We start from the raw sequence: 57,671 nt of genomic DNA, 5'->3' as shown, positions 1-57,671 counted from the left end.
TCTGACAGGCGATTGATATAGCGAACGGCTTCCGGGTTGATGGTCTCGATCCCGGCCAGTTCGACAATCAGCCGTTCAGCCCGGCGCGAAACAGTACGGACAACATGAAGCTGTGCCGAAAGCGCACTGCCGCCGGGTAAAACAAATGATTTCAGCGGATTGAGCGCTGCGTTGATTTCATCGATCTCTTGTTCAAGGCGTTCGGTCTGCTTGGCGGTGATGCGCAAGGCGGGCTGTTCAGGGTTATCGTCGCTGCCATCGCCGGGCGTGCAGAGGTCTGCGCCAAGGTCAAAAAGGTCGTTCTGGATTCGCGCCAGCATGGCGTCGATGTCGCCATCGGCATGAAGGCGGGCGACACCCAATACGGCATTGGTCTCATCAACGGTGCCATAGGCCTCGACGCGAACATCGTTTTTGGCAACGCGCGAGCCATTGCCAAGGGCGGTTTTCCCCTTGTCACCGGATTTTGTATAGATACGTGTCAGTTGAACCATGTGCCGTCCGTAATCTGCGTATGGGGGATCTGATCGGTGTGTGGCGGGCGACTTAAGAGCCGACAGCTATCAGCGACAGGATAAAAAGCAACAACAGGGCAACGGCCTGAAGCAGGACGCGCAATTGCATTAACTTGTTTTGTTTGCGGGCATCCTTGCCCCGCGCCATGGACACAATGCCCATCACCAAAACCCCGGCAACGGCAGCCATCGCCAGCAGTACGCCAATCTGTAAAAAGCCAGTCATTCCTGTTCTTTCCTGTTTCTGCCTGCAGATTTATTCCGAAGGGAGGTTTTTGCAATCCTGTGCTGCTTACGTACAGCGATTACCATCCGATTTATTTCAGGCAGGGCCATGCTGCGCCAAACTGTGATCACAGGCAACCAGACGATGGATAATTTCGCAATTAGTCGATGGTTTGGGCGCCGGTGAAACGGTGCAGACCAATTTTGACCTTCCTTGGTACGCGACGCAAGCATGGTTGGTTTATCGTCGTGCTGTGCGTGCATGGAAACAATAAGTTGCCAGATTGCCGGTGGCGCAATAGCCATGATGGTCTAAATCTTGTGGTCAACGACACATTGACTTGGAAAGGGCTTTATCATGGCTGATCTGTCGAGTTTCGAGATTACCAAACGCTGGCCGGCGCAAAATTCGAATGTTATCCAGCTTTATTCCCTGCCGACCCCGAACGGGGTCAAGGTTTCCATCATGCTTGAAGAAACCGGTTTGGAATATGAACCGCATCTGATCAATATCGGCGAAGATGAAACCTGGACGCCGGAGTTCCTTTCGCTGAACCCCAACGGTAAAATTCCGGCGATCATTGATCCGAACGGACCAAATGGCGAGCCGCTTGGCCTGTTTGAATCGGGTGCGATCATTCAGTACCTGGCGGAAAAGACCGGCAAGTTCCTGCCTTCTGATCCAGCAAAGCGTATCGAGGCGATCCAGTGGGTTTACTTCCAGATGGGGGGGATCGGTCCGATCTTTGGCCAGCTTGGATTCTTCCACAAATTTGCTGGTAAGGAGATCGAGGACACGCGTCCGCTTGACCGGTATCGCAACGAAAGCAAACGTCTTTTGGGTGTGCTTGAAACCCGCCTTGACGGGCGTGACTGGATCATGGGCGATGAATATACCATTGCCGATATTGCCTCGCTTGGTTGGGTGCGCAACCTGATCGGCTTTTATGACGCAGGTGATCTTGTTGACTATCACGAATTTAAAAACGTTCCGGCCTGGCTTGAGCGTGCGCTGGAACGTCCGGCCGTTCAGCGTGGCTTGAACAGTCCCGCGCGTGATTGATCGGGTCAGTTGGTCTGAACGGCCAGGGCGGTAAAACCGAAACCTGATCCTGACCGGATGATCAGAAAGTCTTTTCATCCGGTCAGGCTGGCATTAACTAGTGGGGTAATCATTCGCCCACGAAGTTAAGAGACCAATTCCATGACCAGCCGTATCAAGGACGCCGCCCTTGCCCAACAGATCACTGAGGAGACCCTTGCCTGGCGCGAGGTGATCTGCCCGGTGACGGCCAAATACGGCAACTATGTTGCCAAGCGCGACCTGCGCGACAAAACCATCGTCAGTTTCCAGCACGTTCTTGAAGACACTATTCCCACCCTGCTGCCGTTCGTGAAGGCGGGGGCAAAGGTCAAGGTTGGGGCGTGTAACCCAGATAGCACCGATGATGTTGCCGCAGCTTATCTGGCGGCCAATGGTGTTGAGGTTCATGCGTTTTCGGGGATGACACCCGAAGAATATGCCAAAAGCATCGACATCCTGTCGTCCGAACCGGCTGATATCGTGGCTGACATGGGGGGTGAGTTGATCGAGGCCTTTGTTAACAAGGGCCATAAGGTCGAAGGGGCGCTTGAAGCGACCACGACCGGTGTTCACCGGGTTGAAAAACTTGCGTATTCCTTCCCGGTCTTTAACTGGAACGATATTGCCATCAAGGACCGCCTGCATAACCGTCATCACGTTGCGCAGGAAATGTGGCCGGTCTTTTCCAATGTGACGGGACTTGCGCTTTATGGGCGTTCGGTTCTGGTAATCGGGTTTGGTCCGGTTGGTCGCGGGGTTGCCGAACGTGCACGTAATCTTGGCGCGGTGGTATCGGTTGCCGAACGTGACCCTGTGCGCGCACTTGAAGCCCAGCATCACGGATGCCGGGTTGTTTCGCTTGAAGATGGTCTTCGTGAATGTGCGATCATTGTTACGGCAACGGGCCTGTCAGGCATTCTGGGTGAAAAGCAAATCAAGCAATGCCGTCGCGGGGCGGTTCTGGTCAATGTCGGGCATTCCAATACAGAGATTGATGTTAAATGGCTTGATAGCCAAACGCGGACAAAGATGCGCCGCTATATTGAACGGTTTGAGCTTGATAACAGTCGTGAAGTTTACCTTCTGAACCGCGGAAGCCTGCTTAACCTGGCGCCGGGGATGGGGGGATCTGGCAAGGATTTGTTTGATCCGTTCTCGGCCATTTTGATCCGCGGCATCGACTGGCTGGCATCTGGGGGTGCGGCGTCCTTCAAACCGGGTTTCTATGAATATCCGGCAGAGATCGAACGCGAAATCGCCGAGGCAATCCTGCGGTCGCACACTTGATCCAAATGTCGATATGGACTGAACGTTGGTGAATATTAAAACACCCCGGCACAATGTCCGGGGTGTTTTGTTTTTATCGTTTGCTCGGGCCGGTCATGTGAATGAGTTTTGACGTTAAGCGCGGTAACCGATGCGCAGGTTACCCCACTGTTGTCCATCGACCATGATCGGGACGTCGCATTCCTTCATGAAGACAACGCTGTCGCCCATGTCGCGGAAATAGGTTTGCAGCAAATGCGGCTTGGTGTTGCGTGCCGCCATCAGACCAGCACGGTCATCAAAGATGCGCCGGTTGCGACAGTTGCCCATGTTCCATGCCGGTTCACCGGGCTTTTGCGGTTGGCTGTATATCTTGTTGTGGGTCGGCAGGTAGCCGTTTGAATCCACCCCGGCGGCAAAGACAATGTGTTTGTCCTTTTCAAGGATGGCTTCCTGAAGCGGGGTGAAGTTGCGATCCGTGAAGGGGATATAGGGCGTCATGAATTGCTTTGGATCGGTATCGGGGATTGCTTCATAGCGTGGTTGGAACAGGTCTTCGCTGGTGATTTCATTATTGCGCAGACCATTTTCCAGAACCTTGCCCAGATCAGCGGCCAATTCGATCCCCAGATCAGCAATCTTGTTGTCGTGATCGCGTGTTTTTTTCAGGTGGTTCAAGATCACCTGATTGGCATTTTCGTCCAGTTCGGTGAATTGCACATGGGTGCCAAGCCCCGATGTTGCCTTGACGATGCCGTTCAGGATTGTGCCATCGGCCATTGTGATTTTGATCGGTTTGTTGCGATCTTTTTCTGTGGCTTCAATCCGGGCAAGTAACCCGGCCAGTGACATATCCGCGGTCACGCCGCTTCTGACGTCGTTCCCGCCAAAATCAACGTCGATGTCAACGGCAATCGGAACCCGATCTTCGTTGCGGCGGTTGGCATTTTCTGTGCTGCGCAGAACCATGCGGAAACGGCTTTCCATTTCCGATATGTCGTTGCGGATATTCGATGACAGAATGCGCAGGTTTTCTGCAGTTTCACTGGCATTTAGCGATTTCTGGCTGGCCAGCTCAATATCGGATGAAATGCCGCGCATGTGGGTCGAGACTTCCTGTGCGCTTGATGAAATTTCACCAATGGCCGCTGTTTGCTGTTCGACAGATGCCGAAATGTCAGTTGAAAGCTGGCTGACCTCGTCAATTGCACCGCCGATGCCTTCGATTGCGGTGACGGCCTCCGATGTGGCGCCCTGAATGGCGGTAATCTGTGAATTAATGTCCGAGATCGCCTTTTCGGTCTGGGTTGCAAGGTTCTTGACCTCGTTGGCAACCACGGCAAACCCTTTGCCGGCATCTCCGGCGCGGGCGGCCTCGATCGTCGCATTCAGTGCCAGCATCTTGGTCTGATCGGAAATGCGTTTGACGATATCGACGACCTTGCCGATCTCGCTTGCGGTTTCCGACAGGCTGTTCATCGTGTGCGAGGTTTCCTGCGCCCGGGTCACGGCCTGACCGGCAATGTCGTTGGTTTTGTGGATGCGTTCTGCAATTTCGTGGCTGGATGCCTGCAGCTCCTCGGTCGCAGAGGCAACGGTCGAGACATTGTTGCTGGCGATATCGGTTGTCGCTGTAATGCGTTCCACCAGTTGGGAAAGTTCGCTGGCATCACTTTCCATGGCCTGAGCCACGTCGTTGGTGCGACCGGCCTGAAAGCCGACTTCTGAAATGATGTTATCGGTTTCACGTTCGATGATTTCTGACATCGACTGAATTTCAGAGGCGGACCGCTGATCGGCGACGACCTTTTGCTGGGCGGCCATCAGGCTGGCCATATCTGCCATCAATACACAGCGTGCCGCATCGAGAAGCGATGGGGTGGCTTTGACCGACTTTGTTCGCGACGCCAGAGTCGCGCAATGAGATGCCGCCTTGTGATAGGCAAGAACAAGCTGATCGGGGGTTAATCCTGCGGTTGCCTGTGCCAATTCATGACTGCCAAAGCACTGGTTGAACTCACGTGCTGAGGTTGAATTGGCCATCGTGCGAAAACGCTCTGCAAGGGCAGTGATGTGCTGCTGCGGATTGCTTGATTCCGCGCTGCTTTGCCCTGTGCCAAGCAAATCCCCAATCAGGCTTTCGGCAAGCTGGGTGGCGTTTTCATCAAAGAGTGTCTTGGCTTCGCTAATGCGCGCAAAAATAGAATTTTCTGACATGTTCAGGGCGTGATTCATTTGAATGTTTCTCCCTTTTCCCCACAGGGCTTTAGCCTGTTTTTTACAGATTCTAAGGGTTCTGCTTATCAGTTTGGTTTTATTTAGCACTAGAGGGTTAGGCGAAAGATATCATACTTTAGGTTGATATAGAAAAGTGGCCCGCCAAGCATGACGGGCCAAGTTTGCCCTTGTTGTTCACAGGGGCCACGGTTCAAATCAGAAATTAATCTGTATTTCAGAATGTTATCGGCTTAGCGCCCGAGAATTCCCCGGGTGACGACCTGTGCCTGGATCTCGGCGGCACCTTCAAAAATGTTCAGAATGCGCGCATCACACAGCACCCGGCTGATCTGATATTCAAGCGCATATCCGTTCCCGCCGTGGATCTGAAGTGCGTTATCGGCATTCGACCATGCCACACGCGCCCCCAAAAGCTTGGCCATGCCCGCCTCGATATCGCACCGGATATCCTGATCCTTTTCAAAGGCCGAAAAATAGGTCAGCTGGCGCGCAATCATGGTCTCGACAACCATCCATGCGACTTTTCCATAGACCCTTGGGAATTCATAAAGCGGTTTGGAAAACTGGACGCGGTCCTTGGCATAGCGCATGCCGATTTCAAGCGCGTTCTGGGCAACACCAACTGCACGTGCCGCAGTTTGAATACGTGCGGATTCAAAGGTTGCCATCAATTGTTTGAAGCCCTGACCTTCTTCGCCGCCCAGAAGGTTTTCAGTCGGGACGTCAAAGCCATCAAAGGAGAGTTCGTATTCCTTCATGCCGCGATAGCCAAGCACCTCGATCTCGCCGCCCGACATGCCATCGGCGGGGAACGGATTGTCATCTGTGCCGCGGGGTTTTTCAGCCAAAAGCATGGAAAGACCACGGTAGCCTGCCTCATCCGGGTTGGTGCGGGTCAGAAGGGTCATCAGATCAGATCGTGCGGCATGGGTGATCCATGTCTTGTTGCCGGTCACCTTATAGATGTCACCATTCTTGACCGCACGGGTGCGCAAATGCGCCAGATCCGATCCATTGTTGGGTTCGGTAAAAACGGCTGTCGGCAGGATTTCACCAGATGCCAGTTTCGGCAGGTAGTGTTCCTTTTGCGCATCGGTTCCGCCCAGGCGGATCAGTTCGGCGGCAATTTCCGATCGGGTGCCAAGCGACCCAACGCCGATATAACCGCGTGATAGTTCTTCGGTCACAACGCACATGGCGGTCTTGCCCATGCCAAGACCACCGAACTCTTCGGGGATGGTCAGGCCAAATACGCCAAGTTCGGACATCTCGGTGATGACTTCAATCGGGATCAATTCGTCACGTTCATGCCATCCGTGGGCGTATGGCGTGACTTTTTCGTCGACAAAACGACGGAACTGATCGCGCACCATATCAAGGGTTTCGTCCTCAAGCCCGGTGTCGCCGAATTGCCCGGTATCAAGGCTGTCCTCGATCTCCTTGGCAATGGCGCGCCGGGTTGCGTCCGAATTGCCCTGATTGGCAAGGATGGTGACCGATGGGCTTGCGCCAAGGGATGCGATAATATCGTCGCTGATGCCAAGGTTGGAAAGACGAATGATTTCGCCTTGTGACATCGGGATGCCACCCTTGATCTGGGCAAGATATTCGCCAAAGGCCGATTGCAAGATCAGTTGTTCGAGATTGCCGAACTTGCCCTGATCCTTAAGCCGGTTTGCCCATGCCTTCATTTGCCCCAAGGCCGTGACATAGGTGGTGAACCAGGCAAAACCGTGTGCCGCGAACTGATTGTCATCAAACGCGCCCGCGTTGATCTTGCCATCTATGGTGACGGCCGTGCGCAGGGCATGTTCGGCCGCGTCATATACCGGGGCAAGGGCGGCAAGCGCATCGTCGCACAGCCGTTCAAGGTCAGGCAAAAGGGCGGTATCAGTCATTCATCGGTCCTCGTGTCGGCATGGCGCAATCAGTGGGGCATGATGTGCCGCCAGTCATGCATGTGTCTGGTTTGAAAGGGTGGTGGCACCCCGTACGCCGATCGGGCGAGAACGCGCGCGGGGTGCCAGCAATCAGTAAAGGCTTTATGTGGGATTAGGCCTCTACTGCTTCTTCGAGTGTGCGCATGCCCGGACGTTTTGCCTGAACCAGAACGGCCATGTTGCCCGGCTTGTGTTCGTTGCGCATCATCTTCATGTGGGCACGCGGAATATCGTCCCAGCTAAAGACTTCGGACATGCTGGGATCAATCCGGCGTTCGACCATCAGGGTGTTGGCCTGTGCGGCCTGTTTGAGGTTGGCAAAGTGGCTGCCCTGAATACGTTTCTGACGCATCCAGACAAACCGGGCATCAAAGGTCAGGTTAAAGCCGGTGGTGCCGGCACAGAAAACAACCATGCCGCCGCGTTTGACCACGTTACACGATACCGGGAAAGTCTGTTCGCCGGGATGTTCAAAGACAATATCGACATCATTTCCCTTGCCGGTGATGTCCCAGATCGCCTTGCCGAATTTGCGGACTTCTTTCATATAATCGCCAAATTCCGGACCGTTGACGGTGGGAAGCTGACCCCAACAATTGAAGTCCTTGCGGTTGATGACGGCCTTGGCCCCAAGTCCGAGAACAAAGTCGCGCTTTGATTCATCGGAAATAACGCCAATCGCATTGGCCCCGGCTGTGGTGATCAACTGGATTGCCATCGATCCAAGGCCCCCTGATGCGCCCCAGACCAGAACATTATGCCCCGGTCGAAGGATGTGCGGACGATGGCCAAACAGCATGCGATAGGCGGTGGCAAGGGTCAGCGTATAGCACGCACTTTCTTCCCAGGTCAGATGTTTGGGGCGCGGCATTAATTGCTGTGCCTGCACGCAGGTGAACTGGGCAAAGGAGCCGTCAGGGGTTTCATATCCCCAGATGCGCTGGGTTGGGGACAGCATCGGATCGCCGCCGTTGCATTCCTCGTCATCGCCATCATCCTGATTGCAGTGAATGACGACTTCATCGCCGACTTTCCAGCGGGTGACTTTTGATCCGACCGCCCAGACGATGCCTGATGCATCCGATCCGGCGATATGGAACGGGCAATCATGGGAATTAAACACCGAAATCGGTTTGCCAAGCGAAGCCCAGATGCCGTTGTAGTTCACGCCTGCCGCCATCACCAGGACAAGCACCTCGTGGCTGTCAGGCTGGGTGACGGGCAGAACTTCGCACTGCATGGCGGTATCGGGTTCGCCGTGGCGTTCTTCGCGAATCGCCCATGCGTACATGTTCTTTGGAACATGGCCCAACGGCGGGATTTCACCGATTTCATACAGATCTTTTTCTTCCTGACCGCCACGGAAAGGCAGCACTTCAGCAGTGGTATTCATGGCCTTCACTCCTTGTTCGGGGTCGATCCGTTTTGCAGGGTAATTAAATTACCAATGCTGCGTTGCGGTCGACGTATCCTCCAAGCCACGGAATTTGTTTTATTTTACCCGGGCATTTCCCGGTTTTCTGCAGGTTTCGTGCAGAATTAACCGGGGCGCTATTTGTTTTCGCTTTTATCGCGTTGCACAAATTGTTATATAATTACCAAAGTGATGTCTAGCAGATAATTTAATAACGTTCAGGCGTAATTATCGAAAAGATATAAGGTAATAAAAATACAAGAGGTCGCGATGTCGATGGAAAACAAGCGCAGCGCAGCAAAACCGGAACGCGATCGCCCGTGGCTGATCCGGACCTATGCCGGGCATAGTTCGGCACAGGCGTCAAACGCGCTGTATCGTCAGAACCTTGCAAAAGGTCAGACCGGACTTTCTGTGGCCTTCGATTTGCCAACCCAGACCGGGTACGATTCGGACCATGTTCTTGCGCGCGGCGAGGTCGGCAAGGTTGGTGTGCCGGTATCGCATCTTGGTGACATGATGACGTTGTTTGATGGCATTCCGCTTGATCAGATGAACACATCAATGACGATCAATGCGCCGGCGGCGTGGCTTCTTTCGCTTTATATCGCGGTGGCGGAAAAACAGGGTACCGCACGCGCAAGCTTGCAGGGCACGACCCAGAACGACATCATCAAGGAATATCTGTCGCGCGGGACCTATATCTTCCCGCCTGCGCCCAGCCTGAAGCTGATCACGGATGTTGCGGCCTTTACCTATCGCGAGGTTCCCAAGTGGAACCCGATGAATGTGTGTTCGTACCATCTGCAAGAAGCCGGGGCGACGGCCGAACAGGAACTGGCCTATGCCTTGGCAACCGCGATTGCCGTTCTGGATGCGGTGCGCGATTCGGGGCAGGTGCCCGAAGAGGATTTTGCCAAGGTGGTCGGGCGCATTTCATTTTTTGTGAATGCCGGGATTCGCTTTGTCACGGAGATCTGCAAGATGCGCGCATTTTGCGAGCTGTGGGATGAAATCACCCGTGATCGTTATGGCATCGAAGACGCCAAATACCGCCGGTTCCGCTATGGGGTTCAGGTCAATTCATTGGGGCTGACCGAACAGCAGCCCGAAAACAACGTCTATCGCATTCTGATCGAAATGCTGTCGGTGGTGCTGTCAAAGAATGCGCGTGCCCGCGCCGTACAGTTGCCTGCGTGGAACGAGGCCCTTGGTCTGCCGCGCCCGTGGGATCAGCAATGGTCGCTGCGCCTGCAGCAGATCATGGCCTTTGAAACCGATCTTCTGGAATATGAGGACCTGTTTGACGGGAATCCGGCGATTGAACGCAAAGTTGGCGCGCTGAAGGAAGGAGCACGTGCAGAACTGGCCAACATCGATGCCATGGGCGGGGCGATTGCTGCGGTGGACCGGGGCTATATGAAACAGGAACTGGTGCTATCAAATGCCCGGCGTCTGGCCGATATCGAAAGTGGCCAGACCAAGGTGATTGGCGTGAATGCCTTTATGGAAACCGAACCATCCCCGCTGACATCGGGTGAAAAATCAATCCTGACAGTTGATGACATGGCCGAACAGGAACAGATCGAAAAGCTGAAAGCCTGGCGGTCTGATCGTGATCAGGCGGAAGTCACCACGTCGCTGGAGGCCTTGAAATCAGCCGCCACTGAGGGACGCAATGTGATGGAAAGCTCGATTGCGTGTGCCCATGCGGGGGTGACGACCGGTGAATGGTCGGCGACCTTGCGCGATGTGTTTGGCGAATATCGTGCGCCAACCGGGATTACATCGATGATTGTCACCGGTGATGCAGAAAACATGGTCAACCTGCGCCAGCGTGTTGACGACGTTTCGGACAAGCTTGGCGAACGCATGAAGATGCTGGTGGGCAAGCCGGGGCTGGATGGTCATTCAAATGGCGCGGAACAGATCGCGGTGAAAGCCGGTGATGCCGGGATTGAAGTGCTTTACGAAGGCATTCGCTGGACGCCGGATGAACTGGTGCGTAACGCCCTTGATGAAGGGGCGCATGTCATCGGGCTGTCGATCCTGTCAGGGTCGCATGTGCCGCTGGTGCGTGACGTGGTCAATGGTCTGCGTGCGAAAGGGGCCGGGCATATCCCGGTTGTCGTTGGCGGAATTATCCCAGAGGCCGACATGCTGGTGTTACGCCAGATGGGGGTTTCGGCGGTTTACACGCCCAAGGATTACCAACTGGTCAAAGTGATTTCCGAGATCGTCGATCTGGTTGATCGCACGTCATCGGCGCGCCCGGTTGGAGGCCGTGTCGTTTTGAATGGCGCAGGGGATGAAACATCCATCTATTAGGGTCAGGCCCTAAACAATCCGCGGACTGCTGAGCTTAGGTCGAGGTCAATGGCGTTCTGATCAGGGCTGGCCAAGTTGCCATGGCGGCCTCGGCCACAGCGATCAGGGCAGGTCGATCCATGCCGTCCCGGGCCTGAATCGACATCCCGTGCTGAACGGTCGCATAATAGTTGGCCATGGCGGTGATGTTGGCGCCACGCGGGATGTGTCCGCGCCGCAGGCCTTCTTCATACAGGCGTTTCAGGGTCTGGGCATTTTTCTGGCGGTGTGTGCACAATGTTTGTGTAACGCTTGACTGGGTGGTGTCTGCCTGGGGTGCCGCCAGAACAATCAGGCACCCTTTTGGTGTGGCGTCATCGCAAAAGGCATTCACCGTTGCAATCAGCACATGGCGCGTTGCGTCGCGGGGATGTTTGAAACGCTCAAGGTCCCCCCAAATCGCGCCGCCATAGACGTCACCATAGCGTTCCACCACTTCTTCAAACAGCGTTTCCTTGCTGCCAAAGGCGGCATAGATGCTGGGCGGGCGCAGGCCCATCGCGCTGCTCAGATCAGCCATGGAAGTATTTTCATATCCCCGATCCCAAAACAGGGCCAATGCCTTGTCCAGTGCGTCGTTGCGGTCAAAATTTCTGGGTCTGCCACGCGGTGCCATGATGTGCCTGTTTATTTATGTAGTGACCATTAAATAAATTAGTTGACGAAAAAATTCAAGCCTGTCACGAATTATGTAGTGTTCATTACATAAATGGAGTTTCCAATGCAGAACCTTTCAGGAAAAGTGGTTTTTGTGACAGGCGGGAGCCGTGGCATCGGTGCGGCAATCGCCAAGCGCCTGGCGGCAGAAGGCGCACAGGTCGCCATCACCTATGTCAATGCGGTGCAAAAAGCCGATGAAGTCGTGAGCGCGATTGAGGCAAATGGGGGACGGGCGATTGCCCTTCAGGCCGATAATCAGGATGAAGCTGCGATTTCTGCTGCTGTTGACGAAGCCGCACGTGTTTTGGGTAAGATTGATATTCTTGTTAATAATGCCGGGGTGTTTGACGTTGCCCCGATCAATGACCTGACGATTGATAAATTTGATCGCACGATGGATATCAATGTGCGCGCGGTGTTTGTGGCGGTTAAGTCCGCGCTTTTGCATATGCCTGAGGGCGGCCGCATTATCACGATCGGCAGCAACCTTGCCAAACATGTGCCTTGGCCGGGGTTCAGCCTGTATTCGATGTCAAAATCAGCCTTGATCGGGATGACCCTTGGCCTGGCGCGGGATTTGGGGGATCGTTCGATTACCGCCAATATCATCCACCCGGGGCCAACCAATACGGACATGAACCCGGCGGATGGCCAGATGTCAGATGCGCAGCGCGGGTTGATGGCAATACCGCACTATAGCCAACCCGAAGATACCGCCGGTCTTATTGCGTGGCTTGCAGGTCCGGAGGCCCGTGTGGTGACCGGTGCGGAGTTTACGGTTGATAGCGGTGTGAACGCCTGATCTGGCGGCGGTTATAAGGTAAAAAAACAAAACGCCACGGGCTTTAACCTGTGGCGTTTTGGCGTTTCAGGAGACAGGTGCGGCTTGGTTATGACTTTGCAGCAACCGGTTCGATTTCAATGCCATGTCGTTCACAGACCCAGCTTTCGAACGTGTCGGCCGGAAGCGGCTTGGCAAACAGGAAGCCCTGAATGAAGTCGCAGCCTTTTTCCTGCAGATACACAAGCTGTTCGACTTCTTCCACGCCTTCGGCAACCACTTCAAGGTTCAGGCTGTGGCCAAGGCCGATAACGGCATCGACAATCGCCTTGTCATCCATATCAACATGAATGTCGTTCACAAACGACCGGTCGATCTTGATCGACCCCACCGGGAACCGTTTCAGATAGTTCAGTGATGAATAGCCCGTACCAAAGTCATCAATGGCAATCGTTACGCCAAGTTCCTTGAGCTCCTTGAGCGTGGAAACGGCTTTTTCCGGATTGTTCATCAAAATGGATTCGGTGATCTCAAGTTCCAGCGTGCCATGCGGAAGGGCGGTTTCCTTGACGATTTCGGTCACGCTATCAACCAGTTCAGCATCCTGGAACTGTGCCGGGGACAGGTTGACCGCAATGCGCAGGCCCGGAAGCGAAGAATCACGCCACTTGCGGGTCTGGCGGCAGGCCTTGTTGAGAACCCATGCGCCCAGTCGGTTGATCAAGCCACATTCCTCAGCCACGGAAATGAATTCACCCGGAAGGATCAGGCCGCGTTCCGGATGGTGCCAGCGGACAAGGGCCTCGGCACCAACAACCCGCTCGGTGCGGCAGTCGATTTTCGGCTGATAGTAAAGTTCAAGCTGATCATGTTCGAGGGCGTTGCGCAGATCTTCCTCGATGGTTTTGCGTTCCTTGACCCGTTCATGCATCGACGGCAGGAAGAAGCGGTAATTATTGCGGCCTTCAGCCTTGGCGGCATACATTGCCATATCGGCATTCTTGACCAGCTGTTCCGGGTTCTCGCCATCTTCCGGGAACAGGGTGATGCCGACACTGGCTGTTGAGTGCAGTCGAATGCCGCGGCAATCAAACGGCTGACACAGTTCATCAATGATGCGCTGTGCAAGGACAATGGTGTCTTCGATGTTTTGAACATCGGTTTGAATGATTGCGAATTCATCACCACCAAGGCGGGCCGCCGTATCGGAATCCCGGATAATGCGCGACAGGCGCTGACCCATTTCCTGAATCATCAGATCGCCAACATCATGGCCGAAGTGATCGTTGATGTCCTTGAACCGGTCAAGATCAACAAACAGCACCGTCACACCGCGCTGGAAGCGGCGCGCTGAGAGCAATGCCTGACGCAGACGATCAAGGAACAGCGTGCGATTCGGCAGGCTGGTCAGGACGTCATGGACAGCCAGGTGGCGCATGCGGGCTTCGGTCTGTTTACGTTCGGTAATGTCGGTATAGGTTGCAACATAACCGCCACCGGGCATCGGGTTGTGATCCACCTGAATAACGCGGCCATTCGGGCGGGTGCGTTCCATGCGATAGGGTTCACGACGGCGCGCAATCGCCACACGGTCGGAAATCAGGGCCTGAATACTGACATCGCCATATTCACCGCGCTCGCCGTTATAGCGTAGGATATCGGAAAGCGGGGTGCCTTCCTTGACCAGATCGCGGGGCAGGTTGAGAAGCTCGATATAGCGTTCGTTCCAGACCATAAGGTTCAGGTCCTGATCGAACAGGCAAATACCCTGACCGATATTGTGCAGGGTGGCTTCAAGCAGGGCCTGTTTGCGCTGGGCTTCTTCCTGTGCCTGCCCCTGGAGGGCGACCATTTCATTATATTCGCGGATCAAAAGACCCAGTTCGTCCGAACTGTTCCATTCCACCGGACGGCGCAGGCGGCCGTGCTTGGTCATGCGGATGGAATGCAACAGACGGTTAAGCGGTTCCTTGATCGAACGTTTGTTGGCAATCAACAGGCTGGCGGCCACGACCGAAATCAGCAGGCCAAACAGGATCATGTCGATCGCGATACGCCGGAACAGCAAATCCTGAACCCGGTCGTCGGTAAAATAGATGACCAGTTCGCCAACGTCATGGCGGACGTTGTTGCGTTCGAAATAGACACGGCGCGACAAGCGCAATGTATCTGACAGTTCGGATTGCGAAAGCCCGGTATGGGCAAATTCGGTGCCGTCTGCACCCAGTGCCTGCACGGCCACGATGTCGCGATCACGCGACATGGCGTTCAAGGCGGATTCGATATTATCGACGTCAAGATACCAGAATGGGGTGGCAAGAACGCGCGCGTTGATGTCGGCAGTTTGTTCAACCTTGCCGTTCAAGTCGTCGCGCAAGACCTTGTAGCTGACATAGCCAAAGACCAGAAACAGCGCGAGCGAGAACAGCGAAACCAGCGGCAATGCAATAAATAGCAGCCGGCTGCTCAAGGACTTCCGTTGTAAAAAGCCGTACGATCCGCGCGACAAACGTTTTCTCCCTGACACCTGAAATGGTCTTGCACGATATACTGTACTCGACCTTCGTATGAGTGCCAACATCCTCTCAGTTAATCACAAGTCAAACCGCTACGGGCTTAAAACGCAAGTTCGATTTCGCTAATCAATCAAATAAGCGATTGATCTTAGTGTCAAAACGCATTCACCTCATAATCCCTGCATCCCCGGTTTATGAGAATATACGAAGCTAAAACGCAGGAAGATCTATATCTTTTGCGATTTTGCGACAAATTGGCCTGCGCCTATCAGTTGAAAAGGAGGCTTGAGATGAATGCGTTTTGACCTTTGCAACTCTATCTATCTTGTAACGCAGGTCTATCGCTTCAAGCTAATATCACCAGAAGGTTGTAATTTATGTGTTATTTCGGAACAGCTTCGCGGGCGAGTTCGTCGCAGCGTTCGTTTTCCGGATGTCCGGCGTGGCCTTTAACCCAGTGCCATTCGACCTGATGGGGTTCAAGGGCTTTCAGCAGCCGTTGCCAGAGTTCCACGTTCTTGACGGGCTTTTTGTCGGCTGTTTTCCAGCCGCGTTTCTGCCAGCCAAATATCCATTTGGTAATACCGTCGCGGACATAGCTGCTGTCGGTATAGACATCGATAACGCACGGGCGTTTAAGGGCTTCAAGCGCACTGATGGCGGCCATCATTTCCATGCGGTTATTGGTGGTTTCCGGATCCCCGCCCGACATTTCCTTTTCGACGCCCTTAAAGCGCAGAATAGCACCCCATCCACCGGGGCCGGGGTTTCCGCTGCAAGCGCCATCTGTATAGATCTCGACGCGGTTGTCATCATCGGTATTGGAAGTCATTTCGGGGTATCCTTGGGCTTAAGCCCGATCAAGGCCGTAGGCCGATGCATTATCCACACGTTGATGGAACCGCAGTTTGTTGATGTACTCGCGCGGGTTTTTCGGAGTGACCAGCGCGTCTTTGGGGGTGTTGACCCAATCATACAGACGGGTCAGCAAAAAGCGCAGGCTGGCGCCACGTGCAAGAATGGGAAGGGCTGCCTTTTCGGCATCCGAGATCGGGCGCACCTTGCTATAGTGTGACAGCATGTTCTTGGCCTTGGTGACATTGAAGCTGTTGTCAGGTTCAAAGCACCAGGCATTCATGCAAATGGCCACGTCGTAGCAAAGCAGATCATTGCACGCGAAATAGAAATCAATCAGGCCCGATACCTCTTCCTTGCCGGGGAAGAAAAAGACGTTGTCGGGAAACAGGTCGGCATGAATGACCCCTTTGGGCAATTCATGCGGCCAGTTGGCGTCAAGAAAATCAAGCTCGTCACGGATCATATCGCCCAGTCCGGGGACTTCGTCATCGGCGTGATCCTGACAGCTTTCAAACAGGGATCGCCAGCCCGCGACGCTCAGCGCGTTGGGCAGGTGCATGTCAAACTCAAGACCGGCATTGTGAAGTTCTGCCAACGCGGCGCCAAGTCCGGCACAATGATGGGGCTGTATCCGACGTGGCGACATGCCCTGCAGGAACGACGTGATCGCAGCCGGGCGGCCACATAATTCACGCAGCGCAATGCCATCCTTGCCATGGATCGGGGTCGGGCAATTCAGGCCCTTGGCCGACAGATGATCCATCAGGCCCAGATAAAACGGCAGGTCATCAGGGTTTACGCGCTTTTCATACAGTGTGAGGATGAAGGGTGCCGTTGTGGTCTGAAGCAGGAAATTGGTGTTTTCCACACCCTCTGCGATGCCCTTGAATGACACGACTTCACCGATATCGTATTCGGCAAGAAAACGGGCGATATCCTCGTCTGAAACATCGGTGTAGACGGCCATAAGCGTTATCGTGGTCCTGATCTTGAGAAAGGCGATTACAAAGGATTAGCTGGCAAGCTGCTTGGGCAGTTTGAAGGTCACGTTTTCATCGGTAAGCGTGATGGTTTCAACACTTACGTCAAAGCGTTGACGGCATGCTTCAATCACTTCCTCGACCAGAATTTCAGGGGCAGATGCCCCGGCCGTAATGCCAAGGTTCGAAACCCCTTCAAGCTGCGACCAGTCGATATCCTTTGCCCGTTCAACCAGAACCGATCGTGTGCAGCCTTCGCGTTTGGCGACTTCGACCAGGCGGTTGGAGTTCGACGAGTTCGGCGCACCCAATACCAGAATGGCTTCTGCTTTTTTGGCAATCAGCTTGACCGCATGCTGACGATTGGTCGTCGCGTAGCAGATGTCTTCTTTTTTGGGGACAGAGATCGACGGAAAACGCCGCTGCAGGATTTCAATCATCTTTGCAGTGTCATCAAGCGACAGCGTCGTCTGGGTGACAAAGGCCAGATTTTCAGGTTCGGCGATCTCGATTGTTTCGGCGTCTTCTTCTGTTTCGATCAGGGTCATGCTGCCGGGGGGCAACTGGCCCATCGTGCCGACGACCTCAGGGTGGCCTGCGTGACCGATCAGAAGGATGTGTTTGCCGTCTGCATGATGACGTTCGGCACCCCGGTGCACTTTGGACACCAGCGGGCAGGTCGCATCAAGATATTCAAGTTTGCGGGTTTCAGCCGCCTCGGGCACGGATTTGGGGACGCCATGGGCCGAAAAGATGACAGGTACGCCATCAGGCACGGCATCAAGTTCATCAACAAAAACAGCACCCATATCGCGCAGGCGATTGACGACGAATTTGTTGTGGACGATTTCGTGGCGGACATAAACCGGGGCCCCGTATTTTTCGAGGGCCTTTTCCACGATCTCAATCGCGCGATCAACCCCGGCACAAAAACCACGGGGATTGGCAAGAATGATCTGCAGGCTGGCTTTGTCAGACATGATACCGGTCCGGCTTTCCCAAACGTGCGCGGGGCTGTGCCCGGCGCTTTATTCACACATTGTCGTTACATAACCTGCCTGAACATGTGGTGCAATGACTCTGCGTGGATTGTCTGCTGTACGAGGCATGCAAATTTGGCATTTTCAATCTTGGATATCCCTTCAAGCGGGTTGTGCAGGCCCCCATGAGCGCATAGACTGCGCCCGGGCTGTGCATATCTGGCATTGGCCGCAAAACACATGGTTTGATAGAGGCTTGGATGACGATCGGTAACGGACTTCGGCGCGTATGTGCATTGGGTGTTGTCTCGCTTGGCGGGTTGCTTGCCGCGTGCGGTGGGGGAAACCCGTTCGAAGAACGGCCCGTTCCGGCCTGCCCTGCGGCCTATTTGCCAAAAGATACGGCCAGGATGGTCCAGTTCAACGGTGCTGGACGCGATCTGACCGACGTGATCGTCGAGGCCGAATTTACCGGATATCTTGGTGATTGCGGGTATGACCTTGATGACAAGGAACTTGACGTCATCATCAGCCCGATCATCACAGCCGAACTTGGTCCGGCAGCCCAGAACCGGGCCGTTGCGCTCAAATATTTCGTTGTTTTGCGTGATCCGGACGGGAACCTTGTCGAGAAATCCGTCTTCGACATTAATATGGCATTTTCCGAAAACCTGAACATGGCGCGCATCCGCGATGAGCAGGTTACGCTTTCGGTTCCGCTTGATGATGTCTGGGCCGGACCTGATTATGAAATCTATCTTGGCTTCCAGCTTAGTGCCGATCAGCTTGAATATAATCGCCGTTTCGGAACCGACTGATACCACGCGGTTGAACGACCTTCCGGTTTGTTGCCCGAAATTTAGGGGTGGTCGGTTGGTAAGGAACCTCGTATAAAGAGAAATACCCAAATGATCCCCGTGGGAGAGGCCGCAGTCTGATTTTGACCAGCGGACGCCGAAGGAGCAACCACCCCGGAAACTCTCAGGCAACAGGACCGCGCGGAGATGGGACTCTGGAAAGTAGATGCTGTGATCTATTGATCAACAGCACCTCGCCGAAGATGTAAGCAGACCGATCAGGCACGTTAAATGTGACCTTGCGGATGTGATTCTTTCAGGCTCCGAGACAGAGGGGGAATGTGGTTGGCCATTGGTCGGCTATGTTTCGCAACGATTGTCTCGGAGACCGGATTAGTGGATCAACAGACCGAACTGCTTCAAACAGCCCTTTATGACCTTCATGTGGAACTTGGTGCCAAAATGGTGCCGTTTGCGGGTTATGCCATGCCTGTACAATACCCGCTGGGCGTTAAGGGCGAACATCTTCATACCCGTGCCAAAGCCGGCCTGTTTGATGTCTCGCACATGGGGCAGGTGCGCCTGACCGGTGAAAACCGCGTGGCCGAGCTTGAAAAGCTTGTGCCCGGAGACATCGCAATCCTTAAACCGGGCCGGACTCGGTATTCTGCCTTTACCAACGATGATGGTACCATCCTTGACGATCTGATGATTACCAATGCCGGTGACAGTCTGTTTCTGGTGATCAACGCCGCCTGCAAGGATGACGATATCGTGCATATGCGCGCAAATCTTGGCGATGGCGTATCCCTTGAAGAAATCGATGATCGTGCGCTTATGGCCCTTCAGGGTCCCGAAGCGGCAGAGGTTCTGGCGCGTTTTGCGCCGGCCGTTGCTGATCTGAAATTCATGAGTTTTGCCGAAATCGAGATCGCAGGCATTGCGTGCTTTGTCACCCGTTCGGGTTATACCGGTGAAGACGGCTATGAAATTTCGGTGCCCAACGCGCAGGCCGACGCACTTGCCCGCAAGCTGCTTGCCGAAGAGGAAGTCGAGGCCATCGGTCTTGGTGCGCGCGATTCGCTGCGCCTTGAAGCCGGATTGTGCCTTTATGGCAATGACATCGACACCACCACGACCCCGGTTGAAGGTGATCTGAACTGGATCATCAACAAGCGCCGTCGTGCCGAGGGTGGCTTTAAGGGCGCAGACATCATTCTCGATCAGCTTGCCAATGGTGCTGATCGCAAACGTGTCGGCATCAAGCCGGAAGGCAAGGCACCTGCACGTGAACATACCCCGATTTTAAATGCTGATGGCGAAGAGATCGGCGAGATCACCAGCGGCGGATTTGGCCCGACAGTCGATGGGCCGATCGCAATGGGGTATGTTGCAATAGAGTTTTCCAAACCGGGGACCAAAATTGATCTTATGGTCCGTGGCAAGGCACGTCCGGCAGAAGTGGTCGAACTTCCGTTCGCACCGCACCGCTACTTCCGCGGCTGACGACCGCAATTATCGGCAATTAACCGTGATTATCAGCAAGTTGCGGTTTCGTGTTGCTTACAGCAGACAGACGATCAACAGGGACAAATCAAGATGGCTAAGAAATTCTCGCAGGAACATGAATGGATTGAGTTTGAAGGTGGCGTTGCTACGGTTGGTATCACCGATTACGCACAGCAATCTCTTGGCGACATTGTGTATGTGGAATTGCCCGACGTCGGCAAGAAACTGACCAAAGACGGCGATGCCGCCGTTGTTGAATCGGTGAAAGCCGCAAGCGACGTCTATGCGCCGCTTGATGGTGAAATTGTCGAAATCAACGAAGAACTTGATGCCAACCCGGCATTGGTCAACGAAGCACCGGAGACCGAAGGCTGGTTCTTCAAGATGTCGCTGTCTGACGAATCCCAGCTTGATGAGCTGATGGACGAAGCAGCCTACAAAGAATTTGTCGAAGGCCTTTAAGCATGCGTTATCTTCCACTGACACGTGCTGATCGTGCCGCGATGCTTGAAACCATCGGGGCATCATCAGTCGATGAACTTTATCATGACGTGCCTGACGGTGCGTTGCTTGATGCGCCTGTTGATCTGCCAGCCCACCTTGGCGAAATGCAGGTCGAACGCGACATGGCCGCCCTTGCGGGTGAAAACATGGGCGCGTCAAGTGTGCCAAGTTTCCTTGGTGCGGGGGCCTATCGCCATCATGTTCCGGCCACGGTTGATTACGTTATTCAGCGTGGTGAATTTCTGACCGCCTATACGCCATACCAGCCGGAAATCGCCCAAGGGACCTTGCAGTACCTGTTTGAATTCCAGACGCAGGTTGCCTCGATCACCGGTATGGATGTGGCGAACGCCTCCATGTGGGATGGTGCGACGTCCTGTGCGGAAGCCGTTTTGATGGCATGCCGTGCAACACGGCGTAAAAAGGCCGTCTTGTCGGGTGGTCTGCACCCGCATTACCGTGAAGTGACGGAAACCTATTGCCAGTACAGCGACACCGAAGTCGCCGGACGCGATGGTCATCCTGAACATCAGGCAACTGCCGAAGAACTTAACGATCTGATTGATGATCAGACGGCATGTGTCGTTGTGCAGTATCCGGACGTATTTGGCCGCATTCAGGATCACACCCAGTTGGCCGAACTTTGCCATGCCAAGGGTGCGCTTCTTGTTGTTGTCTTTACCGAGGCGGTTGCCTTTGGCGCGATCAAGTCACCGGGAAGCTTCGGTGCGGATATCGTGTGCGGCGAAGGTCAGTCGATTGGCAATGCGCTGAATTATGGCGGGCCATATGTCGGCCTGTTTGCCACGACCCAGAAGCTGGTGCGTCAGATGCCCGGTCGCCTGTGTGGCGAAACGGTCGATCAGGATGGCAAGCGCGGCTTTGTGCTGACCCTTTCGACCCGCGAACAGCATATTCGTCGTGAAAAGGCGACCTCGAACATCTGTACCAACTCTGGTCTGTGTTCGCTGGCCTTTACGGTGCATATGAGTTTGCTTGGCGAAGACGGGTATCGTCGCCTGGCGACGTTGAACCACGAAAACGCCTGCAAGGCTGCCGATGCAATTGACGCTGTCGATGGTGTATCGGTTCTTAATGACAGCTTCTTTAACGAATTTACCGTGAAGCTGTCCAAGCCCGCTGCAGAAGTCGTTGAGACACTGGTGGCCAAAGGGGTTCTTGGCGGCGTTCCATTGTCGCGTCTGTATCCGAACCGTTCGGATCTGGATAACTATCTGCTGGTGGCGGTGACAGAAACCAATACCGACGAAGACATCGCGGCCCTTGCGTCCGCATTGAAGGAGGCGCTGGCATGACGTTTACAACCCATACCGGCAACCGTGGACTTGTCATCGAAGAACAACTGATTTTCGAGCAGGGTCAAGCTGGTCGAACCGGTGTTGATTTGCCCGAGCCACAGGGGACGAAATCCCGTCTGGGCGGTCTTGACCGTGATAGCAACGTTGGGCTGCCTGGCCTGTCAGAGCCACAAGTCGTGCGCCACTTCACCCGCCTGTCGCAGAAGAACTATGGCATTGATGCCGGTTTCTTCCCGTTGGGGTCCTGCACCATGAAGCATAACCCGCGCCTGAATGAAAAGGTTGCGCGTTTGCCCGGTCTTTCCGATCTGCATCCGATGCAGCCCGAAAGCACGGTTCAGGGTGCCTTGAAGCTGATTGATGAATGTGCGCACTGGTTGCTTGTCTTAACCGGTATGCCCGCTGTTTCCATGTCGCCTGCGGCAGGTGCACAGGGGGAATTGTGTGGGATGATGGCCATTCGCGCGGCCCTGGATGCACGTGGTGAAAACCGCCGTCGCGTTCTTGTGCCGGAATCTGCCCACGGGACAAACCCGGCGACGGCGGCGGCCTGCGGTTTTAGCGTTGATTCGATTCCGGCAACGGAAGATGGCCGTGTTGATCTGGCGGCATTCGAAGCCAAACTTGGCGATGATGTGGCCGGTATCATGCTGACCAACCCGAATACCTGCGGTCTGTTTGAGCGCGATGTGCGCAAGATCGCCGATCTTGTGCATGAAGCGGGCGGTTATTTCTATTGCGACGGGGCGAACTTCAACGCCATCGTCGGGCGGGTGCGCCCAGCCGATCTTGGCATTGATGCCATGCATATCAACCTGCACAAGACCTTTTCAACCCCGCATGGCGGCGGTGGACCGGGTTCCGGGCCGGTTGTGTTCTCTGATGCATTGGCGCCGTTTGCGCCGATCCCTTATGTCGTCAAAAAAGGCGACGGATTCCATCTGGTTGAAACCGCGGATGAAGACGATGGCATGCAGCCGTTCGGTCGTCTGAAGGGGTTCCATGGTCAGATGGGCATGTTCATTCGTGCGCTGACCTATATGAAAAGCCACGGTGCGGATGGTCTGCGGCAGGCATCCGGGGATGCGGTACTTAATGCCAACTATCTGCTGGCACGTCTTAAGGACAAGCTCAGCGTGGCCTTCCCGGGCTATTGCATGCATGAAGCCCTGTTTGATGACAGCTTCCTCAAAGATACCGGTGTTTCGACCCTTGATCTGGCCAAGGCAATCATCGACGAAGGGTTCCACCCGATGACGATGTATTTCCCGCTGGTGGTTCATGGGGCTCTTTTGATCGAACCGACAGAGACCGAAACCAAAGAATCGATTGATCAATTCTGTGATGCGATTCTGTCTCTTGTCGCCAAAGCAGAGTCCGGTGATGCCGAATTCTTCAAGAATGCACCCTATCTAACGCCGCGTCGGCGTCTTGACGAAACCGCTGCTGCACGCAAGCCGGTTTTGCGCTGGAAGCCTGAAACAGCTTGATAAGCCAAGCTGCATGACGTTTCAAAACACCCCGGTCTTGTGGCCGGGGTGTTCTTTTTCAAGGACTTGTACTTGAAACCCATTGGACTTGTTGCAATCTCCACACTTATACTTGTCATAAGTTTAATGAACGGCGTCAGCAAAGACGCGTTTGGGGATTTTGTGATCGGGCGTATGTCCGTTCCGGAGGTTTGAAATCAGTCATGTCACGTCGTGTGCAAAAAGTATTCACTGCCGAGCGTCGTCTTAAAGAACGGACAGGTGGGGTGGTTGAAGATTGGTCTGACTCCTTCTTTGATCCGACGCTTGAAAGCGGAATGGGCGCGGGGGAGCCGGCACCGGCATCGCTGCCAGTGGCAGACAGTGCAGGCGAAGCATCAGGACTAACGCAGGCTGTTCTTGATGAAATCCGTGCCCTGCGCGGGGAGGTTTCCCAACTGCGTCAGGCCATGGCATCGGGCACCTTACCGGCAGGAGATGCGTCGATCGCGGCACCTGTTGCCTCCAATGATGTGCCAGGCGATGAGTTGCCGGAACCGGTTTCAAGCAATTTCACCCATGCCAACCGTCCCGGGGCTGCCGAGCCGGACCAGGACGATCTGGAACTGATCCGTACCCAGATCGAAGAAATGAACGAACACATCCACAAGGCAAAGGTACAGATCGCATCCCTGCGCCATCCCAAGGCACAGGATGACCGTCTGGTAAGTGCGACGTCCGAACTTGATGCCATCGTCAAGGATACCGAAATGGCAACGCACACCATTTTGGAATCTGCCGAGCAGATTGACGATCTTGCCATGACCCTGAAAAATTCGGCCCCCAGTGAATTTGTTGCCGATCATGTCGAACAGATCGCCTTTATCGTGACCAAGGTGTTTGAGGCCTGCAACTTCCAGGACATCACCGGACAGCGCATCAACAAGGTTGTCAGCACGCTTGAGTTCGTTGAAGAGCGTGTTCACAACATGATTCTGATCTGGGGCGAAGAAGCATTTTCCGAACTTCCGGTCCCGGAAGTTGAGGCAGAAGCCGTTCCTGATGATTCTGATTTGCTAAATGGTCCGCAGCTTGACGGCGAAGGCATCAGTCAGGACGATATCGATAAGTTGTTCGAATAACTTAAGAAATACGTGGTTTTTGCCCTGTATATAAGTTAGTAGCGATGCTTATTCTTCGACAGAAGGTCGACAAAAGGCGGAAGATCAATGTCTTTTGTCAACCAAACGTTTACATATGTTAAGATAGGTTCTTACCTATAAGAACAAGAAGCTATGTTGGGATGCGTGTGATATTCGGTCGCACGTGTTTTGGCGTGCTTGGAGGTTGCTATGGGATTTTGGTCACTCGGTGGTATTCGCCAGCCAAAGGCGCAAGATATCAAATGGCGTAAGAGCCCGCGTGGTGATTACTACCGCATGTTCATGATTGATGACATTGCGGAGCTCGGACTGAACGGTGTGGGCGGTGTTTACCTGCTGTGGCACGGCGGTTTGAAACCGTCCTGGCTGGTTGCCGGTGCAACAGAGGATCTTGGACATAGTTTCGCAGAACTGATGCGTGATCCTGATATTCGCGAATACGATACCCGTGGCGGTGTCTATATGAGCTGGTCACCGATCAAGGGAAGCTTCCGGGAAGGGGTTGTGCATTTCATTTCCAAGCACACCAATCCGACCTTTGAATGCGACTACGACTCAAGCGAAGATCCGATTCCGGTCCTGCTGCCGCGCTAGTTGCGCGCCTTGCCCCGAGAAAACAGAAAGCTCCGCAGGTGCCTGCGGAGCTTTAACTGTCTGTAGCTGGCGTTTATGGCCTAAAGCTTGGCAAGAACGGCTTCAGCACTGGAGACTTCAAAGGCGCCAGGTTCTTCGACAGCAAGATCGGTGACCTTGCCGTCTTCGACGATCATGGCAAACCGGTTTGCCCGTTTGCCAAGACCACGCCCCGTCAGGTCAAGTTCCAGACCCGTCGCATCGACAAATGCCAGGTCGCCATCAGAAAGCATGGTGATTTCTTCGGCCTTTTCAGACGTCGCCCAAGCCTGAAGCACAAAGGCATCATTGGATGCCAGGCAAACAATTTCATCTACGCCCTTGGCCTTGATGTCACCGGCCTTGGCGACAAAACCCGGAAGGTGTTTTGCCGAGCAGGTCGGGGTGTATGCACCCGGTACGGCGAACAGAACGACTTTGCGGCCCGCGAAGAATTCCTTGGAATTCACGGCTTCCGGGCCGTCGCTGGTCGCGCGGAAAAGGGTAACGTCCGGGAGTTCAGCGCCGACTGAAATGGTCATGTGTATCTCCGTTGTTTGGCGCAATCCCATTGATTGCGCTGGATCGTATGGGGGAATCAAACACCAAAACCGCTTGCGGTTCAATGCTTCCAGTCAGAGTTTTCAACAAGTTTCATGTGTGTGCCTTGTTACGGCGCAACGCCGGGGCATTTGATGCGACCTTTTGGCATGAAAATCAGGTCCTGAGCCTAGATGTGATCATTCAGATGTCTGGGCGAGATTGGATGCGCCTTTTGCATCGTGCAGGGCCTTGAGCACGGCCTCAACACCCAGCAGCTCTGACAGCAAGATACCGTCTGGTTCTGCAGGCCCGAATACCGCATTGAACGGAATGCCAAACCGCCCGTAAGACGCCAGATAATCTGCAATCTTCTGATCGGGGCGGGTCCAGTCGGCCTGCATCAGAACAATGTTGTCATTGCTCAGCGCATCCGCAACAGCCGGGGTTTCCAGAACCAGCCGTTTGTTGACCTGACAGGTGACACACCATTCGGCGGTCACATCAACGACCACTGTTTTGCCATCGGACACCAGCGCATCAATGGTTTCCGGGGCAAAGGCCTGCCAGTCAAGATTTCCGCTGCTGGTTGATGCCATGGTCGAAGAGGGGGGGCGCGAGAAGCCCGGTGCAAACAGCGACACAAGGAAACCCGCCACGGCAAGTGCGGTAAAGATAAACCGTGGGCGCAAGTTTGAAGCGCGCTTGCGGGCCCAAATGAACAGGCCACCCGTAATCAGGCCCATGCCAACTGCAACAGCCCCGACCATCCCGATTTGTACCGAAAGAATACTCAGAAGCCAAACCGCAGTTCCGACCAGCGCCAGCCCAAGCACAAATTTGACAGCATTCATCCAGCGGCCAGGTTTGGGCAGGATATGGGCAACACGCGGCTGAATGGCGATTGCAAGATATGGCAGGGCTAGGCCAATCCCCAGCAATGTGAATATCCAGAAGATATCAAACACACTGCCCGCCAAGGCAAAGCCGACGGCAGTCCCAAGAAATGGCGCAGAGCATGGGGTCGCGAGCAAGGTAGCAAACATGCCGGTCAGGAAATTACTGCTGATGTGTCGGCCACGGCTTTCGCGGCGCGTTATGGCGTCATTGGCGGCATTGCCAAGCTGGTCAGGCCCGGAAATTTCAAACAGCCCCCACATGTTCAAGGCAAACAGCGCGAGGATGATTGTCATAACTGTCAGGAACAGCGGTTGCTGAAACTGAATACCCCAGCCGATTGACCCACCGGCCAGTTTGATGCCCACCAGAACGGCGGCAATAATCCAGAACGATGTGACGATCCCGGCCGCACTTGCCAGAAACCCGACGCGCACCCGGCCAATATCCTGTTCACGCGCCTGAAGGGCCGACATGACCTTGATCGAAAGCACCGGCAACACGCAGGGCATCACATTCAGGATCAAGCCACCAAGCAAGGCAAAAAGCCCGATCAGCCACTGGCTTGTCCCGGCCAAGGGGGATGCAGCCGCCGCGGTAATTGATGAGGCGGCGCTTGATTGACCAACAACAAGGTTTTGTTCAACAGCAAGCGGTCCTGCGATGACCGTTACAGTCAACGGTTCGTCAATCAGGTTCTGCCCGTCTTCAAGGCCCTGAACGGCAAGATTGAAGTATTGGACGTCATCTGACGCAGGGCCTTGGGGCTCTTGCGTCTTTGGCAAGCCAAACCCGACCCGAAGGTCGCTTTCGATCAGGATGTCATCCACACTGACGTCTGCGGCGTCAAGGCCCGCGATGCCAAGACGCAGGATGTTTTGGTCATCTGTTTTTTGACTGTCGATGCTGATGACTTTAATCGGCAGGCCGGTCCCGGTAAGTGGAACCCGGGAGACGAACTTTTCGATTTGATGGGCATGGTTGCTGATGTTGGTGCCGCCATTGCCATCAGCAGCACCGGCTGGAATGTCGAGATTGAAAGTGGCTGTCGCCGGGATGCAGATATCGCTGCAGACCAGATAGTCGACATTCAGGCGCACTGATACCGGTTGTGACGGGTCGGGAATCGCGACATCAATTGGAAGGATGATCTGATTCTTGTAGCCGAATGTCTCAAGGCCAAAGATTGAAAAACGATGCGGGGCAGGCCACAGAATTTCGGCGTTACCAACATTCTCGGACCCGGTCCAGTCAAGTTGCGGCGGAAAGCCCGCATCCCCCGCACTGCGCCAGTATATCTTCCAGTCCGGTTGCAGTTCGTATTCAAGGCCAAGTCGAATGGTATCTGATTGGGACAAATTGGTTTTGGCGCTGATCAAGCGTACCGATGCAAAGTCCTCGTCCACCCAGTCGGTCGCCATATCGGTCGCGGCCACGGCACTGGAAACACCAGCGGCAAGCGAAATGGCAAGAGCAAATATAATTGTCAGGCGGGCGATCAGGTGGTGGAGCACGTGTTGTTCCTTGGCACGAAAGTCGGTAAAGCGCAGATTGGCCCAGATATGTGGCACAAAACAGGCAGGCTGGGGTCAAAGCAGGCGTAATCCCAAGACCAGATCAAATCAAGCCACGACTGTGTGAACGACCTATCAGCGCGCTTGATTGGGCATATGGCATGACTTGACGTTCAGGATCGTTGGATGGTGGCACCGGTTTGCTGCAATGCCTACATAAAAGGGACAGAGTGCAGGCTGATCAAGGGATAAAATGTCGTGCTTTTTGGGTTCTTGATGGAAATGAACGGGTAATCGCGCTAGGGTCAGAGTTACCAATCCGGTTGACCGTCCCAAACAAATCAATGCGTCCTGGCCCTGGGCTTGATGAAACAGGATAAAGAGAGTTCCGATATGGCTGAAGCTTTAGACACAGGCGACTATCTTGGCGGTAAGCTGCTTGTGGCGATGCCGGGAATGCGCGATCCGCGTTTCTCGCAAAGCGTGGTCTATATCTGCGCGCACAACAAGGATGGTGCGATGGGGCTGGTGATCAACCGGCTGATCGACAGCATTACGTTTCCGGAACTGCTCGAACAGCTTGGTATTGCGCGGCCTGCGCCGACCATCGAAGATATTCAGGTGCATTTTGGTGGCCCGGTCGAAAGCAGCCGTGGCTTTGTTTTGCATTCAACCGACTTTTCCAACGAAGCAACATTGCATGTCGATCATGGTGTTTCGGTCACGGCCACGGTTGATATTCTCGAACAGATTGCCCTTGGCGAAGGTCCGGAAAGCCGCATTCTGGCATTGGGATATGCCGGGTGGCGCAGTGGGCAGCTGGAAAGCGAAATTCTTGCCAATGGCTGGCTGCATCTCGATGCCGATGCCGATCTTCTGTTTGATATCGATTGCGAAGACAAATGGGAACAGGCGTTCTCCAAACTTGGCTTTGCGCCGGAGTTGCTGTCTGGCGAAGCCGGTCACGCTTAAGAACAATCGACACGGTTGACCAAATCAAAAAGCCTGCCGATGTGGCAGGCTTTTGTCGTTTCGGATGGAGCGAAAATCAATCGAACAGGGCGTCGATTTCTTCCTGCGAGAAGATCTGGTCAACTTCATCCTGCGACACGCGATTGGCATTCTCCGGCGCCTTGGTGACAGTTTTGTCCAGATTGTCGAGGCCCTTGGGATCTGGCGGCAGGTCGAAATCGCCAAAGTCATCTTCGCCCCAGATTTCGATCACGCGGTTCACGCGTTCCTCGATATATTTCATGGTGTTGACGACTTTGGTGATCCGCTGGCCGGTCAAATCCTGGAAGTTACAGGATTCAAATACTTTCACGACCAGTTCGACAATGTCATCGGCCAGCCCTTGTGTGTAATCATCAGGGGCGGCGGATCGGATGTTGTGGGCAACAGCGTCGATCTTCTCGACGGTTTCAAGGATGTTTGCTGTTGCATCCTCTGTCGCGGCAACAACAGAATCAAGCTCGCCCTTCACGATGTTAAGACGCGTCCCGCTGTCATCTTCGGGCGCGGTATAAAGGGCGGCGATTTCCTTTTTGGTTTCCTGAATGGAATTGGCCAGTGCCCTGACTTCGTTTTTGACCAGGCGTAGTTCATTGCGCGCATCGGCCTGTTCGTCATCATCGGGGACGGCGTTTGCTTTTTTTTGCTCTTCGATCATCACGCGGATGTCAGACAGCAATTCAAGTTTGAGGTCCTCAATCGCGGTGTGAAGGCTGGAAATATCCGGGCCGCCCGCAGACGCACTTGGCTCTGTCGGCATTTCGGTCGGCAATGCGACCATGTCACTCATGGTTTCAAGTTTATTGAGTAACCGCATCTCTGCGGTGAAAAGTCTTTTACTTCCTGAGCGAGCCATAGGCGAACCTCTGTCTTTTAACCGTTAGTATCGGACACCTACCTGTTCGGGCAAGTTGTATCCAACGTCCGGTATTCATACGTGAGAATAGAATAATCGGCAAAGCTGATATTTCCAAACCCAATATCTATCGGTGATATTGGTGAAAAGTCCGCATGATTAAAGGGTTCGGGTGCCGTTTTTTGGGTTTGTGCGCAGACAATCACCCCAAATCACCCCGGCGAATCGCCCCACGGTTACCTGTGTGCGGCAGTCTGCGAAAAATTGATGATGTTTTGCAATGTTCTGCGGTTCCTGCCCGCGGGTTGATCTGAAGATCACCGGAAACCGTAGGATTTACCAGAGAATGCCTTTATCCATTGGTTGAAGTGATAAAAAGGCCTGTTGCGCATATGTTGCAAAGCAGCAATTGTGGGCGCGATGAAATCCTGTGAAGGGGAATGGCGGTTTTTCTATCCAAGGGTGGGTATTTAGAACGGTTTCATTCAAAACTACAGCGATAATTCAAGCGGCGATCAAATACATTTTTTGTGCAACGCAGCGAGGTTTTTGCTGGAACAGGTGTCGAAGATACGCTATTTGCCTGCGATACAAATGTACTTTCGAGTGCAGGCTTATTAAGAATAAGATATGTCAGAGGAAATGCTCCGGCCTGGTTTGTCAGGGTAATCTTTGGTTGAGACATGATAAGGTCCTTGAGAGTGGACCGTATTTTCAGCTCGATCACTGTCAGTCAGGGGTGGAGACGATTGAGGCATATCGCCTTGAGATGTAATGCGAGGGGGCAGATTCGCATGTCGATCAAGAAGCTATTTCCCATCCTTCTGTTGGGATTGGCGGTTATTACCGGGTTTGATGGCGCAGCACTTGCGGCTGTTGGTCAACCTGAACCCTGGCAGCTTGGGCTGCAGGATCCGGTTTCGCCTGTGGCTGTTGAAGGCCAGAAGTTCTTTAATCTTGTTACGTGGTTGATGGTGATCATTACGGTGATCGTCTTGGCTTTGCTGCTGTTTGTGCTTTATCGCTTCAGCGCGAAACGCAACCCGGTACCGTCGAAAACAACGCACCATACCCTTCTTGAAGTGGTTTGGACGGTTGTTCCGGTGCTGATCCTTCTTGTTATCGCGATCCCCTCTTTCCGCCTGCTGTATTTTGCAGACCGTGTCGAGGATGCCGATCTTACGCTTAAGATCATCGGCAAACAGTGGTACTGGACCTATGAGTATCCTGATAACGGTAACTTCACGTTTGATTCGCTGATGATTGATCAGGAAACCGCCATCGCGGAAGGCAAGAACCGTCTTCTGGATGTGGACAATCCCGTTGTCCTGCCGGTTGATCAGAACATCCGTCTGATCATGACTTCGGATGACGTGATCCACAACTGGGCGATGCCGTCGCTGTTCATCAAACTTGACGCCGTTCCGGGCCGACTGAACGAAACCTGGACCCGCATTCCAGGCGAGTATGCCGGTACGACGTTCTATGGTCAGTGTTCGGAACTGTGTGGTGTGAACCACGCTTACATGCCGATCGCGGTCAAGGCCGTTACCATGGAAGAATACGAAGCCTGGGTCGCCGAGGCTCAAGAACAGTTCGCATCTGCTGATTTGCCGTCTGCGGTATCAGTGGCATCGGCAGAGTGAGGGAGAGATTGATGGCTCACGCTGAAACACATGATCACGATCATACCCCCGGCTTCTTTACCCGTTGGTTCCTGTCGACCAACCACAAGGATATCGGGACTCTTTATCTAATTTTCTCAGTGATCGCCGGTTTGATCGGTGGTGCGTTCTCGGTCTGGTTCCGTATGGAACTGGCTCAGCCGGGAACCCAGGTCATTGATGACCCGCACTTCTTTAACGTGCTCGTGACCGCACACGGCATGATTATGGTGTTCTTTGTTGTTATGCCGGCCATGATTGGCGGGTTTGGCAACTGGTTCGTTCCGATCATGATTGGCGCGCCTGATATGGCGTTCCCGCGTTTGAACAACATTTCGTTCTGGCTGATCGTTCCGGCCTTCATCCTGCTGATGCTGTCTGCTGTTGTGGGGAGTGGTGCTGGGACTGGCTGGACGGTGTATCCGCCGCTTTCAGGGGTTCTTGGACATCCTGATGCGTCCGTTGACCTTGCGATCTTTGCGCTTCACCTTGCCGGTGCAAGTTCGATCCTTGGTGCGGTGAACTTCATTACGACCATCTTTAACATGCGCACGCCGGGCATGACCCTGCACAAGATGCCGCTGTTTGCATGGGCAATGCTGGTAACGGCATTCCTGCTTTTGCTTGCTGTGCCGGTTCTTGGTGGTGCGATTACCATGCTTCTGACCGACCGTAACTTTGGCACGGATTTCTTCAATCCGGCCGGTGGCGGTGACCCGATCCTGTACCAGCATCTGTTCTGGTTCTTCGGTCATCCGGAAGTTTACATCATGATCCTGCCGGGCTTTGGCATCATCAGTCACATCATTTCGACCTTCTCGCGCAAGCCGGTCTTCGGTTACCTCGGGATGGCCTATGCGATGGTTGCAATTGGTGTTGTCGGCTTCATCGTTTGGGCGCACCACATGTACACGGTGGGCATGGACGTTGATACCCGTGCATACTTTACCGCAGCAACGATGGTGATCGCGGTGCCAACCGGGGTCAAAATCTTCTCGTGGATTGCGACCATGTGGGGTGGTTCCATCACCTTGCGCGCACCGATGCTTTGGGCGATTGGCTTTATCTTCCTGTTCACTGTGGGCGGTGTGACAGGTGTGATGCTGGCCAACTCCGGCCTCGATCTGCCGTTGCATGACACCTACTTCGTTGTGGCACACTTCCACTATGTTCTATCACTTGGCGCTGTCTTCTCGATCTTTGCTGGCTTCTATTACTGGTTCAGCAAAATGTCGGGTTACGAGATTTCCGATCTCGGTGCGAAGATCCACTTCTGGCTCTTCTTCATTGGCGTCAACCTGACCTTCTTCCCGCAGCACTTCCTTGGGCTTGCCGGCATGCCGCGTCGTTATGCCGATTATCCGGATGCGTTTGCCGGGTGGAACATGGTTTCGTCTTATGGTGCCTACATCTCGTTTGCGGCGACCATCTTCTTCCTTGGTGTGGTGGCGCATGCCTTCATCCGTGGCAAGAAGGCCGAAGCAAACCCGTATGGCGAAGGTGCAGATACACTGGAATGGACCGTCAGCTCACCGCCGCCGTTCCATACCTTTGACGAACTGCCACGCGTCAAGTAAGTGATCCTGGTTTATGCCCCTCGCAAGGTTGCCTTGCGAGGGGCGCCTTGCCGCCCCAAAAAGAGAAGACCAGAGTTCAATGACCAAGCAGGTTGCCAACCAGACCCTAGCGCTTGAAAACGCAGCGACGCTGCCGGTTTCAGAGGTGCGCGATTATATCGCGTTGCTCAAGCCGGGGGTGATGACCCTTGTGGTTTTCACCGGTGCTGTGGGTCTGCTGATTGCCCCGGGTTCCATTCACCCGTTTTTGGGACTCGTCGCAATCGCCTGTATCGCCGTTGCCAGTGGTGCCGCGGCATCAATTAACATGTGGTATGATCGGGATATCGATATCCACATGAAACGCACCCAGAACCGACCGATTCCGGCCGGGCGCGTTCCTGCAGACGAGGCCTTGTCGCTTGGCATAGCGCTCTCGATTGTTTCGGTAACCGTCATGGCGGTTGCCATCAATATTGCTGCTGCTGTTTTGCTGGCGGTGTCGATCGCATTCTATGTGTTCGTCTACACCATGTGGCTGAAACGCAGCACACCGCAGAATATCGTCATTGGCGGTGCCGCCGGGGCCTTTCCCCCGATGATCGGCTGGGCGTCGGTGACGGGCGGGATTGATATCAATTCAATCGCGCTGTTCATGATTATTTTCATGTGGACGCCGCCGCATTTTTGGGCGCTGGCACTGTTTCGGTGTGGCGACTATGCCAAGGTTGGCGTGCCGATGATGCCGGTGGTTGCCGGTGACGTCGCAACCAAAAAGCAGATGCTGGTTTATACCATCCTGCTTTTGCCGGTGACCTTCGTTCCGGTTGTGACCGGATTGCTGGGAACGCTTTATGCCGTGACAGCAGCCCTGACCGGGCTTTGGTTCCTGCGCCATGCGGTACGTGTGCTGCGCAATGTCGAAGAACGCGCGCCGCACAAGATGTTTGGATATTCCATTCTGTATCTGTTTGTCCTGTTCGGGGCGATGGTTGCAGATGTCTGGCTTGGCGGGTTCATCGTATGACAGAGCACTCCAAAATGAGCAAAGCAGAACTCGAAGCCTTTTACGCCAAGCGTAAAAAGAAAAATTGGGCGTTTCTGGTGATTTTAACCAGCCTGATTGTGCTGTTCTTTGCCATAACCATTTTGAAGATGAGCTAGGAAACCATGGCTGATCAACAACACACAGATACAGTAAAGAAGCGCAATAAACGCGTGATGCTGAGTTGTGTTGCTGTCGTTGGCGGCATGATCGGCCTGTCCTATGCGTCTGTACCGCTTTATGAACTGTTTTGTCAGGTAACCGGGTTTGGCGGCACGCCACAGGTTGGCAAGGATACCGGGGTCGAGGTTTCGGAAAAAACCATCAAGGTCCGTTTCAATGCGGATATCAATTCCGGTCTGCCTTGGCAGTTCAAACCCGAACAACGTGAAATCACAGTGCGTCTTGGCGAAGACAATCTGGCCTATTACATGGCTGAAAACATGTCTGTGAAACCGATTACCGGACAGGCTGTTTACAATGTGACACCACTTAAAGCTGGACAGTATTTCAGCAAGATCGCGTGCTTCTGTTTTGATGAGCAAACCCTTGAACCAGGGCAGCGCGTTGACATGCCGGTCAGTTTCTATGTTGATCCTGCGATTGCCGAAGACATCAATACGCAGGACGTGAAGACCATTACCCTGTCTTATACCTTCTTCAAATCCGAGGCATCGGTAGAAGCAGCAGGCAGGAACGAAGATCAAGGAGGCTGACAGGCCGCAGTTTTGCGGTCTGGTGTCTCTGTTTAACAAAGCGAACTTGAGTTTCTTTTGTAAGGATTGAGGGGGACAAGGAATGAGTGATCATGCTCAGAAACATCCGTTCCACCTGGTGGACCCGAGCCCGTGGCCGCTGGTAGCAGCCACAGCAGCAGGTCTGTTTACCGGTGGCATGGTCATGTTCATGCATTCGGATCGTGCACCGACGGATTTCTGGTTGGCGGCGATCGGGCTTGCAGGCATCCTGTTTGTGATGTTCCGTTGGTGGAGCAACGTGATCAGCGAATCACGCATCTATCATAACAAGGTCGTTCAGATCGGCCTGCGTTATGGCATGTCGCTGTTCATCGCATCCGAGGTGATGTTCTTTGTCGCCTTCTTCTGGGCGTTCTTCCACAATGCGTTTGTGATCTTTAGCCCGGGCGTGACCGAATGGCCGCCAGCAGGTGTCGAAGTTCTTGATCCGTGGGATTTGCCGTTCCTCAATACCCTGATCCTGCTGCTGTCGGGCTGTACCCTTACCTGGGCGCACCATGGCATCCTTGAAGGCAAGAAAAAGGATCTGGTACAGGGGCTGGCGCTGACCGTTGGTCTTGGCATCATCTTCTTGTTCCTGCAGGCATATGAATACAGCCACGCCGCATTCGGCTTTGCAGATAACATCTATTCCTCGACCTTCTACATGGCGACCGGTTTCCACGGTTTCCACGTGTTTGTCGGAACGGTGTTCCTGGCAGTTTGCCTTGTGCGCGCAATGAAGGATGGCTTTAAACAGGATCACCATTTCGGTCTTGAAGCTGCGGCCTGGTATTGGCACTTCGTTGACGTTGTCTGGCTGTTCCTGTTCTTTGCCGTTTACATCTGGGGCGGCGAATAAGCCGCTCCGACCCGTTTTGTCGGGTCAAACGTCATGGATGATTATTATCCAAACATTTCCCCCATACGCACCGGGCTGGCATGCAAATGCCCCCGCTGCGGTGGGGGAAAGTTGTTTTCAGGCTATTTGACGGTTCGCGAAACCTGTGATGTGTGCGGGTTGGATTTGCGCGGTCACGATGCCGGCGATGGCCCGGCTGTTTTCATTATCTTTATTCTCGGCTTTTTGGTGGTTCCTATGGCACTCTGGGTCGAGATGACCTATATGCCGCCATTATGGGTGCATGCGGTGGTGTGGGCGCCGGTGATCATTGGCGTGACACTGATCTTGCTCAGGCCGCTAAAAGGTCTCATGGTGGCTTTGCAATATCGCCATCGATCGACTTCCGAACAGGACTGATTTCAATTTATGACTCTTCTTACAACGCGTCCCAGCACGGCGATGAAAATCAGCGTCGGCTTGTCCCTGATTATCCTTCTGGGGCTTGGTTCCTGGCAGGTGGACCGGCTGCTTTGGAAACAGGACCTGATTGAAAGCCGTCAGGCGCAAGCAGAAATGGCGCCGATTGCTGTGCCAACCGATACGGTCCTTGATCCGGACATGGCGTTTCGTTCGGCCTATGCCGAAGGGCATTACCTGAACGATCAGGAAAAATACCTGATGGCGCGGACGCGCCGCGGCAATGTCGGGTTCCAGTTGATCACGCCGCTTGAACAGGAAGACGGGCGGATCATTCTGGTCAATCGGGGTTGGGTGCCCAAAGATTACCGTGATCCGGCAACGCGACCGGAAAGCCTGATTGAGGGGTCGGTACGTGTCACGGGCGTGTTGCGCTTGCCCAAGGAAAAACATTGGGCACAGCCCGATAATGATGCGCTCAGGAATCAGTGGTTTTATGTCGATGTTGATCATATGGCAGAAGACACAGGTGCCGAGCTTGCCAGCCGTTATTATCTTGAGCTTGATGACACGCCGGTTCCGGGCGGGATGCCGATTGGCGGTCAGGCGAAGGTTGAACTGCCCAACAGCCACCTTGAATATGCCATCACCTGGTACAGCCTTGCGCTTACGCTGATTGTGATTTTTGTCTTGTATCACCGTCGCCCGACTGGTGATAAATCAGATCGCACAGACAGCTGAACACGGCTTCACCAGACCTTTCCAATACCATTTGAACGACGCAATGCGGGTGGCAACCAGCCCACCCGCGCAGGAGCCCCGATGACGAAAGCCTATAAAACGCTCGAAGCCCGTTTCCATCGCATGAATGTTTTGTCAGGCATTGGTGGGATGTTGCATTGGGACATGGCCGCCATCATGCCAGACGGCGGTGCCAATGCGCGGTCTGAACAGTTGGCGACACTTAGCGTTTTGGGCAACGAGTTAATCAATGCGCCCGACATGGGTGATTTGCTTGCCTCCGCCGAAGGGGAAAGCCTTGATCCCTGGCAAAAAGCCAATCTGGGCGAGATGAAGCGCGAATGGGTTCACGGTACGGCCGTCCCGGCTGATCTGGTTGAGAAAATGTCACGTGCAGAAACAAGCTGCGAAGTGGCATGGCGTTCTGCGCGTGCGGACAATGACTTCAAGGGGTTCTTGCCGAAATTGCAGGAAGTTCTTGATCTGTCGATAGAGGCAGGCAAAGCCAAGGCCGAGGCACTTGGCACATCGGTCTATGATGCGCTTCTTGATCAATATGATCCGATGATGCGGTCTGATCGCATTGATACCCTGTTTGCCGAACTTGAGAATTTCTTGCCTGATTTCACGGCGGACGTCATCGAACGTCAAAAGGCCGAGGTCACGCCGGTCAAGCCGGTTGGACCTTTCCCGATTGATGTTCAGAACAAGGTTGGTCTGGACCTTATGAAGGCGGTCGGGTTTGATTTCAACCACGGACGTCTGGACATTTCCCATCATCCGTTCTGCGGTGGCATTCCCGAAGACGTACGCCTGACGACCCGATATGACGAGGATGATTTTACCTCGGCGATCATGGGGGTTCTCCATGAGACGGGCCATGCCATGTATGAACGCGGCTTGCCGCAGGATTGGCGCAATCAGCCAGTCGGAACGGCACGTGGCATGACCATGCATGAAAGCCAGTCGTTGTTGGTGGAAATGCAGGCCTGCCGGTCGGAAGATTTTCTGACCTATGTGGGCCCGGTGTTTGAAAAGGCCTTTGGCGGCGACAGTGCGGCGTGGGATGCGAAAAACCTGCACCGGCTTTACACCCGCGTTGAGCCGGGGTTGATCCGTGTTGACGCCGACGAGGTGACCTATCCGGCGCATGTAATTTTACGCTACCGGCTGGAGCGTGCCCTGATTGAAGGCGACATGAAGCTTTCCGATCTTCCGGCGGCCTGGAATGAACTGATGCAAAAGCTTTTGGGGATTGTGCCCGAAGATGACCGCAATGGGTGCCTGCAGGACATTCATTGGCCGTCAGGGGCGTGGGGATACTTCCCGACCTATACATTGGGGGCGATGGCTGCTGCACAGATTTTCGCCGCTGCCAAAGATGCCAACCCGGATATTCCACATGCATTGTCGCGGGGTGATTTTGCCCCTTTAATGAGCTGGCTTGGCACTAATATACATAGTCAGGCTTCCAGCCGTTCGACCGATGAAATACTTGAGCAGGCGACAGGAAATGCCCTTGGCGTTGACGCCTTCAAGACCCATCTTATGAACAGATACGGGCTGTGAAACCAATTGATTGCGATCGGTAATCTGTTAGGCTCAGACCAAATTAATAGGTCCTGAGCCTAGCATTGTTTGCGAGGTTTATCTTGCCTGACAGCTACTTGGCTTTGATGCGATCCGTTCTAATGTTTATGGGCGCTATACTCATATGGGCATAACTAACGGCAACAAGAAGGTGATGGACCGTCAGGTCTTTGCCACCGATCAGATCATTTTCCGGGAAGGAAAACCGGGGAACTCTGCCTATGTTGTGCAGGAAGGCAAGGTCGAAATCTATAAGACCCTGAATGACGAAAAGGAAGTTGTTCTGGGCACGGTTGATGCCGGTGGCCTGTTTGGTGAACTTGCCCTTGTGGATAATCAGCCGCGCATGGCATCGGCACGAGCGACAGAACGTACGGTTCTGATCGCGATCAGTCGGCAGACCTTTGAAAAGAAAATGGCAGCGTCGGACCGGTTCATTCGCGCGATCCTGCGAATCCTTTTGGGGAACTATCGATCCGTCGTGCGTCGTGCGGCAATTGCCGAGGCGAAGCTCAAGGAACATGACATTCCGCTTGATGACTGATCGGGATGTTTCACGCCTGTTGCGTCCAGCGCATGTGGCAAATTCATGGTTTGTGTCTGATGCACGGTTGCCCTGTTTGATTGGCCCTTGACTATATGCCCCTGAACCCTCACTAAATCAGGCGTTGGCGTGTCTTTTGGTGGTGTTGGCATCAAGGCACGTTATTGGTATTCGCCATATGCAGGAGCAGGTCTAGTGCGCTATGTCAGCACGCGGGGAAGCGCCCCCGTTTTGCAGTTCGATGAAGTTCTTCTTGCCGGTTTGGCCCGTGACGGGGGGCTTTATGTCCCTGAAACGTGGCCGACCTTTTCCAAGGACGACATTCGTGCGCTGCGAACTCTGACATACGCCGAAGTTGCCTTTAAGGTCATCCAGCCGTTCGTTGCCGGAACGGTCGATGATGATGCCCTGAAAGCCATTCTTGAAGATACCTACAACGGGTTTGATCACAAAGCCGTCGCACCGCTTAAACAGCTTGGTGCGAATGACTGGGTGATGGAACTGTTCCACGGCCCGACGCTTGCGTTCAAGGATTACGCGCTGCAGGTGGTAGGGCGTTTGTTTGACCATGTTCTGGCCAAACGCGGCGAACGCATTACCATCGTTGGTGCGACGTCGGGTGATACCGGATCGGCTGCGATCGAGGCCTGCCGGGATCGCGAGAATATTGATATTTTCATCCTGCATCCCAAAGGCCGCGTGTCCGAAGTCCAGCGCCGCCAGATGACGACCATTCTGTCTGACAACGTGCATAATGTTGCCGTCGAAGGATCGTTTGATGATTGCCAGGATCTGGTCAAGGCACTGTTTAACGATCACGGCTTCCGCGATGAAGTCGGATTGTCGGCGGTGAATTCGATCAACTGGGCGCGCATCATGTGCCAGATTGCCTACTATTTCTGGGCAGGGGCGCAGCTTGGGTCGCCGGAACGCGAGATTTCCTTTTCGGTGCCGTCGGGCAACTTTGGCAATGTTTATGCCGGTTATGCCGCGATGCAGATGGGCCTTCCGATCAAGCAATTCGTGGTTGGTGCCAACCGCAATGATATTCTTGCCCGCTTCTTTGAAAGTGGCGTGATGAAAATGGAAGGCGTTGAACCGTCGCTTAGCCCGTCGATGGATATTCAGGTCAGCTCGAACTTTGAACGTTTGATGTTTGATCTTTATGACCGTGATGGTCTGGCGATTGCTGAAATGCTGACCAAGTTCCGTGAAACCGGGGTGATGGAAATGTCGCAGGGCCAGTTTGCCCGTGCACGCGAACATTTCGATGGGTATCGTCTTGATGATGACGCGACCAAGGCCGCGATCAAGGATATCCTTGAAACCAGTGGCGAACTGGTCGATCCGCATTCCGTGATCGGCATCGTGTCAGGCCGGGAATGCAATCGTGATACATCGGTGCCGATGGTGGCACTGGCAACTGCACATCCGGCGAAGTTCCCCGATGCGGTCAAGCAGGCTTCGGGCATCTATCCCGACTTGCCGCCGCGTCTTTCTGATCTATATGACCGACCTGAAAAGGTTGAACCCATGTCCAACGATGTGGCCGCATTGATGGCGCATGTCCGTAAGAATCGGCGTGCGGCCTGATGGCAGCCCCAAGGACTGACGTGATAAACAGGAGTAATGCTATATGACAGTCGAGCTTACCCGGCTTGACAATGGAATGATTGTCGCAACCGACCGCCTTGATCATGTGCAGTCGGTGGCCTTGGGAACATGGGTTGATGTTGGTGCCCGTAACGAAACACCCGACATCAATGGCATATCCCACATGCTTGAACACATGGCGTTCAAGGGCACGCGACGTCGTTCCGCGTTGCAGATTTCCGAGGAAATCGAAGCTGTCGGCGGACAGATGAATGCCTATACGTCGCGTGAAAACACGGCCTATTATTGCAAAGTTCTGCATGAAGATCAGGAACTTGCCATCGATGTGATTGCCGACATCCTGCAGCATTCGACGCTGGATGCCAAAGAACTTGAACGCGAACGTCAGGTGATTTTGCAGGAAATCGGTCAAGCCAACGATACGCCAGACGACATCATTTTCGATTACTTTCAGGAAACCGCCCTGCCAGATCAGGCATTGGGGCGTTCGATTCTTGGAAGTCCGGAAAATGTATCGTCGCTGAGCCGCGATGACCTGTTTGATTTCATGTCGCGGCGTTACAGCCCGAAAAACATGGTGTTTTCCGCATCGGGCAAGGTCGAACATAATCGCGTCGTCGATATGGTGGCCGAAAAGTTCGACAGCCTGCCAGCCCATGAAGAACATCCGATTGAGCCGCTGAAATACCAGGGCGGCAGCCGGATCGAGAACCGCAAACTTGAACAGGTCCATGTCATCTTCGGTCTTCCGACCGTTTCTTACACCGATGACAGTTTTTATGACCTGCAGGTGTTTAACACACTTCTTGGGGGCGGGATGTCATCGCGCCTGTTCCAGGAAATTCGTGAAAAACGCGGCTTGGTGTATTCGGTCTATAGTTTCTCGTCGCATTTCGTTGATGGCGGCCTGTTTTCGATCTATGCCGGAACCGGGGCCAATGACATTGGCGAATTGATGCCGGTGATGTGTGATGAACTGGTGCGTGCAACCGAGGATGTGACAGAAGAAGAAGTTACGCGTGCGCGGGCTCAGCTTAAGGCATCTGTTGTAATGGCGATGGAAAGCAATTCCGGTCGCTGTGAAACCCTTGCCCGCCAAATCCAGATTTTTGGCAAGCCACAAACCATGGAAGAAATCGTCGCCAAGATCGATGCGGTTGACCTTGAAAGCGTGCGCCGTTCCGGCAAGGCCTTGCTGGATGGTAAGCCGACGATCACTGCACTTGGTCCGGTTGACCAAATGCCCACATATGATGAACTGACAATGCGTCTGCGTGGTTGACCGATTAAAGGCAACATGCTTTAGGCCCACGGCGATTTTGAAGGTTTGAAAAACGGCGCTTGTTTACGGGACAGGCGCCGTTTCTTTTTGCTGGGGCATGCTTCCTGTTGTATCCCCATATCAATCTGGATGATGGGGGAAGCATGCAATATGCATTTGATATAGGTGGCTCGAAGATCGAATTCGGGGTGTTTAGTGATGCGGGGGATATCCTGCTTCATAGCAAGTCACCGACGCCACGTGACAACCGCGATGCATTTATTGCGGCTCTTTCCGATGCTGTTTCTGATGCCGACAGCGAATTTGGTGAACGTCCTGATATCGGGATCAGTTTTGCCGGTGGGCTTGATCCGCAAACCGGTGCGATCATCACCGCCAATGTTCCGGCCATCAAGGGATGGAAATTAGGTGCTGAACTTTCAGCCATTCTGGGACGCAGGGTTCTGGTTGAAAATGATGCCGATTGCTTTGCTTTGGCCGAAGCAATAAGCGGCGCGGCCAAGGGGGTGCGAACCGTTTTTGCCATTATTCTGGGCACCGGTGTTGGTGGCGGGATTGTTTATGATGGCCAGTTCCCGGGCGGGTGCAGCGGTATTCGTGGTGAGTGGGGACATGGCAACGATGTCACCGGCACCCTGATCCGAAACGGATTGGCACCGGTGCCCTGTGGCTGCGGATTGACCGGTTGTCTTGATGCCTGGGGCGGGGCACGCGGGCTTGAGCATATCCATGCACAGATCAGCGGCAATCGCGTCACAAGCTTTGATGTCACCGATGCCTGGCGGGCAGGTGATGCATTGGCAAAACGGTCGATTGATATTTACAGCGAACTGGTCGCCCGTGAGCTTGCCCTGATGGTCAATGTGCTTGATCCCGATTGTATCCCTGTCGGGGGTGGAATCGCATCCGAAGGTTTGCTGATTGCCCAAATTGATGCGTTGGTGCGTGACCGTGCCCTGGGGCGGTATGATGCGCCGCTTGTGATTCCCGGGGCGCATGCCCGGGATGGCGGGTTGCGCGGCGCGGCGATGTTGCATCAGATGGCATCGCAAAAGTTGCTTGGGCGGATGCATTAATATGGCGGGACCTTTGCTTGAAGTCTGTGTCGAAAGTTTTGACGATGCGGTTCGTGCGGTTGCGGCAGGGGCCGGGCGGATTGAATATTGTTCGGCGCTGGCACTTGGCGGATTGACCCCCAGTCCGGGGGCGCTGGCGCGCATGCGTGATATCAATGCCCCCTGCATGGTGATGGTCCGCCCACGACCCGGGGATTTCCAGTATAGTCAAAGTGAACTTGAAATCATGAAGCGCGAGATCGCAATTGCACGTGATCATGGTGCCGCAGGCGTGGTTTTTGGCGTTGCTGACAAGGCCGGGGGACTGGATGTCAACGCAATGCGGGGGCTCCTTGCCGCAAGTTGCGGGTTGCAGACAACCTTGCACCGGGTGTTTGATGCGGTGCCCGATCAGTTCATTGCACTTGAGCAGGCTATTGATCTTGGGTTTGACCGTATCCTGACCAGTGGCGGTGCGCAAAATGCGCTGTGCGGTGCCCGGAAAACTGCCGACCTGATTGCCCGTGCAAAACAGCGCATCGGAATATTGCCGGGTGCCGGTGTGACCTCTGAAAACGCTGGAAAGATTCTTGAGGTCACAGGTGCGGCGGAATTGCATGCATCGTGCAAGATGGCCAATCATGGGGTATCTGACGATCCTGACCGTGTTGCTGTCGATGCGGATCAGGTCCGTGCCTTGTGCCGGGCGATGCAAGGCGGCAGATGCCGGTGATGTGTGATGAGCTGGTGCGTGCAACCGATGATGTCACAGAAGAAGAAGTCACGCGCGCGGGCTCAGCTTAAGGCATCTGTCTGATCAGAGGCCGGTGCCGTTTCTTTTTGTCCATGTTGCAGCGTGGTCGTGGAGTGGGTTAAAGGGGGCTGAACAGGTGGTGCAAAATTCGGCTTCTTCTTGATATTATTGCACTATGCCTTTGTATGTGATGCGTTTAATATTCACGTATTGCACTTCTGGAATATTGTTTTGCACCACCATAAATTTGTGTGACCGTCCCAAGCTGCCCAATGGTGGAAAGGGGATGAGTGTTCCACATATCGGGAAACGAGAAACATTATGACGATCGCGTTTGAGACTGCCCTCCAGCTTGATCTTTTAAAAAGCTTCGAGCTTCGTGTTGAAGCGATTTTAAAGCTGGGGATCGAGCAGTTTGGACTGCCGGTCGGGATTTTCAGTGCGATCAGTGCCGAGAATTATGAAATTCGTCAGGTGTTTCATCCCGAAAACGTGCTTACAGCGGGAATGAACTTTTCCCTTGAGGAAACCTTTTGCCGTCACGTGATCTCGGCAAACGACGTTATTGGCATCCATGATATTGATGACAGCGACCTTGGGCCGGATGGCGCAGCCGAGAAACTGGGTTTTGCTGCCTATCTTGGCGCGCCGGTTCAGGTAGATGGAGAATGTGTGGGAACCTTGGCATTTGCAAGCCCGGCACCCGTGGCAGCGTTTAGCACGCATAACAAGGAACTGCTGCGGCTTTTTGCTGATTCGCTTGGTCAGGCGCTTGCACATATTCGTGATCACCGCGAACTTCTGCGCCTGGCGACGACCGATCCCGTGACCGGCCTTTACAATCGCGGTTACATGGAGCAACTGCTGCGCCGCGAGTTGGAGCGATCCAATCGTTACGATGGTCCGGTTGTTATCGGTCTGGTGGATTTTGACAATCTCAAGATGCTCAATGACAACTTTGGTTATGACGCGGGTGATGCTGCATTGAAACTGTTTGCCAAGGTGGCATCGGAAATCATGCGTGAAACCGATGTTATCGCCCGTTGGGGGGATAAGGAATTTCTAGTCCTGATGCCCGAAACCGGTGCCGCTGGTGCATTGAATTATCTGCAGCGATTGACCGACCGTGTGCGCGGAGCCGATTTCCATGCGGGCGATAGTGATCTGCGTCTGGCACTAAGTGTCGGGCTTGGCATTGCCGAGCAGGGCGATAAACTTCCCGATCTGATCGGGCGGGCAAATGTCGCAATGCACGAGTCAAAGCAAGCAGGACAAGATACCATTCGCATGAGCAATCAGGATAATTTCTGACCTTTAATTTCCGGATTTTAAATTCTGGGTGTTTTGGATCGATTTTGTATCGGGCCGAAATGCTCGGTCGTTTGTCGTTCTGATCGCGCTTCAAACTAAACAGAACAGGCTCGGAGGTGAGGGCTGCGAAACGTGTTGGGGCGCTTGTTTGACGAACAGGTGACCTGACGGCGGTGCTAAAAAACCGATGCTGCCAGTCGCAATGTTTTGCCTGTTTACCTGCTGATATTTCGCACGGAAAACCGGGCCAAAAAGAAAACCGCTTTGAGGAAAACCTCAAAGCGGTTTGTCTTGGCTGGGGCGGTAGGATTCGAACCTACGATACACGATACCAAAAACCGATGCCTTACCACTTGGCCACGCCCCATCAGCGTGCGTGGCGCGGAAAATAGCGCCCCCGTGACAAGAGTGCAACCCTCTATTTGAAGGTTTTTTATTCAATTCACAGGTCGGGGAAAGATGCGCCGATATTAGCTTGTTCGCGGGCCCGCTGACTTTGGATTTTTGTTGCGGTGACCCACCAGTCAGTACTGTGTTCGGCAATGGCGTTTGCCGCGCGCTCAGCCTGCTCTGTGGTGTCGTAAATGCCAAAACAGGTTGCCCCGCTGCCCGACATTCTGGCAAGCAAGCACCCCTCTTCGCGGGCAAGGGCGTTGAGCACATCGCAAATTTCCGGAAGAATGCCGCTGGCAGGCAATGTCAGGTCGTTCCCGCAATCGGAAAGGGCATCGGCAAGGGACGCACCACTTTCAAACACACGATCGGTTTGCCACTGGCCAGATGCGCTGAAGCCTTCTGTGTCACGGGCTTTGAAAATCTCGGGCGTTGAAACCGCCTTGCCGGGATTGATCAGCACCATGGGAATAGGGGGAAGATCAGGCAGTTCTGTGATTTCTTCGCCAATCCCTGACATCAGGCAAGTCTTGCCATGCAGACACACCGGCACATCAGCGCCAAGCGATAGCGCGATGCGCAAAACTGTCTTGTCATCAAGCTCAAGTTGCCACATCTCGCAGAGCAACCGGATCGCAGCGGCCGCATCCGCAGACCCGCCACCAATGCCCGAAGCAATCGGCAGCCGTTTGTCCAAAATCAGATCCGCGCCGAGATTTGTGGTGCTTTCGTTCTGTAAAAGGCGGGCGGCGCGCATGACAAGGTTGTTGTCCGTATCATCAAGCGCAAGCCCTGCGGCCATCGGCCCGGTGATCGCAAGCGTGATTTTGCCATCATCGCGGATTTCGCCGCTCAGCACGTCGCCAACGCCTGCAAAGCAGACAAGGCTTTCAAGTTCGTGATAACCGTCATCGCGTTTGCCGGTGACATGCAAGAACAGGTTGATCTTGGCCGGGGCCTGCTGGCGATAGATCGCAGACATGGTGTTTCTTCCCAAGGGTGTCAGTTCACGACAATCGGGGCTGTGCTTGGTACCTGACCATTGATTTTGGCCTCTACGGTCGTGCGCAGTTCTTCGGTTGGATTAAACGACAGGGCGCGATGCCACTGGAAACGGGCTTCGTGATAGCGCCCGATCTGCCAATAGGCATCACCAAGGTGGTCGTTGATTGTCGGGTCATCAGGTTTCAGTTCGACCGCTTTTTCAAGCTGCTCAACCGCATCATCGAACCGGCCAAGTTTATAGTAAACCCAACCAAGACTATCGACGATATAGCCGTCATCCGGCTGCAATTCGACGGCGCGTTTGAGCATGTCTTCGGCCTGATCGAAATTCATGCCCATATCCACCCAGCTATAGCCAAGGTAATTGAGGACATAGGGCTGTTCCGGTTCGATTTCGAGCGCCTGAAGAAAATCAGCTTCGGCCTTGTTCCACTCGCCGGCACGTTCGTGTGCGATGCCACGACGATAGAGCAGCCGCCACCCGACCTGTGTTTTGCCGCCAAGGCGTTCAATCGCCTTGTCATAGGCATCGGCCGCAGGGGTATAATCCTGCTGAATGCGCAGAACATCACCAAGCTGGATCAGGGCATCCGGGCGGTCTGTGCGCTCATTCACCATGCCTTTGAGGATATCAATCGCATCGTCTGCACGGCCAATCTGTTCAAGGCTTGTGGCACTGCGCAGACGCGCATTCCAACTGTGAGGTGAGGACGCCGGGATCGAACCATAAACCTCGATCGCAGTTTCAAAGCGATTCTGGATTTCCATGACTTCACCGACCAGAAGGCGGGTAATGTCATCTTCCGGGCGCAGAGACATGGAATAACGCGCCATCAACAAGGCCGGATCAACTGCATTTTCCTGACTAAGCAGGGTGGCGATATCCAGATACGCTTCTGCCAGCCCCTCTGCCGGGGTCAACATGGTTGCCAATGGCGGTTCACCGCGTTCCAGTCGATCAAGATGGAAGGGCATGGCAAGCGACTGTGGATGCCGGTCCATATAGCTTGCATAAAGAAGGGCTGCTTTTTGAACCTGCCCTTTGCGTTCATAGACGGCGCCAAGTGCCTCTGCTGCGCGCAAGGGGGCATCGGCCGGGTCGCCATAGGCGCTGGCCAAGGCACGTTCCGCACCTTCGAAGTCTTCAAAATAGGCCAGGATCAAGCCACGGTGATATTCCGAAAGCGGGTTAAGCGCCCCATTTCCCTGCATACCATCAAGGGCGGTCATGGCCTGTGAACGCAAATCCAGACCGGCATAAAGCCAGGCCTTTGCCAGCGGCGAAATCAGGGCGTTAATACCCCGTTCGGGCAGTTTTGCGACGACATCAAGTGCATCCTGATAGCGGCCGTGGCGAATGGCATCATCCATGACCGTCAGGGCAGCAAACAGGTCTTCTTCATTTTCGGATTGAAGTTCCTTGGCGATATCGACGGCATCACTGATGCGTCCGGCACTGATCAGCGCAAGAAACGCGCGCCGTCGCAATTCGGCATTGTCGGGATCAAGCTGATGGGCGCGCAAAAGATACTGTGCGGCATAGTCCGACTGGCTTTCGAGCTGTGCTGCCTTGCCTGCAAGGAAATTACCGGAAAACCCGTTGGATTGCGGATATTCGAAGACTGCATCCTTTGTGCCTTGCGGCATCGTGCCACAGGCGGAAAGTGCAATGGCCGTCATCGGGATGAGGAGTTGTAACAGTTTACGTTTCAAAGGCTTGTCCTACGTCCGCAATTCGGGTTCGGTGGTGCCAACGACCCGGCAACACCATAGTGAATTTCGGCTTTAGCCTACTCAGTCGGCAATTATAAGGCAAAGCATTTGCAACACTGTGTCGCGCAGAGGGGCGGTTGATCGTCATGTATGTCCCGCAAAGTGCGGAAACCCGCGGAAAGCGGGTGTTGGCGCTAGCAATAAAGTGGGCGTTTGGCCGGAACATCAAGCTGTTTACCAATGATCTCGCGCGCTTGCCGGCCAAATTGTGATCGTTGACCGACCGGCGCAACCGTTTCAAGAACGGCCATTGCCTTTTCCATCCCGACGGTTTTGGCAAGGAACCAGCCCGCCAAATAGCTAGATGACAGGCAGCCACCACTGGTGACGATATTGCCCTGGGCAACCAATGGCCGGTCTTCAATGACGGTGTTGGTACGTGCCAGCATGGGCCGTGTTTTGCTATCCGTCGTGATTGTTGCAGGCAGAAGCCCCAGACGATACAGGAACAAAACGCCCGAGCATTGCGCACCGATTAGTTGGCGGGATGGATCAAGCGACAAGTTCTGCATGATATCGCCATTGTCGATATGATCCCGGGTATAAATACCACTTCCAAGCAGAACCGCATCGGCATCCTGGGCAAAGGACAGTGGTTTTTGCGCTGAAACGCAAACGCCATTCATCGATGTGACGGTTTCACCCGGTGCCGTGATTTCAGCACGAATACCGTCTGCCTTCGCACGATTGAGGATGGACAGGGCGACGAAACTGTCAATTTCGTTAAAGCCATCAAGTGTCACGATTGCAATTTTCATTTCAACCCGGCCAGCGCTTGAAAAAGGGCAGGTATTGAACGCGCAGACTGAGATTTAAACAAGAGAAATCTTGCATAGATCGTTGGGCTTTGCCAATCATCAGACCAAAAGAAAAAGGCCCGAAAACTGCGGACCTTTTGTCTGAGGAAAGCTGAAAATCTTACATGTTCGGGTAGTTTGGCCCACCGCCGCCTTCGGGCACGACCCAGACGATGTTTTGTGTCGGGTCCTTGATGTCGCAGGTTTTGCAATGCACGCAGTTCTGGGCATTGATCTGCAGTCGGCTGTTGCCGGTTTCCTCGTCCTCAACAAATTCATATACCCCGGCCGGGCAGAACCGTGCTTCGGGTCCGTCATAGACCGCAAGGTTTGTGTTAACCGGGACACTGTCATCCTTGAGCGTCAGGTGGATCGGCTGATCCTCGCCATGGTTGGTGTTTGACAGGAAGACCGAAGACAATTTGTCGAAGCTGATCACGCCATCCGGTTTCGGATAGTCGATCTTGGGCATTTCGGACGCCGGTTTAAGGCAGGAATGGTCTTCGTGGTTTTTAAATGTCCACGGTGCCTTGCCACCAAACAGATATGTATCAACCGCACTATAGGCCATGCCACCCCAGAAGCCCCATTTGGCAAAGCTTGGGCGGATGTTGCGCACCTTGTGCAGTTCCGGATAGACCCAACTGTCTTTCAGGCGCTGCGGATAGCTGTCCATCTGTGCCGGGACTTCATCCTTGGTCAGGGCTTCGAATGCTGCCTCAGCTGCCAGCATGCCGGTCTTCATCGCGGTGTGCGATCCCTTGATCTTGGGCACGTTCATAAAGCCGGCCGAACATCCGATCAGGCAGCCGCCCGGGAACACAAGGTCGGGGATCGACTGAAAACCACCTTCGTTCAGCGCACGTGCACCATAGGAAATACGACGACCGTTTTCGAAAATCTTGCGGACTTTCGGATGGGTTTTGAAGCGCTGGAATTCATCAAACGGGCTAAGGTGCGGGTTTTCGTAATCAAGCCCGATGACAAAACCGACAACCACCTGATTGTTATCAAGATGATACAGGAACGACCCGCCATAGGTGTCCTTGGTCAGCGGCCAGCCAATGGTGTGCTGGATTAGGCCTTCTTTATGGACTTCGGGATCGACTTCCCAAAGTTCCTTGATGCCGATGCCATAGGTCTGCGGATCGGAATTCTTGCGCAGATCAAATTTCTTGATGAGCTGTTCGGACAGCGAGCCACGGCACCCTTCGGCAAAGAAGGTGTATTTGGCATGCAGTTCCATGCCCGGTTCGTGGTTCGGGCCCGGCGTGCCATCACGGGTCAAGCCCATGTCACCGGTGGCAATGCCCTTGACCGATCCGTCGTCGTTAAACAGGACCTCGGCGGCGGCAAAGCCGGGATATACCTCAACCCCTAGCGCCTCGGCCTGCTCACCAAGCCAGCGGCAGACATTGCCAAGACTGACAATATAGTTGCCCTTGTTGTGCATCTGCGGCGGGGTCGGGAGCTTTTTCGCACCGGTTTCGCTTAGCATCATGAACTGGTCTTCGCCTGCGGGCACGTTCAAGGGGGCGCCGCGTTCTTTCCAGTCCGGGAAAAGCTCGTTCATGGAGCGTGGCTCCATCACCGCACCCGACAGGGTATGTGCGCCGACTTCAGAGCCTTTTTCGACCACACAGACGGTGATCTCTTTTTCCTGTTCCTGGGCGAGTTGCATCAGCTTGATGGCCGCGGACAATCCGGATACACCGGCGCCAACAACGACCACGTCAAATTCCATGGATTCCCGTTCCATTTGGCCTCTCTCCTTGGGCCGATCACCGTGCCGAACTGTTTCCGTTCGTTGGTCAAAGGCCTTTTATTCACCGATCAGAGTCTCGCCCAAGCCCTGATTTCTCAAATTTGTCTCAATGGATAAAGCTATACCGGTCATGAGATCGATTGACAATCCATTGTCATAACCAGCGTCGCGTTTGTACTCTGGCACAAAGGACCCATAATCGTATAAGTTCTTCCAACGCAGTGTCCGCGACCCTGATTGCGGTGCAACATACATCGTCTTTGTCGAGATGAGCAAACCAATTACAGATTTTGACGCACATACGCTTGACCCGTTCGAGGCCCTTGTCTGGCAATATGAAATGGGTGTGGACGAGGCCATTGCCGACGAGCCGCTTGACCGTTTCAAGGCCTCGGAAAGCCTGAGTCGGAACGCGGCAAGCCGTCCGGGATTTGCGCCGTCGCCGCGCCCGAATGCAGCGCAAGCACGGCCATCTGTTGCCGGTGGCGCGCTACCGGCAGCGGCACCGGGCAGGGACGGCGGGTTTCTGCTTTCCGATACACCACATGAAGCACGGCAATCCGCACGCGATGCGGCGGCAGCGGCAAGCAGTCTTGATGAGCTGAAAGCAGCAATCGAAAAGTTTGATGGTTGTGCGCTTAAAAAATCAGCCAGCAATACGGTTTTTGGTGCGGGCAATGTTGAGGCGAATCTGGTTCTGGTCGGGGAAGCACCCGGCGCGGAAGAGGACCGGCAGGGCGCCCCTTTCGTCGGGCCAAGTGGCAAGCTGCTTGATGCGATGCTGCGCTCTATCGGATTGGCGCGTGAAGAAGTCTATATCACCAATATTCTGCCCTGGCGTCCGCCGGGGAACCGTCAACCGACAACCGCCGAAGTTGCGGTGTGTGAGCCGTTCATTCGACGTCATCTTGAATTGATCGGACCAAAGGTTGTTGTGTGTCTTGGCGGCAGTTCAGCCAAAACACTGATGGAAGAGGACCGGGGGGTGACGCGCCTGCGTGGCACGTGGAAGGAACTTGCGTTCGCAGACGGTTCGAAAGCGGATATTACGGCAATGTTCCACCCGGCCTATCTTCTCAGAACGCCGGAACAAAAACGCCTTGCCTGGCGTGATCTTCGGGCAATCTCCGCAAAGCTTTAAGGAATTGGCGATAAACGGGCTGTATGCATGGGTGATATGCATGCGCCCGGAGTAGGTGCATGCCTTCGCGCCAAGTGATTGATTCCAGATAAATGATTTCGCGGTTTGGGTGTTTTCTGCTATATAAAAGCCCGTTGCACCGGGGGGAACACCGCAGGCAACGGGTTGCGAGACCAAACTGCTTCGGGATAGATACGCGGCTTACACAAAAAGCCTCGTTGGGGATATTGATTTTGATCGAAGCAATAAGAACACGCCTGCCGGGTGTGAAAAGCACCATAAGGCAGGGACTCTTTTTCGCGTTAATTGGCACCATGGCACTCGTGGGAGCTGTTGTACCTGCTGCCGCTGGCACGCAGGAACAGGCCGCGCTGAGCAATCCTGTGCTGGACGATGCGCTTTCGACCTTGATCCCCAAGCCCCTTTCAGATCGTGATGCCGAACTTTACGAACAAATTTTTGCCGTTCAGGAACAAGGTCGCTGGAAAGATGCCGATCGGCTGATTTCGCGTCTGTCCGACGAGGTGCTGATGGGCCATGTCATGGCGCAGCGTTATCTGCACCCGACGGCCTATCGGTCACGTTACAAGGAACTGAAAGCCTGGCTGGCAAGCTATGCCGATCATCCGCAGGCGCCGCGCATATACAAACTTGCGCTGAAACGTCGCGGTTCTGCCAGTTATCCAAAGAAACCGGTTGGAAGTTATGTTTCCGGGGCCGGGTACGACTATGAAGATATCAGGCCCTATTATCACAAGTCTTCCAAGAAGCTTTCTGCCAGCCAGCGGTCGCGTGTATCGATCTTAAAGCGCCGTATCCGTCACCGGATCGGCAGTGGTTGGCCGACCGGTGCGCTGGAGGTCCTTAACAGTGATGAAGCACAGCGCCTGTTTGACGCCTATGAACAGGACCACGCCAAGGCCGCGATTGCATCGGGGTATTATTTCTTTGGCAAACCGGATCTTGCATTGAAACATGCGGCGAGCGCAGCAAAGCGTTCGGGAAAATATTTGCCGCAGGCACATTGGACTGCGGGCCTGACCGCGTGGCGTCTGGACAAAATGGATGAGTCACACGCCCATTTCGCAGCACTAAGCATCAATGAGTACGCATCAAGCTGGACTCGTACTGCCGGGGCGTTTTGGGCCGCACGTATTGATCTTGCCGCCGGGCGTTTTGACGATGCTGATAAAATGCTCAACCGGGCGGCGGAATATCCGCGCTCGTTCTATGGGCAGTTGGCAATGCGTGCTCTTGGGCGCGACGATGTGTTTGACTGGGACAGTCTTGAGCTTGATGAAAATCGGGCCAATAAATTGAAGCTTGATCCGCATGGTCGCCGGTCCCTTGCGTTGTTGCAGGTCGGTCAGCGTGATGAAGCCGAACGTGAATTGCGCAAAGCTGCGGCAAAGGATGACGATTCGCTTCGTCGTGCCATTCTTGCACTGACCGATACGGCGAATTTTGCGTCCTTGACCATGCGGCTGGGCAGCTATATCGCGCAAAAGACCGGCGATGTATTTGTTAATGCGCTCTACCCGGTGCCGCCTTGGGCCCCGGAAGGTGGTTATGAAGTTGACCGGGCTTTGATTTATGCGTTCATGCGTCAGGAATCCGGGTTTAATACCGATGCGCGCAGTCATGCCGGTGCCCGTGGTCTGATGCAATTGATGCCCGCAACCGCAAGCTATATGGGCAATACGCGCTATCGCGGTGCCAAGCGCGCAGAGCTTTATCAGCCGGAAATCAACCTGTCGCTTGGGCAGAAATATGTTGATCATCTTTTGGCGCAGAACGGGGTTGATAATGGCTTCCTGCAGTTGATGGCGGCCTACAACGGCGGGATTGGTAACCTTGGGCGTTGGCAGAAGGCGCTGAAGGATAATGTCGATCCGCTGTATTTCATTGAAAGCATACCGTCGCGCGAAACCCGTTTGTTCATTGAACGCGTAATGGCCAATCTGTGGATGTATCGTTCGCGGTTTGGGCAGGAAACACCGTCGCTTGATTTGTTGGCGGCAGGTGAATGGCCAACCTATCAGCCACAGGATCAGGATACTGATCGTGCCCTGACCGTTCAGCGTTAGAACTGCTGAGCATGACGGGCAAAAACGCCGACAGTGCGTATAGCACTCCCGAAACCGGGCCTCAAAGCCATAAGGACCGCAACCCTGATCAGGGAACGGTCCTTGATCGCATCAAGATGCCGCCGATGAGCGGTGAGGAAGCCCTGCGCCGGTTTGACGAAGACAGGGTATCGGCCACGGGGACGGACCGCGCAGAAAGGCAAAGTGATCTGGCCGGGCTGCATCCGGTTATGAAGCTGGTTGCGCTGGGGGGCACATTGTTGCTGATTGTCACGGTGTTGCTGGGAACGCTTTATTTGTTTGCAGGTTAATCGTTAGGCCAGTCACGCAGCAGGTTTTATCCTGCGGTGTCATCATCCTGCATTGTGGATTGTAGATCTTTGATTTCGCCTGCGGTGGCATTGCCAAGCGGATCGTCACTTGGAAGGTCGCCATAAAGGTCACGCAACACCCGAAGCGCCTGATCCGTATTCCCGGTTTGTTTAAGCATCATGCCATAATAGTAGCGGGCCAACAGGTGATTGGGCATTTGTCCCAAGGCATGCAAAACGAGATCGCGTGACGTGCTGTCGATCTGGCCGTCCTGGGCTGTGATCCGGGTGTCGGCATATTCAATTGCCAAAAGCGGGTTTTGCCCCGACAGGGCATAGGCCTGGGCAAAGGCAGCAACCGCACGTTCAATATTGCCCAGTCGAAGTGATCCACGTGCCAGTGCCACCCACCCCTGCAGGTTGCGTGGATTAACCTCCAGTGACAGGACAATCTGGTTCAATAGGCGTTTGATTTGACGGTCAGACTTGAAGTCCGGGTCTGTGACATTGCCGGCAACGGCTGCTGCTGCGGCCAGATTGCGTTCCCCCGCACGATCCGCATATGGTCTGGACGGCAACATCGGATTGCCAAGGACCGCATAAAGACCCAATGCCGAGATCACCGGCAGGGCGGCAAACGTCACGCGCCGCGCCCGTGATCCTTTGCCGTTACCCAGAGTTTTGGGTAGGCTGGCATAGATCGCCGCGCCAACCAATACAGCCAGAACAGACAAACCAACCCAGATCATGCGAAACCTCCGCCAGGTTGAAGATATGTCAGGCGGTTACATGGCATCAGTTTTTGCCATCATTTTCTGACGTGCCAAGAAGCTCATCAAGGCGGGCCTGCTCATCGGCCGAAAGGGATTCGGATGCGGGCGACCCGTCGCGGCTTTTGCGGCGGTAAAAGGCAAAAACAGCAAGCAGGGCCAGAACGACAAGAACGACCGGGCTTGCCCACAGAATATAGGTTTCAGGTTTGAGCGGCGGGTTTAACAATACATAGTCGCCATAGCGCGCAACGATGTAGTCGATGACCTCTTCATTGTCATCCCCGGCGACAAGACGTTCACGCACCAATACCCGCAGGTCACGGGCCAGTTCGGCATCGGAATCATCAATCGACTGGTTCTGGCACACCAGACAGCGCAGTTCCTTGCTGATCTCACGTGCGCGTTCTTCGAGAACCGGGTTGGACAGCATTTCATCAGGGTTCACTGCCAATGCCGGATTGGAAACCAGAACCGGGATCAAAATGGCAAGGGTACTGAAAAGAACCGTAAAGCGTCTTGTCATCCCTTTAACTCCGCAATTTTCGGCAGTAATATCTGTTCAAGGACTTCGACTGTGACCGGGCCGACATGCTTGTATTTTATTTGTCCGGTGCCATCGATGATGAAGGTTTCCGGGACACCATAGACACCAAAATCAATACCTGTACGGCCAGATAAATCCATACCGACCGCCTTATAGGGGTCCCCAAGTTCGGCAAGCCATTTTACACCATCTTCCGGGTTCTTTTCCTTGTAGTTCAGGCCAAAGACCGGAACTCCGCCTTCGCGCGAGAGACGTTTGATCAGGGGGTGTTCAGCACGGCACGGGATGCACCAGCTTGCAAACACATTGAGAACCGATACGTTGCCCGTGGTAAGATCCGCGCGTGAAAGTCCGGCATCACGACCGGGCAGCGGCGGCAGCGAGAATTCCGGGGCCGGTTTGTCGATCAGGACAGACGGGACGACAGAGGAATCCTTGTCGATGTTCAACAAGAAAACCCCGGCCAAAGCCACGAACAAGATCAAGGGGATGACAGCAAGCGAAAATCTCATGAAGTTGAAACTCCATTCTTCTTAAGGCGCAGGATTATGCGCGTGAGGATGCTGAAACATCCGCCGATCAACATCAATATCATGCCGGCCCAAACCCAGGGCATCATCGGCAAGTAATGTGCGGTTACCACGCGACCACCATCGTCATCGCGGTCGCCTATGGAAACATGCAAATCCCCGTCGCGGCCATGCCAGATGTCGGCTTCGCGGGTTTCGACACCGCGGATCGGGTAATAACGAATTTCGGGAAACAGTTCGGTTACAGGCAGTGAATGACGATACAGGATAAAGGTCGCCTGACGGGTTGCATAGTTCTCACCAGCCAAAAGTGAGACACCCTCATATTGCAGATTATAGGGGCCGACCTGAATGCTTTGCCCCGCACGCGCAGAGACAACAACCTGTTCTTCCCAGATGCTGCTGGCCGATCCACCGGCAATCAAGACTGCAAGGCCAATATGGGCCAGTGTCATGCTGATATAGCGCGGACCAAGCAATTGCAGATTACGGTATTTGCTTTCGCCATGTTCCGGATGACGCCACAGGCGCGCCCACAAATCACTTATTGAGGCGGTCAATACCCATCCGGCAAGACCAATGCCGATCAGAGGCGCTGGTGACAAATCAATGAACCGGATCGACACAAACAGAACCGTTATCAGTGACAGGATCGCGGCAAGTTTCATGCGCCGTCCGACCATCCAGGCTTCATCCTGTCGCCATCGCAATGCCGGGGCAAAGGCCATCAAAAACAGCAACGGCAGAACAATGGGAACCAGCACCTCGACGTAAAAGGGGGCGCCGACCGTGATCGGGTCACCGGTCATCCATTGCAGGACCAGCGGATAGATCGTGCCAATCAGGACAACGGCAGCGATCAGCGACAGCATCACGCTGTTCAGGAACATCGCACTTTCGCGCGAAACCAGATCAAAGGTCCGCCGGTCGCGCATTTCATCGCCAGCGCGCCAGAAAAGGTAATAGGCACAGCCAAAAACCAGACAGAACGCGACCAGAAGCCCGACACTGTCACTGGGGATAAGTTGGGTTTCCGGTAGCGGGGCAAACAGATCAGACCGGGTCAGATATGCCCCGAACCACCCAGCGGCAAGGGCGGTAATCCCCAAAAACGCTGTCCAGCTTTTAAGAGTTTCGGTCTTTTCCAGAACGGCCCGACAGTGCATTAGCGCGGTTGCCAGAAGCCAGGGCAGAAGCAGGCTGTTTTCAGCCGTATCCCAATACCACCAGCCGCCCCATGCCTGTTCGCTATAGGATCGATAGGCATTAAGCGCAATTGCGGCACTCAGGCAGACCCAGGATGCCATTGTCCAGAAGCGCAAGGTTTCCCCAAGGCGGCGGTCAATCGCGCGATCAAGCAGTCCAGAAAGGGTCAGGGCAAAA

At 54.2% G+C, this 57,671-nt stretch carries 51 protein-coding genes, 1 tRNA gene and 2 riboswitches (2 of these 54 running past the window's edge); of the genes, 30 read left to right on the top strand and 22 right to left on the bottom strand.

What is annotated here, in order from left to right; translation table 11 throughout:
• Both JF44_RS0105010 and JF44_RS0105005 read right to left on the bottom strand, forming a co-directional pair.
• Positions 1-494, bottom strand: partial view of a cob(I)yrinic acid a,c-diamide adenosyltransferase gene (locus tag JF44_RS0105010; RefSeq protein WP_033067849.1) — the 5' portion only. Its footprint begins 79 nt before the window's first position; the window shows 494 of its 573 coding nt (coding positions 1-494); the start codon lies at positions 492-494; its stop codon lies off the left edge, out of view.
• 52 nt (positions 495-546) lie between these two features.
• A complete protein-coding gene (locus JF44_RS0105005) occupies positions 547-741 on the bottom strand; it encodes a twin transmembrane helix small protein (RefSeq protein ID WP_033067848.1) in 195 nt (64 codons plus the stop codon).
• A 357-nt stretch (positions 742-1,098) separates the two neighbouring features.
• On the opposite strand from JF44_RS0105005, the gene JF44_RS0104995 reads away from it, so the two are divergent.
• The gene (locus tag JF44_RS0104995; protein ID WP_033067846.1) at positions 1,099-1,803 is read left to right on the top strand and encodes a glutathione S-transferase N-terminal domain-containing protein; all 705 of its coding nucleotides are present in this window, start codon (positions 1,099-1,101) and stop codon (positions 1,801-1,803) included.
• Between the two features lie 141 nt (positions 1,804-1,944).
• On the top strand, positions 1,945-3,111 hold the full coding sequence (locus JF44_RS0104990; RefSeq protein WP_033067845.1) for an adenosylhomocysteinase: 1,167 nt from the start codon (positions 1,945-1,947) through the stop codon (positions 3,109-3,111).
• Between the two features lie 114 nt (positions 3,112-3,225).
• On the opposite strand, the gene JF44_RS0104985 is transcribed toward JF44_RS0104990, so the two are convergent.
• The 3 genes from JF44_RS0104985 to ccrA all read right to left on the bottom strand — a co-directional run bounded on the left by JF44_RS0104985 (position 3,226) and on the right by ccrA (position 8,661).
• Positions 3,226-5,325 (bottom strand): methyl-accepting chemotaxis protein, encoded by a 2,100-nt coding sequence (locus JF44_RS0104985; protein ID WP_033067844.1) that lies wholly within the window; start codon positions 5,323-5,325, stop codon positions 3,226-3,228.
• Between the two features lie 233 nt (positions 5,326-5,558).
• A complete protein-coding gene (locus JF44_RS0104980; protein WP_033067843.1) occupies positions 5,559-7,226 on the bottom strand; it encodes an acyl-CoA dehydrogenase family protein in 1,668 nt (555 codons plus the stop codon).
• A 154-nt stretch (positions 7,227-7,380) separates the two neighbouring features.
• Positions 7,381-8,661 carry a crotonyl-CoA carboxylase/reductase gene (gene ccrA, locus JF44_RS0104975; RefSeq protein WP_033067948.1) on the bottom strand — a complete coding sequence of 427 codons (1,281 nt, stop codon included), beginning with the start codon at positions 8,659-8,661 and terminating at the stop codon, positions 7,381-7,383.
• Positions 8,662-8,952: 291 nt separating this feature from the next.
• Between ccrA and JF44_RS0104970 the strand changes: the two genes are divergently transcribed.
• Positions 8,953-11,010 carry a protein meaA gene (locus JF44_RS0104970; RefSeq protein WP_033067842.1) on the top strand — a complete coding sequence of 686 codons (2,058 nt, stop codon included), beginning with the start codon at positions 8,953-8,955 and terminating at the stop codon, positions 11,008-11,010.
• Positions 11,011-11,044: 34 nt separating this feature from the next.
• On the opposite strand, the gene JF44_RS0104965 is transcribed toward JF44_RS0104970, so the two are convergent.
• Positions 11,045-11,665 carry a TetR/AcrR family transcriptional regulator gene (locus JF44_RS0104965; RefSeq protein ID WP_033067841.1) on the bottom strand — a complete coding sequence of 207 codons (621 nt, stop codon included), beginning with the start codon at positions 11,663-11,665 and terminating at the stop codon, positions 11,045-11,047.
• Between the two features lie 105 nt (positions 11,666-11,770).
• Between JF44_RS0104965 and JF44_RS0104960 the strand changes: the two genes are divergently transcribed.
• Positions 11,771-12,511 (top strand): SDR family NAD(P)-dependent oxidoreductase, encoded by a 741-nt coding sequence (locus JF44_RS0104960; RefSeq protein ID WP_033067840.1) that lies wholly within the window; start codon positions 11,771-11,773, stop codon positions 12,509-12,511.
• Between the two features lie 88 nt (positions 12,512-12,599).
• Here the strand turns inward: JF44_RS0104960 and JF44_RS0104955 are convergent, their stop codons facing one another.
• The 4 genes from JF44_RS0104955 to ispH all read right to left on the bottom strand — a co-directional run bounded on the left by JF44_RS0104955 (position 12,600) and on the right by ispH (position 17,824).
• Positions 12,600-14,960, bottom strand: a complete 2,361-nt coding sequence (locus JF44_RS0104955) for a putative bifunctional diguanylate cyclase/phosphodiesterase (protein ID WP_033067839.1) — start codon at positions 14,958-14,960, stop codon at positions 12,600-12,602.
• Between the two features lie 428 nt (positions 14,961-15,388).
• Positions 15,389-15,838, bottom strand: coding sequence for a ribonuclease HI (gene rnhA / locus JF44_RS0104950; protein ID WP_033067838.1), 450 nt, complete (start codon positions 15,836-15,838; stop codon positions 15,389-15,391).
• Between the two features lie 18 nt (positions 15,839-15,856).
• Complete coding sequence (locus tag JF44_RS0104945) at positions 15,857-16,831, bottom strand: homoserine kinase (protein WP_033067837.1); 975 nt, start codon at positions 16,829-16,831, stop codon at positions 15,857-15,859.
• 45 nt (positions 16,832-16,876) lie between these two features.
• Entirely contained in the window at positions 16,877-17,824 is a 948-nt protein-coding gene (gene ispH / locus JF44_RS0104940) for a 4-hydroxy-3-methylbut-2-enyl diphosphate reductase (RefSeq protein WP_033067836.1), read from the bottom strand.
• A gap of 260 nt (positions 17,825-18,084) precedes the next feature.
• On the opposite strand from ispH, the gene JF44_RS0104935 reads away from it, so the two are divergent.
• The 7 genes from JF44_RS0104935 to JF44_RS0104905 all read left to right on the top strand — a co-directional run bounded on the left by JF44_RS0104935 (position 18,085) and on the right by JF44_RS0104905 (position 25,179).
• Positions 18,085-18,642, top strand: coding sequence for a hypothetical protein (locus JF44_RS0104935; RefSeq protein ID WP_033067835.1), 558 nt, complete (start codon positions 18,085-18,087; stop codon positions 18,640-18,642).
• A gap of 90 nt (positions 18,643-18,732) precedes the next feature.
• A riboswitch (glycine riboswitch) is annotated at positions 18,733-18,831 on the top strand.
• 3 nt (positions 18,832-18,834) lie between these two features.
• Positions 18,835-18,955: riboswitch (glycine riboswitch) on the top strand.
• 5 nt (positions 18,956-18,960) lie between these two features.
• Positions 18,961-20,127, top strand: a complete 1,167-nt coding sequence (gcvT, locus tag JF44_RS0104930; protein WP_238318374.1) for a glycine cleavage system aminomethyltransferase GcvT — start codon at positions 18,961-18,963, stop codon at positions 20,125-20,127.
• A gap of 93 nt (positions 20,128-20,220) precedes the next feature.
• Positions 20,221-20,592 carry a glycine cleavage system protein GcvH gene (gcvH, locus tag JF44_RS0104925; protein WP_033067833.1) on the top strand — a complete coding sequence of 124 codons (372 nt, stop codon included), beginning with the start codon at positions 20,221-20,223 and terminating at the stop codon, positions 20,590-20,592.
• A gap of 2 nt (positions 20,593-20,594) precedes the next feature.
• Positions 20,595-21,950 (top strand): aminomethyl-transferring glycine dehydrogenase subunit GcvPA, encoded by a 1,356-nt coding sequence (gene gcvPA, locus JF44_RS0104920; protein ID WP_033067832.1) that lies wholly within the window; start codon positions 20,595-20,597, stop codon positions 21,948-21,950.
• Positions 21,947-23,443: an aminomethyl-transferring glycine dehydrogenase subunit GcvPB gene (gene gcvPB, locus JF44_RS0104915; RefSeq protein ID WP_033067831.1), complete on the top strand. Its 1,497-nt coding sequence runs from the start codon at positions 21,947-21,949 to the stop codon at positions 23,441-23,443. The genes gcvPA and gcvPB overlap by 4 nt, the downstream gene beginning before the upstream one ends.
• A 203-nt stretch (positions 23,444-23,646) precedes the next feature.
• Positions 23,647-24,564 (top strand): protein phosphatase CheZ, encoded by a 918-nt coding sequence (locus JF44_RS0104910; RefSeq protein WP_033067947.1) that lies wholly within the window; start codon positions 23,647-23,649, stop codon positions 24,562-24,564.
• 210 nt (positions 24,565-24,774) lie between these two features.
• Positions 24,775-25,179, top strand: a complete 405-nt coding sequence (locus JF44_RS0104905) for a hypothetical protein (protein ID WP_238318373.1) — start codon at positions 24,775-24,777, stop codon at positions 25,177-25,179.
• 80 nt (positions 25,180-25,259) lie between these two features.
• On the opposite strand, the gene JF44_RS0104900 is transcribed toward JF44_RS0104905, so the two are convergent.
• Both JF44_RS0104900 and JF44_RS0104895 read right to left on the bottom strand, forming a co-directional pair.
• Positions 25,260-25,739: a peroxiredoxin gene (locus JF44_RS0104900; RefSeq protein WP_033067830.1), complete on the bottom strand. Its 480-nt coding sequence runs from the start codon at positions 25,737-25,739 to the stop codon at positions 25,260-25,262.
• A 198-nt stretch (positions 25,740-25,937) separates the two neighbouring features.
• Positions 25,938-28,148 (bottom strand): protein-disulfide reductase DsbD family protein, encoded by a 2,211-nt coding sequence (locus JF44_RS0104895; protein ID WP_033067945.1) that lies wholly within the window; start codon positions 28,146-28,148, stop codon positions 25,938-25,940.
• 393 nt (positions 28,149-28,541) lie between these two features.
• Here JF44_RS0104895 and JF44_RS0104890 point away from each other — a divergent pair, with 393 nt between their 5' ends.
• Complete coding sequence (locus JF44_RS0104890) at positions 28,542-29,120, top strand: YqgE/AlgH family protein (protein WP_033067944.1); 579 nt, start codon at positions 28,542-28,544, stop codon at positions 29,118-29,120.
• 76 nt (positions 29,121-29,196) lie between these two features.
• Here JF44_RS0104890 and JF44_RS0104885 read toward each other — a convergent pair whose 3' ends face one another.
• Entirely contained in the window at positions 29,197-30,015 is an 819-nt protein-coding gene (locus JF44_RS0104885; RefSeq protein WP_238318372.1) for a hypothetical protein, read from the bottom strand.
• Positions 30,016-30,809: 794 nt separating this feature from the next.
• Here JF44_RS0104885 and coxB point away from each other — a divergent pair.
• The 15 genes from coxB (at position 30,810) to JF44_RS0104815 (ending at position 45,169) form a co-directional block, all read left to right on the top strand.
• The gene (gene coxB / locus JF44_RS0104880) at positions 30,810-31,661 is read left to right on the top strand and encodes a cytochrome c oxidase subunit II (RefSeq protein ID WP_033067828.1); all 852 of its coding nucleotides are present in this window, start codon (positions 30,810-30,812) and stop codon (positions 31,659-31,661) included.
• 11 nt (positions 31,662-31,672) lie between these two features.
• Positions 31,673-33,256, top strand: a complete 1,584-nt coding sequence (ctaD, locus tag JF44_RS0104875) for a cytochrome c oxidase subunit I (protein WP_033067827.1) — start codon at positions 31,673-31,675, stop codon at positions 33,254-33,256.
• Between the two features lie 79 nt (positions 33,257-33,335).
• Positions 33,336-34,262 carry a heme o synthase gene (gene cyoE / locus JF44_RS0104870; protein ID WP_033067826.1) on the top strand — a complete coding sequence of 309 codons (927 nt, stop codon included), beginning with the start codon at positions 33,336-33,338 and terminating at the stop codon, positions 34,260-34,262.
• Positions 34,263-34,276: 14 nt separating this feature from the next.
• Positions 34,277-34,399, top strand: a complete 123-nt coding sequence (locus JF44_RS20645) for a hypothetical protein (RefSeq protein WP_255356190.1) — start codon at positions 34,277-34,279, stop codon at positions 34,397-34,399.
• A 6-nt stretch (positions 34,400-34,405) separates the two neighbouring features.
• Positions 34,406-34,996 (top strand): cytochrome c oxidase assembly protein, encoded by a 591-nt coding sequence (locus tag JF44_RS0104865; protein ID WP_033067825.1) that lies wholly within the window; start codon positions 34,406-34,408, stop codon positions 34,994-34,996.
• Positions 34,997-35,078: 82 nt separating this feature from the next.
• Positions 35,079-35,879: a cytochrome c oxidase subunit 3 gene (locus tag JF44_RS0104860; RefSeq protein ID WP_033067824.1), complete on the top strand. Its 801-nt coding sequence runs from the start codon at positions 35,079-35,081 to the stop codon at positions 35,877-35,879.
• A gap of 111 nt (positions 35,880-35,990) precedes the next feature.
• The gene (locus JF44_RS0104855) at positions 35,991-36,278 is read left to right on the top strand and encodes a DUF983 domain-containing protein (RefSeq protein WP_337587903.1); all 288 of its coding nucleotides are present in this window, start codon (positions 35,991-35,993) and stop codon (positions 36,276-36,278) included.
• A 9-nt stretch (positions 36,279-36,287) separates the two neighbouring features.
• Positions 36,288-37,019 (top strand): SURF1 family protein, encoded by a 732-nt coding sequence (locus tag JF44_RS0104850; protein ID WP_033067822.1) that lies wholly within the window; start codon positions 36,288-36,290, stop codon positions 37,017-37,019.
• Between the two features lie 81 nt (positions 37,020-37,100).
• On the top strand, positions 37,101-38,588 hold the full coding sequence (locus JF44_RS0104845; RefSeq protein ID WP_033067821.1) for a carboxypeptidase M32: 1,488 nt from the start codon (positions 37,101-37,103) through the stop codon (positions 38,586-38,588).
• A gap of 145 nt (positions 38,589-38,733) precedes the next feature.
• A complete protein-coding gene (locus tag JF44_RS0104840) occupies positions 38,734-39,153 on the top strand; it encodes a cyclic nucleotide-binding domain-containing protein (protein WP_033067820.1) in 420 nt (139 codons plus the stop codon).
• Between the two features lie 195 nt (positions 39,154-39,348).
• Positions 39,349-40,746 carry a threonine synthase gene (thrC, locus tag JF44_RS0104835; protein ID WP_033067819.1) on the top strand — a complete coding sequence of 466 codons (1,398 nt, stop codon included), beginning with the start codon at positions 39,349-39,351 and terminating at the stop codon, positions 40,744-40,746.
• Between the two features lie 43 nt (positions 40,747-40,789).
• Entirely contained in the window at positions 40,790-42,049 is a 1,260-nt protein-coding gene (locus JF44_RS0104830; protein ID WP_033067818.1) for a M16 family metallopeptidase, read from the top strand.
• 143 nt (positions 42,050-42,192) lie between these two features.
• Positions 42,193-43,125 (top strand): ROK family protein, encoded by a 933-nt coding sequence (locus JF44_RS0104825; protein ID WP_033067943.1) that lies wholly within the window; start codon positions 42,193-42,195, stop codon positions 43,123-43,125.
• Position 43,126: 1 nt separating this feature from the next.
• Complete coding sequence (locus JF44_RS0104820; RefSeq protein ID WP_033067817.1) at positions 43,127-43,837, top strand: copper homeostasis protein CutC; 711 nt, start codon at positions 43,127-43,129, stop codon at positions 43,835-43,837.
• Between the two features lie 342 nt (positions 43,838-44,179).
• A complete protein-coding gene (locus JF44_RS0104815) occupies positions 44,180-45,169 on the top strand; it encodes a GGDEF domain-containing protein (RefSeq protein WP_052065448.1) in 990 nt (329 codons plus the stop codon).
• Positions 45,170-45,461: 292 nt separating this feature from the next.
• On the opposite strand, the gene JF44_RS0104810 is transcribed toward JF44_RS0104815, so the two are convergent.
• From JF44_RS0104810 to JF44_RS0104790, 5 genes are all read right to left on the bottom strand, one after another.
• Positions 45,462-45,536: transfer RNA gene (locus tag JF44_RS0104810), tRNA-Gln, on the bottom strand.
• Positions 45,537-45,611: 75 nt separating this feature from the next.
• Positions 45,612-46,544, bottom strand: a complete 933-nt coding sequence (locus tag JF44_RS0104805) for a 4-(cytidine 5'-diphospho)-2-C-methyl-D-erythritol kinase (protein WP_033067816.1) — start codon at positions 46,542-46,544, stop codon at positions 45,612-45,614.
• Positions 46,545-46,564: 20 nt separating this feature from the next.
• Complete coding sequence (locus JF44_RS0104800; protein WP_033067815.1) at positions 46,565-48,280, bottom strand: tetratricopeptide repeat protein; 1,716 nt, start codon at positions 48,278-48,280, stop codon at positions 46,565-46,567.
• 194 nt (positions 48,281-48,474) lie between these two features.
• Complete coding sequence (locus tag JF44_RS0104795) at positions 48,475-49,098, bottom strand: DJ-1/PfpI family protein (RefSeq protein ID WP_033067814.1); 624 nt, start codon at positions 49,096-49,098, stop codon at positions 48,475-48,477.
• 160 nt (positions 49,099-49,258) lie between these two features.
• Positions 49,259-50,896, bottom strand: coding sequence for an electron transfer flavoprotein-ubiquinone oxidoreductase (locus tag JF44_RS0104790; RefSeq protein WP_033067813.1), 1,638 nt, complete (start codon positions 50,894-50,896; stop codon positions 49,259-49,261).
• Positions 50,897-51,170: 274 nt separating this feature from the next.
• On the opposite strand from JF44_RS0104790, the gene JF44_RS0104785 reads away from it, so the two are divergent.
• From JF44_RS0104785 to JF44_RS0104775, 3 genes are all read left to right on the top strand, one after another.
• The gene (locus JF44_RS0104785; protein WP_033067812.1) at positions 51,171-52,043 is read left to right on the top strand and encodes a uracil-DNA glycosylase; all 873 of its coding nucleotides are present in this window, start codon (positions 51,171-51,173) and stop codon (positions 52,041-52,043) included.
• Positions 52,044-52,357: 314 nt separating this feature from the next.
• The gene (locus JF44_RS0104780) at positions 52,358-54,130 is read left to right on the top strand and encodes a lytic transglycosylase domain-containing protein (RefSeq protein ID WP_238318371.1); all 1,773 of its coding nucleotides are present in this window, start codon (positions 52,358-52,360) and stop codon (positions 54,128-54,130) included.
• Positions 54,131-54,141: 11 nt separating this feature from the next.
• Positions 54,142-54,441: a hypothetical protein gene (locus JF44_RS0104775; RefSeq protein WP_033067811.1), complete on the top strand. Its 300-nt coding sequence runs from the start codon at positions 54,142-54,144 to the stop codon at positions 54,439-54,441.
• Positions 54,442-54,467: 26 nt separating this feature from the next.
• Here the strand turns inward: JF44_RS0104775 and JF44_RS0104770 are convergent, their stop codons facing one another.
• The 4 genes in view from JF44_RS0104770 to JF44_RS0104755 are tightly spaced (at most 46 nt apart) and all read right to left on the bottom strand, a layout consistent with a single transcriptional unit that may run on beyond the window.
• The gene (locus JF44_RS0104770) at positions 54,468-55,190 is read right to left on the bottom strand and encodes a tetratricopeptide repeat protein (RefSeq protein ID WP_033067810.1); all 723 of its coding nucleotides are present in this window, start codon (positions 55,188-55,190) and stop codon (positions 54,468-54,470) included.
• Positions 55,191-55,236: 46 nt separating this feature from the next.
• The gene (locus JF44_RS0104765; protein ID WP_033067809.1) at positions 55,237-55,737 is read right to left on the bottom strand and encodes a cytochrome c-type biogenesis protein; all 501 of its coding nucleotides are present in this window, start codon (positions 55,735-55,737) and stop codon (positions 55,237-55,239) included.
• On the bottom strand, positions 55,734-56,270 hold the full coding sequence (locus JF44_RS0104760) for a DsbE family thiol:disulfide interchange protein (RefSeq protein ID WP_033067808.1): 537 nt from the start codon (positions 56,268-56,270) through the stop codon (positions 55,734-55,736). Before JF44_RS0104760 ends, JF44_RS0104765 begins: the two co-directional genes overlap by 4 nt.
• Positions 56,267-57,671, bottom strand: partial view of a heme lyase CcmF/NrfE family subunit gene (locus JF44_RS0104755; RefSeq protein ID WP_033067807.1) — the 3' portion only. The gene runs 671 nt beyond the window's last position; 1,405 of the gene's 2,076 nt are visible here — the last part of the coding sequence; the start codon falls outside the window, past its right edge; it ends in the stop codon at positions 56,267-56,269. The genes JF44_RS0104760 and JF44_RS0104755 overlap by 4 nt, the downstream gene beginning before the upstream one ends.

The organism is Thalassospira australica (genome assembly GCF_000763295.1).
Taxonomy (GTDB): domain Bacteria; phylum Pseudomonadota; class Alphaproteobacteria; order Rhodospirillales; family Thalassospiraceae; genus Thalassospira; species Thalassospira australica.
The sequence above is the reverse complement of the archived record's forward strand: the minus strand, read 5'-3'. Positions and strand labels throughout refer to the sequence as shown.

Bases quoted from the DNA above. Each gene is read 5' to 3' on its own strand.
- JF44_RS0104765 (WP_033067809.1), bottom strand. From the start codon at position 55,737: ATGACAAGACGCTTTACGGTTCTTTTCAGTACCCTTGCCATTTTGATC.
- JF44_RS0104795 (WP_033067814.1), bottom strand. From the start codon at position 49,098: ATGAAAATTGCAATCGTGACACTTGATGGCTTTAACGAAATTGACAGT.
- JF44_RS0104995 (WP_033067846.1), top strand. From the start codon at position 1,099: ATGGCTGATCTGTCGAGTTTCGAGATTACCAAACGCTGGCCGGCGCAA.
- JF44_RS0104990 (WP_033067845.1), top strand. From the start codon at position 1,945: ATGACCAGCCGTATCAAGGACGCCGCCCTTGCCCAACAGATCACTGAG.
- gcvT (WP_238318374.1), top strand. From the start codon at position 18,961: ATGTGGTTGGCCATTGGTCGGCTATGTTTCGCAACGATTGTCTCGGAG.
- gcvH (WP_033067833.1), top strand. From the start codon at position 20,221: ATGGCTAAGAAATTCTCGCAGGAACATGAATGGATTGAGTTTGAAGGT.
- JF44_RS0104830 (WP_033067818.1), top strand. From the start codon at position 40,790: ATGACAGTCGAGCTTACCCGGCTTGACAATGGAATGATTGTCGCAACC.
- JF44_RS20645 (WP_255356190.1), top strand. From the start codon at position 34,277: ATGAGCAAAGCAGAACTCGAAGCCTTTTACGCCAAGCGTAAAAAGAAA.
- JF44_RS0104825 (WP_033067943.1), top strand. From the start codon at position 42,193: ATGCAATATGCATTTGATATAGGTGGCTCGAAGATCGAATTCGGGGTG.
- rnhA (WP_033067838.1), bottom strand. From the start codon at position 15,838: ATGACTTCCAATACCGATGATGACAACCGCGTCGAGATCTATACAGAT.
- JF44_RS0104840 (WP_033067820.1), top strand. From the start codon at position 38,734: ATGGGCATAACTAACGGCAACAAGAAGGTGATGGACCGTCAGGTCTTT.
- JF44_RS0104980 (WP_033067843.1), bottom strand. From the start codon at position 7,226: ATGACTGATACCGCCCTTTTGCCTGACCTTGAACGGCTGTGCGACGAT.
- JF44_RS0104965 (WP_033067841.1), bottom strand. From the start codon at position 11,665: ATGGCACCGCGTGGCAGACCCAGAAATTTTGACCGCAACGACGCACTG.
- JF44_RS0104780 (WP_238318371.1), top strand. From the start codon at position 52,358: ATGGCACTCGTGGGAGCTGTTGTACCTGCTGCCGCTGGCACGCAGGAA.
- JF44_RS0104815 (WP_052065448.1), top strand. From the start codon at position 44,180: ATGACGATCGCGTTTGAGACTGCCCTCCAGCTTGATCTTTTAAAAAGC.
- coxB (WP_033067828.1), top strand. From the start codon at position 30,810: ATGTCGATCAAGAAGCTATTTCCCATCCTTCTGTTGGGATTGGCGGTT.
- JF44_RS0104845 (WP_033067821.1), top strand. From the start codon at position 37,101: ATGACGAAAGCCTATAAAACGCTCGAAGCCCGTTTCCATCGCATGAAT.
- JF44_RS0104890 (WP_033067944.1), top strand. From the start codon at position 28,542: ATGGCTGAAGCTTTAGACACAGGCGACTATCTTGGCGGTAAGCTGCTT.
- JF44_RS0104960 (WP_033067840.1), top strand. From the start codon at position 11,771: ATGCAGAACCTTTCAGGAAAAGTGGTTTTTGTGACAGGCGGGAGCCGT.
- gcvPB (WP_033067831.1), top strand. From the start codon at position 21,947: ATGACGTTTACAACCCATACCGGCAACCGTGGACTTGTCATCGAAGAA.
- JF44_RS0104785 (WP_033067812.1), top strand. From the start codon at position 51,171: ATGAGCAAACCAATTACAGATTTTGACGCACATACGCTTGACCCGTTC.
- ctaD (WP_033067827.1), top strand. From the start codon at position 31,673: ATGGCTCACGCTGAAACACATGATCACGATCATACCCCCGGCTTCTTT.
- JF44_RS0104905 (WP_238318373.1), top strand. From the start codon at position 24,775: ATGGGATTTTGGTCACTCGGTGGTATTCGCCAGCCAAAGGCGCAAGAT.
- JF44_RS0104820 (WP_033067817.1), top strand. From the start codon at position 43,127: ATGGCGGGACCTTTGCTTGAAGTCTGTGTCGAAAGTTTTGACGATGCG.
- JF44_RS0104790 (WP_033067813.1), bottom strand. From the start codon at position 50,896: ATGGAACGGGAATCCATGGAATTTGACGTGGTCGTTGTTGGCGCCGGT.
- JF44_RS0104770 (WP_033067810.1), bottom strand. From the start codon at position 55,190: ATGATCTGGGTTGGTTTGTCTGTTCTGGCTGTATTGGTTGGCGCGGCG.
- ccrA (WP_033067948.1), bottom strand. From the start codon at position 8,661: ATGAATACCACTGCTGAAGTGCTGCCTTTCCGTGGCGGTCAGGAAGAA.
- JF44_RS0105005 (WP_033067848.1), bottom strand. From the start codon at position 741: ATGACTGGCTTTTTACAGATTGGCGTACTGCTGGCGATGGCTGCCGTT.
- JF44_RS0104885 (WP_238318372.1), bottom strand. From the start codon at position 30,015: ATGGCTCGCTCAGGAAGTAAAAGACTTTTCACCGCAGAGATGCGGTTA.
- JF44_RS0104945 (WP_033067837.1), bottom strand. From the start codon at position 16,831: ATGGCCGTCTACACCGATGTTTCAGACGAGGATATCGCCCGTTTTCTT.
- gcvPA (WP_033067832.1), top strand. From the start codon at position 20,595: ATGCGTTATCTTCCACTGACACGTGCTGATCGTGCCGCGATGCTTGAA.
- JF44_RS0104805 (WP_033067816.1), bottom strand. From the start codon at position 46,544: ATGTCTGCGATCTATCGCCAGCAGGCCCCGGCCAAGATCAACCTGTTC.
- JF44_RS0104935 (WP_033067835.1), top strand. From the start codon at position 18,085: ATGACGATCGGTAACGGACTTCGGCGCGTATGTGCATTGGGTGTTGTC.
- JF44_RS0104850 (WP_033067822.1), top strand. From the start codon at position 36,288: ATGACTCTTCTTACAACGCGTCCCAGCACGGCGATGAAAATCAGCGTC.
- JF44_RS0104985 (WP_033067844.1), bottom strand. From the start codon at position 5,325: ATGAATCACGCCCTGAACATGTCAGAAAATTCTATTTTTGCGCGCATT.
- JF44_RS0104775 (WP_033067811.1), top strand. From the start codon at position 54,142: ATGACGGGCAAAAACGCCGACAGTGCGTATAGCACTCCCGAAACCGGG.
- JF44_RS0104865 (WP_033067825.1), top strand. From the start codon at position 34,406: ATGGCTGATCAACAACACACAGATACAGTAAAGAAGCGCAATAAACGC.
- ispH (WP_033067836.1), bottom strand. From the start codon at position 17,824: ATGTCTGACAAAGCCAGCCTGCAGATCATTCTTGCCAATCCCCGTGGT.
- JF44_RS0104760 (WP_033067808.1), bottom strand. From the start codon at position 56,270: ATGAGATTTTCGCTTGCTGTCATCCCCTTGATCTTGTTCGTGGCTTTG.
- JF44_RS0104900 (WP_033067830.1), bottom strand. From the start codon at position 25,739: ATGACCATTTCAGTCGGCGCTGAACTCCCGGACGTTACCCTTTTCCGC.
- JF44_RS0104910 (WP_033067947.1), top strand. From the start codon at position 23,647: ATGTCACGTCGTGTGCAAAAAGTATTCACTGCCGAGCGTCGTCTTAAA.
- cyoE (WP_033067826.1), top strand. From the start codon at position 33,336: ATGACCAAGCAGGTTGCCAACCAGACCCTAGCGCTTGAAAACGCAGCG.
- JF44_RS0104970 (WP_033067842.1), top strand. From the start codon at position 8,953: ATGTCGATGGAAAACAAGCGCAGCGCAGCAAAACCGGAACGCGATCGC.
- JF44_RS0104860 (WP_033067824.1), top strand. From the start codon at position 35,079: ATGAGTGATCATGCTCAGAAACATCCGTTCCACCTGGTGGACCCGAGC.